Here is a 56,999-nt window from a genome sequence, read left to right on the forward strand (position 1 = left end):
CCATCAGGCCCGCCAGCCGGTGGCAGACGCTCAGCCCGATCCCGGCGCCGCCGAACGCCCGGGTCGAGGCGTCGTCAACCTGGGTGAAGGCCTCGAACAGACGCGGCAGCGCTTCGGCGTCGATCCCCATGCCCGTATCGGCGACCGACAGGACGAGCTCGCCCGCCCTCGCCAACGCCGTGACCCGCACCTGCCCGGCGGCCGTGAACTTCAGGGCGTTGGCGACCAGATGATAGAGGATCTGGTGCAGCCGACGCGCGTCGCCCAGCCAGCGGCCGGCGGCCTCGGCGTCGACCTCGATCTGGAGGGCCACGCCCTTGTCCTCGGCCATCAGGACGGCCGCATCGCATGCCTCGCCGATGGTCGCAGCGAGGTCGAAAGGCTTGCTCTCCAGCCGGATGGCGCCGCGCTCAAGGTCCGAGAGGTCGAGGATCTCGTTGAGCAGCATCAGCAGCACCGAGCCCGAGCTCATGATCAGCTCGACCCGTTCGCGCTGGGAGGGCACCATCGGCTCGCGGAGCAGCGACTGGCTCATCCCCAGGACGCCATTGAGCGGCGTGCGCAGCTCATGGCTCATATTGGCCAGGAACCGTTCCTTCAGGCGATTGGCGTTCTCCGCCGCCTCGCGCGCTAGCGTCGCCTCGCGCAATGCGGCCTGGCGATCAGCGTCGTAGGCCTCCAGCGTCGCCAGCAGGTGGTTGAAACGCTGGGTCAGCAGGCCAAGCTCGTCATCGCGCGCCACGGGAACCCTGGCGCTGAAATCCTTCGAGGTAGCGGCTTGGTCGACCGACTCGGCCAGCACGCTTAGCGGCGCCAAGGCCTGGCGCGTCAGGCGACGGGCCATCAGGCCAGCGCCCGCCAGGGCCGCAGCGGAGAGCAGGAGCGCGATGGCGATATTGACGAAGCGCGAAACCAGCAGGTCCTGGCCGTCAACCAGCACCGCGATGGCCCCGACCTGTTCGCCGTCGACCCGGATGGGGGCGAAGGCCTCAAGCTGAACGCCGCGATAGCGGAACTCCGGCGCCGTCACCGGCTTGACCGCCGGCGGGCCGAACGTCGCGCCTTGGCTGGCGAAACGGATCTCGCGCCCCTGGGCTGGGGCGTAGGCCACCGCGACCTTACGATCGCTGGAGGCGATCAGCTCCCGGATGGTGTCGACCGCGGCGACATCCTTGCGCGTGACATGGGCGTGGGCGGTGCGCGCTAGGGCCTCGGCCAGGACGAGGGTTTCCTGCGCCAGGGCCTCGCGGTCGACTCGCCAGTTCCGCCACTGATAGACCGAGAAGGCCGCCAACAGAGCCACGATGGTCGACAGCAACGCCACGCCGACGATCTGCGTTTCCAGTCGGCGTCCGCCGCGCGGCGGAGGGTCGGCGTCAGCGCCCTTGGTCATTCATTGGCATCCCGTGTTGAGGACCAAGCTGAACTGTGTTGGCGATAGGGCCGAACGAAAAGGTGAACTTGGAGCAGGTGCGACGACAGGTCGCGGATGATTCACCTGCGGCGCCTCGCCGCCGCTAAGCTTGCTCCAGGTCGATTCCCGCCCCACTTTCCGGCCATGAGCGACCGTTCGACCGGCCTGGCCCCCTCGAAGCTGACCGCGGTGCTGGGACCCACCAACACCGGCAAGACGCACCTGGCCGTCGAGCGGATGTTGGGCCACGCCTCAGGCATGATCGGTCTGCCGCTGCGCCTGTTGGCGCGCGAGATCTACGACCGCATCGTCAAGCTGCGCGGCAAGGCGGCCGTGGCCCTGATCACCGGCGAGGAGAAGATCGTCCCGGCCCGCGCGGCCTATTTCGTCTGCACGGTCGAGGCCATGCCGCTGGGCCGCGAGGTCGAGTTCCTGGCCGTCGACGAGATCCAGCTCTGCGCCGATCCCGAGCGCGGCCACATCTTCACCCACCGCCTGCTGCATGCGCGCGGCAAGTTCGAGACCATGTTCCTCGGCGCGGGCACCATGGCGCCGCTGGTCCGCCGCCTGCTGCCCGACGCCGAGATCGTGTCGCGCGAGCGGTTCTCCAACCTGTCTTACGCAGGCTCCAAGAAGCTGACCCGCCTGCCCCGGCGCACGGCGATCGTCGCCTTCTCCACTGACGCGGTCTACGCCATCGCCGAGTTGATCCGCCGGCAAAGAGGCGGCGCGGCCGTGGTCATGGGAAGCCTTTCGCCCCGCACCCGCAACGCCCAGGTGGCCCTCTATCAGTCCGGCGAGGTCGACTTCCTGGTGGCCACCGACGCCATCGGCATGGGCCTGAACATGGACGTCGACCATGTGGCCTTCGCAGGGCTTCGCAAGTTCGACGGCAAGCGCACCCGCTGGCTCTATCCGCAGGAGGTCGGCCAGATCGCCGGGCGCGCGGGCCGCTACACCCGCGACGGCACCTTTGGCGTCACGGGCGACTGCGAGGAGATCGACGAGGATCTGGTCGAGGCCGTGGAGAGCCACACCTTCGAGCCAATCACCCAGGCTGAGTGGCGCAACGCCCGCCTGGACTTCGGCTCGCTGCCAGGCCTGCTGCGTTCGCTGTCCGAGACGCCTCAGCGCGGCGCGCTCAAGCTGTCGGACGAGGCGCTGGACGAGCGCACCCTGCGGGCCCTGGCCCAGCAGGAGGACGTCATCAAGCGCTGCAAGAGCGACCGCTCGGCCCTGATCCGCCTGTGGGAGGTCTGCCAGACGCCGGACTTCCGCAAGACCACGGACGACGACCACCAGCGGATGGCGCGCACCCTGTTCGACGACCTGACGACGGGCCGCAAGCGCCTGCCCGAGGACTGGGTGGGCGCCCAGTTCAAGGCCCTGGACCGCACCGACGGCGAGATCGACAGCCTGGCTGCGCGCCTGTCGGGCGTGCGCACGCTCAGCTACATCGCCAACCGTCCCGACTGGGTGGCCAATCCCGCCCATTGGCAGGGCCTGACCCGCCAGCTGGAAGACCGGATCAGCGACACCCTGCACGAAAAGCTGATGGCCCGGTTCATCGACCGGCGCACCAGCGTCCTCCTCAAGCAGCTGGGCGAGCGCGAGACGCTCTATGCCGGCGTCGGCCAGGACGGCGAGGTGACGGTCGAAGGCCATGTGGTCGGGCATCTGTCAGGCGTGGCCTTCACCCCGGCCAAGGGCGCTTCGCCGCTGGAGGAGAAGGCGCTGCGCAACGCCGCCCAGCGCGCGGTGGGCCCCGAGATCGCCCGACGCCTGGGCCTCCTGGCCAGCGAGGCCGACGACGCCTTCGCCCTGACGCCCGACGGCACCATCCTGTGGCGCGGCGAGGTGGCGGGCGCGGTGCGTCGCGACCAGACCCTACTCTCCCCCCGCGCCCGCCTGCTGGGCGACCTTGGCCCCGCCGCGGTGCGCGAGCGGGCCGAGCGGCGGCTGGACGCCTTCCTGGCCGGCGAGGTCGATCGGCATCTGGCCCCGCTGCGCAAGCTGGAACGAGCGCTGGCCGGCGGCGAGCTGAAGGGCCTGCCGCGTGGGATCGCCCACCGCCTGCTGGAGGCCGGCGGTGTGCTGGACAAGCGGCCGGTTGATCCGGAGCTGAAAGCACTGAGCCAAGGCGAGCGTCGCACGCTCAAGGGCCTGGGCGTGCGGATCGGCGCGTTCAGCCTGTTCTGCCCGGGCGTGCTGAAGGCCGAGGCGATCGCCTGCGCGCGGGCCCTGAACCCGGCCGGCTGGCGCGGGGCGCTGACGACGCTGGAGAAGCTGCCCTCGCCCGAGCCCAGCGCGCGCGAGCTGTCGGCCAGCGGCCTGCGCGCCGTCGCGGGCTTCAGCATCCCGGTGGAGCAACTGGAAAAGCTGGACGCCCTGCTCCGAGCCGCTCAGCAACACGGGGGCGTCGTCTTGACTGAGGCGGCTCTGGCCGACCTCGGCTGGACCGACAAGCAGGCCGCCGCCGTCCTGCGCGCGCTAGACTACACCCCCGCCATCCGCGCCAAGCCGGACCAGCCGATCGTCTGGAAGCGTCGCGGCGCCGCCAAGCTGGAGCAAAAGCCGGTCAAGGCGCGACCGGACTCGCCGTTCGCGGCGCTCGCCAAGCTCACGGAACCGCCGCCGCCTCCGCCGCGCCGAAAGAAGCCACGCCGCCGTAAGCCGGCCGCAGCCAAGGCGCCGAGCCGGGCCGCCTCATGACCGCCCACGACGACGCGATCAACGACGCAGTCCGCGCCGATGTCTGGCTGTGGCGCGCCCGCTTCTTCAAGACCCGCTCCCTGGCGGCCCGGTTCGTCGAGGAAGGCCGCATTCGCCTGACCCGCGCGGGGACCGAAAGCCGGATCGACAAACCCTCCCGCACGATCAAGCCCAGCGACGTGCTGGTGTTCGGCCTGGCCGGCCGGGTGATCGCCGTCCGCGTGCTCGATTGCGGCGAACGCCGGGGCCCGGCGTCCGAAGCGCGGGGGCTGTACGAGGCGGTGGAGGGGTAAGAGTCCAGTTCCTCCCCCGCGATGCGGGAGAGGTGACCCAGAGGGCCGGAGGGGGCGAATGCGGCTTTCGCCCAGTTCGCCCCCTCGGTCGCTCCGCGACAGCTCCCCCGCATCGCAGGGGAGCATCCTACCCCCCAAAACCCTTCAAGAACCCCGCCACCTCGCCGGCCGGCATCGGGCGGCCGAAGTGGTAGCCCTGGATCTGGTCGCAGCCGTAGCTGGCCAGGGCTTGCAGTTGGTCGGCGTCCTCCACGCCCTCGGCCACGACCTTCATGCCCATGGACGTACCGAGCGTGATCACAGCCTTCACGATGGCGGCGTCCTCGCCGTTCTGGACGAAGGACTTGTCGATCTTCAGGCGATCGATCGGGAACTGGCGGAGGTTGGCTAGGCTGGCGTAGCCGGTGCCGAAGTCATCGAGAGCGATCATCACGCCGGCCTCATGCAGGCGGCGCACAGTGTCGCTGACCAGGTCCGAACCCCAGCCCATATAGACGTTCTCGGTCACCTCGATGGTCAGCCGCTCGCAAGGCACGTTCCAGCGCGCGAGGCGCTCCTGGATCTCCTCGGCCAGACGTCCTGAGCGGAACTGGGCCGAGCTGATGTTGACGGCGACACGCCCGAACTCGACCCCTTCGTCCAGCCAGGCCCGCATCTGCTTCAACGCCGCCTCGAAGGCGACGTCGCCCAGCTTCAGCGACAGGTCCTGGTCCTCGAACGCCGCCATGAACCGGGCCGGCGTCAGCACCCCCTGTTCGGGATGAGCCCAACGCATCAGGGCTTCAAAGCCGGCGACCCGGTTTTCGCGAATGTCGACCACGGGCTGGTAGTAGAGGGTGAACTCGTTCTCGGTCAGGGCGGCGCGGACATCGCGCAACAGCTCCAGGCGCTGCTCAACCTCGGACCGCATCGACGGCTCGAACACGATGCTACGGTTCCGCCCGGCCTCCTTGGCCCGATAGAGGGCGATGTCGGCGTTCTTGATCATGTGGGCCGGATCGGCGTCCGGATCGCCGTGCAGGGCCGCGCCGATGCTGGCGCTGGCGGTGAAGCTGCGCCCGCCGTGCTGGATCGGACGCCGCAGCAGATCCTGCAGCGCCTCGATCGGCCGGATCATGTCGCTCTCGCTGTGCAGCCCCCGCAGGATCACCGCGAACTCGTCGCCGCCGAGGCGCGCCACCGTGTCGCCGGCCCGGAACGCGTGCTGCAGCATGCCCGCCAGGCGCTTGAGCAGGGCGTCGCCGGCGTCGTGGCCCAGGGTGTCGTTGATGTCCTTGAAGTGATCGACGTCGATCATGATCAGGCCGAACATCTCGCCCAGCGTCTCGGACGCCGACACCGCCTCCTGGAAGCGGTGCTGGAACAGGGTGCGGTTCGGCAGGCCGGTCAGCGGATCCTTGAAGGCCAGGGTTTCGATCGCCTCGGTCTGGCGCCGGCGATCGGTGATATCCTTGAACAGGTTGACCAGCTTCTCGGGCTGGCCGTCCTGTCCGACGAACACCTTGCCGACCGATCGGACCCAGGTCTCGACACCGTCGTCGCGCCTGAGCTTGAACTCGAAGACCTTCGCCTCGCCCACCTTGCGGCTGGCCACCAGGTCGGCGCAGCGCTGGCGGTCTTCAGGATGGACGATCTCGAGCGGATCGTCCTTGAACGTGCAGTACTTCTGCAGTTCCGGAGCGTGGCCGGAGAAGTAGGTTTGTCGGGTCCGCAGGTCGTATTCGCGCACCAGCAGATCGTCGAGCTCCAGGGCCATGGTCAGGCGCTGGCGGTCACGCTCGGCGCGCAGCACGCTTTCGGCGTAGCCGGTGACGTCGCGCGCGGTGACCATCACCGCATAGGTCTCCTCACCGTCGCGACACGCGCTGAACTCGGTGCGCCAGACCCGCTCGACGCCCGCCTCGTCGGTGACCGGCAGATAGCGCGAGAAGGCCAGTCCCTCCTCGGCGCAGGCCAGCAGGGCGGCGGCGTCTTCGGAGGTCACCAGGCCGCCGGCGACCGCGTCGGCGCCGATCACGAGTCCCGGCGCGATCCCTTGCGCGGCCCAATCACGGCTCACCGCGATCAGCGACAGGTCACGGTCCAGCAACGCTGCGGCGAAGGGAATCTCTCTGATAAACTCGCCGAACGCACGCGCACGCGCCCTACCCAGGGCGCGGTTACCGTCTTCGACCTTCACGTCTCGTCGGACAGCCAAGGCTTCAATCTTCATAGAGTCGGATTCCCGACGTTGTTTTTATTGGGCGTTTCCCGAGCGGCATAATTCCGTTCGTTCAATAAGAAATGGTTTTCACCGGGGTAACCGAATGTCGCGGGGACGGCGTGACGCAGGCCAGCCCTGGCCCCAGAAATGCGCGCACTCTGACGGTAGGATCAGAATTCCTGAGCCAATACGGGAGGAAGCCGCATTGACAAGCGGCCGCCAGACTTCGAAAACGCGCCCGCCGAACTCCGCCCGATCTCAACCGAGTTTTCGATGACCTACATCGTCACCGACGCCTGCGTCCGCTGCAAGTTCATGGACTGTGTGGAGGTGTGTCCGGTCGATTGCTTCTACGAGGGCGAGAACTTCCTCGTCATCAATCCGGACGAATGCATCGACTGCGGCGTCTGCGAACCCGAGTGCCCGGTCGACGCGATCAAGCCCGACACCGAGGACGAGGCCGACGGCAAGTGGCTGAAGATCAACGCCGACTACGCCAAGGTCTGGCCGAACATCACGGTCAAGGGCGAGCCCCCCGCCGACCGCGAGGATTTCGAGCGCGAGACCGGCAAGTTCGAGAAGTACTTCAGCGAAAAGCCCGGCAAGGGCTCCTGATCACCATCACGATTTCTCAAGGCCGGAGCCTGACCGCCTCGCGAAAGCTTGGCGGCGTCTCTTGGCGCGTCCGGACGCAACCCTTTCATAGGGCTTAATTTTATGCTATTGTCTTCGACGACGTGACAGCCGCGCTCGTTCGCGACGGTCCGTCTTGTCGAAGAAGCCGTTTCAGAAAACCCATTTGAACCGGCCCGCCCGATCGAAGGCGAAGGGTGTCTTAGAGGTCTATTCCAAATCCTGACAGGCGTAGCCCCGCGTTCCGTATTCCGCGGAGCGGGAACCTGTCGCTTTTGGTTTGGGAATGATGACGGCGTTCGGACCCCGCGGGTCCGTATTGAAGAGGACGAACATGAGCAAGACTGGTCTGGAATTCTCGGTCGGCGATCACGTCGTTTATCCCGCGCACGGCGTGGGCAGCATTCAGGCGATCGAGACCCAGGAAGTGGCCGGCATGTCGCTCGAGGTTTACGTCATCACCTTTGACCACGAAAAAATGACCCTGCGCGTCCCGACTAAGAAGGCCAAAACGGCCGGCCTGCGTCCGCTGGCAGAGGGCGGCACGGTCAGCCAGGCGCTGACCACCCTGAAGGGCCGCGCCCGCGTGAAGCGCACCATGTGGTCGCGCCGCGCCCAGGAGTACGAAGCCAAGATCAACTCAGGCGATCTGATCTCGATCGCCGAGGTGGTCCGCGACCTGCACCGCGCCGAAAACCAGCCGGAACAGTCCTACTCGGAGCGCCAGCTGTATGAGTCGGCCCTCGACCGCATGGCCCGCGAAGTCGCCGCCATCGAGCGCATCGACCGCGAAGCCGCCATCGGCATCCTGACCAAGTCGCTGGTCAAGGCTGCTTAAGGCCAGACTTCACCAACGACATCAAAGACGCCCTCCGCCCAGCGGGGGGCGTTTTTGTTTGATCGGTTTCGGCGGGTTCCGTCCTCGCCCAGGCTCAGAGCCCCCAGCCTCTAGCTCGCCACCGAGCGCTGCGCCCCGGCCACGGCCTGGATCAGCTGGGCGGCGGTGATCGGCTTGCGCACGAGGCCGTCGAAGATGTCGGACAGCTGGAAGTCCATATCGGCCGAGAACGCCAGGATCGGCGCGCTCTGATTGGGCCCCGGCTCGGCGCGGATCGCGCGGGTGGCGTCCAGCCCGTCCAGCACCGGCATGCGGATATCCATCAGGATCAGGTCGAAAGCCTGTTCGCGCGCAGCCTCGACCGCCTGCCGACCATCGCGCGCCTCGACCACCTCGGCGTCGAACACGCCAAGGATCGCCCGGGTCATCTCACGATTGAGCGCATTGTCGTCGGCCAGTAGGATACGGCCGCCAGAACGCACCGGCTCGAAGATCGGCTCGGGCTCTGGGCCGGCCTCTTCATCCCGCAGCGGCGCCGAGGCCGGAATGGAGAACCAGAAGGTGCTGCCTTCGCCCAGCTTGCTGCTGGCGCCGATGCGCCCGCCCATGGCCTCGACGAGACCCTTGCTGATGACCAGCCCCAACCCCGAGCCCCCTCGCGAACGGGCGCGCGAGGATTCAATCTGGGAGAAGCGCTTGAAGAGGTGCGCCTGATCGGCCGGGTCTATGCCGATGCCGGTGTCCTTGACCGCCACGAACAGCTCTTCTAGTTCGCCGCGCCAGATCACCTCGACCGTGATGGATCCGCTGTCGGTGTAGCGGATGGCGTTGCCGATCAGGTTGATCAGCACCTGCCGCACGCGGTCAGGATCGATCATCAGGACGCGCGGCGGCGGATCGACCATGCGTACGCCGATCTGAAGGTTTTTCTCGGCCGCGTGCAGGGCGAACATTCGGACCGTGTCGTCCAGAAGCGGCGCCAGGGCGCAGGGCGCTAGATGCGCCTGCACCTGCCCCGTCTCCAACTTGGACATCTCCAGAACGTCATTGATGACCGACAGCAGCGCCTTGCCCGCCGTGGAGATCCGCCCGACATAGTCGCGCGCCTGTTCCGGCAGACCATCGAGCCCTTCGACCAGGGCGGCGAACCCGATCACCGCCGTCAGCGGCGTCCGCAGTTCGTGGCTCATGTTGGCCAGGAAGGCGGATCTGGCCTCCAGCGCCTGTTCGGCCCGAGCCTGCTCGGCGACAAGCTCGTCGCGGGCGTGCTTGTAGGCGTCGATGTCACGCAGAACGCCTTCGATACGCCCCGCCTTGCGGTCGAACACTGGACGGCCCTGCAGCCAGACCCAGTGACCGTCCTTGTGCAGCGCGCGGGCTTCCAGCGTGGGCGGTATGGCGCTCGGGTCCGCCAACACCGTCCCGAACCCTTTGACGAGGCCAGGCAGATCGTCAGGATGGGTGAGCTTCGCGGCCTTGCGCCCGAGCAGTTCGGCTTCGGTGTAGCCCAGCACGGCTTCGACCGCCGCGCTGACGAAGAGAATATTGCCGCGCCGGTCGACCTCGATGACGATGTCGCGCGTGGCCTTGGCGAGATCCTGAAAACGCGACTCGGTCTTGGCCAAGCTCTGCTGTGCGGCCACCAGGTCGGTGACGTCGACGGTGGTGCCTGACATCGCGATCGGGCGCCCATGATCGCCGAAGTCGAACTCGAAACTGCCAACGATATGACGGACTTCGCCGTCGAGCCGGACGATGCGGTCCATGCGATTTCGGGACGGCTCACCGGTCCGGATATGCTCGGCGACCCAGGCGCGCGCAGCGGGGCGATCTTCCGGATGGAAGCGGCTCAGAACCTCGCCAAGAGAGACCTGTTCGTCCTGGCTCCAGCCATAGAGCTCGCGAAACCTCGGGGACAGGTAGACGTCATTGGTGACCAGATCCACCCGCCAGAAGGCGACCTGCGCCACCTGCTCGGCGAGCATCGCGCGTTGCTGGGTCTCGCGCGCCGCATCACGCGCCTGCCGGGCCTCTTCTTCCAGACGGATGCGGTGGTCGATGTCGCGGGTGACGGCCACCACCTCCAGAGGCCCGCCGTCATCATCGCGAACAAGACGCAGGTGGCTCTCAAGCCAGATGTAGCGCCCATCCTTGGCGCGGCTTCGGTACTGCATGCTGCAATGGGGTTCGCCGGCAAGCATCTGCTTGTAGGCGGCGCGCACCAACTTGACGTCATCAGGATGGTAGAACGCCTCAAAGCCAGCCTCGAGCACTTCCGCCGGGGTCCAGCCCGTCACCCGCTCGACGGCCGGCGACAGGTAATGGTCCTGACCGATCAACCTGTGGCGGCTGATCATGTCGCCCGCGTGCTCGGTCAAGAGACGGAAAAACGCCTCACTGGCCTTCAAGGCGTCAATGTCTTGAGCAAACGGCGTTGGCATCGCCCCGTCATCGCCCAACAATCCTCAACATCCTCGCTATACTTCGCGCCTGCGACAATGCGTCGCGCGCCGGCGTTTCTTCGGGCGCCAGATCACTTTGCGATACTCAACCTGTACCTGTCTCCGCGACGATCAAGAAGGTCGATTGCCCCCCGAGAAGAAAGCAGGCTAGCTGACCGACAGCGCGCAGGGACAAAGGGCAGGCATGACGGAAACAGCGACCAAACCGGGCGATCGCGACACCGTCAGCGCCATGACGCGTTTTCTCGCCTCCGCGCCGCCCTGGCTGTTCGCGCTGTACGGGGGGCTCGCGTCGTTCGCGGTCTATTTCGCAATGTTTGGCTATCGCAAGCCGTTCACCGCAGCAGCCTACGCGCAGCCTGAAGGCTGGCCGTTCGCGTTCGACTTCAAGATCGCGCTCGTGATCGCCCAGGTCGCCGGCTACGCCACGGCCAAGTTCATCGGCGTCAAGGTGATCTCCGAAATGCAGGCCGGCCGGCGCGCCGCGACGATCCTGACCCTGATCTTCGGGGCCGAGATGGCGCTGCTGCTGTTTGGAACCCTGCCGACCGTGATCGGGCCGATGGCGATGTACCTGAACGGTCTTTGCCTGGGCATGATCTGGGGCCTGGTGTTCGGCTTCCTCGAGGGGCGCCGCCTGACCGAGGTGCTGGGTGCGATGCTGTGCGCCAGCTTCATCCTGTCGTCGGGCGTCGCCAAGTCGGTCGGCAAGATGCTGCTATTGTCGAATATCGACGAAAAGTGGATGCCGTTCGTCTCGGGCCTGATCTTCGCGCCCCTGATGCTGGTGGCGGTGCTGGCCCTTTCCCAGCTGCCGCCACCCACGCCGGCCGACGAGGCCGAGCGGGTCAAGCGCGCCCCGATGAACGCCAAGGATCGCGCGGCCCTGTTCGCCGCCCATGCTCCCGCCCTGATCCTGCTGATCGCGGTCTATATGATCCTGACGGCGCTGCGCGATTTCCGCGACAACTTCTCCGCCGAGATCTGGGCCGAGCTAGGCTTCAAGAACGCCGCCGCGATCTTCACCCTGTCGGAGCTTCCCGTCGCGGCGATTGTGCTGATCGGCCTGGCCGCCCTGATGGGGGTCAAGGACAACCGTCGGGCGGTGGCGTTCAATCTTGGCTTCGTGGCCTTGGGCTTTGCGCTGCTGGGCGGCTCGACCCTGGCTTTCCAGATGCAGCTCCTGGGTCCGGTCTGGTGGATGGTGCTGGCCGGGGCGGGGCTCTACATGGGCTATACCCCGTTCAACGCCATGCTGTTTGACCGCATGATCGCCGCCACGGGCAAGATCGGCACCGCCGGCTTCCTGATCTATGTGGCCGACTCGTTCGGCTACATCGGCAGCATCTCGCTGCTGCTGGTGAAGTCCTTCGCCAAGCTCGACATCGCCTGGGCGCCGTTCCTGGCCAATGGCGCGTACCTGGCCTGCGGGCTTGGCCTGATCGGATTGTTCTTCGCCAACCGCCTACTCAAGAGCCTGTAGCGGAAAAGGCGTCGGGGGTCATGCCTTGAGCCTGACCGACTCCGCGGTCAAAGTGCGCTCGGCGGGGCCCCTTTTGGAGTGAACCCTATGCGTATCCTGACCGCATCCGCCGCGCTTTGCGCGCTTCTGGCCGCTGGGTCGAGCCTGGCGGCGGAGCCCAAGGCCGAGCGCGCCTGTTTCCGCGCCTCAGACGTGAACGGCTTCAACGTCGTCGACGATCGCACGGTCGACGTCTCGATCAGCCCGCGCAACGTCTATCGCCTGACCCTGTTCGCGCCCTCGCCCGACATCGACTGGACGATGAACCTGGGCATCCAGGCGCGGGGTGGCTCCTGGGTCTGCGCCGGCATGGACGCCACGATCATCGTGCCCAGCGATTTCGGCGCCCCCCAGCGCTATCCGGTCACCGAGGTCCGCAAGCTGACGCCCGAAGAGATCCAGGCCAAGCGCGCCAAGCGCTGACCAGCAGACCTCACGCCAAGCCTGCGGCCATCGCGGGATCCAAGCCCTTGGTCAGGGTTTCGCGCGTCCTCGGCGCTGCGATATCCGGCGTCATCCCGGCGTCGGGCTGAGGGGTCAACGGGAAGGTCCCAATCAGCGGCAGGTCCACTTCGACGCCAGTGCGCGGCAGCCTGAGGAAGTAGAACGCGCCGCCATTGATGCCGCGCTGGTTTCCTCCGGTCGCCTCGCCGACCAGCACGCCCAGCCGCTCCCGCTGCATAATTTGCGCGAACTGGAAGGTCGCTGAGCTGTTCTGCGGGCCGATCAGGACCCGCACCTGGCCGCGATACCGCGGTCCCTTGGGCGCGATCACCGCGCCCTCGTTATCGCCCTGTTTCAACGTGAAGAAACGCTGATCGAAGGGCTGGGCGTCCTCACCCCAGTCGTCGAAACTCCGGTCCCAGGTATCGAGGTGGGGTCTCAAGGCCTCGGGGATCTGACGATACCGCGTCAGGCGACGCCGGAAGTCCTTGCGCACCGGCGCGTCGATCAGCCGGGCGATGACCGCGTCGCCGCAGTCCAACCCGCCTTCGTTGTCGCGGATATCGATGACCAGGCGCGGAACGTTGTCTGCGATCAGGGCGTCGATCTGCTGGTCCAGCCAGCCGCGCCAGTCCCACTTGGAATTGTAGAGCCCCCAGCCCGGCATGGTCAGGATCGCCGCCTCGCCCCGCCGGCGGATCGTCCAGAGCGGCGTGTCGCCCCGCTCATCGATCTTGGGCGGGCGCAGCGCGCGGCGCTGCTCCAGCGTCACCGCCGGCGCAACCAGGGTCCGACGCCGACCATCCGCCCCCTCGACCACCGCCGTGTGGCGGGTCCGCGAGCCGAATAGCAGCGGATAGAAGATGTCGAAGCTCTCATAGCCGTCGACCGCCTGAACCGACATCAAGGCGCGGCGCTTGCCGTCATTGCCGCCGTCCGCCCGCGCCACCGTCAACAGGCTCTGCAGGATGCGCCCCGTCGCGACGCCGTTAAGACTGACGATTTCATCGCCCGGCCTGACGCCCAGCCCCCATGGATCGGCGGTGACCACCATGCGCTGGTCCAGCCAGACGAACTGCAACGGCACACGATCGGCGCGCTCGAACAGCGCGGCCCGGATCGGCGCGCCCTGATTGTAGAAGTTGGCGTAGGTATGGCCGCAACGGATCGTGGTCAGCAGCCGCGAGAGATCCAGATAGAACCGCTCAAGACCCACGCGCCCGGCGTTATGCAGGCGGTCGAACCGCGTCGCCATCTCGTCCGCAGTGTTATAGCGCAGCAATCCTGGATGCAGCGCCTCATAGGCTTGGCGCAGCAGGCGCACGTCGTCGGCCACCGCGTCCGCGGCAAGATCGGCGGGCGCGGCGAGCGGCGCGACGGCCAGCCCGGCGATCAGGCGGCGGCGATCAAGAACAAGCGACATGAAAAGCTCCGGCTGCGAGACCTGCAGCTTGGCCGCAAGCTTTGCGCTTGGCGTCTCAGAACCCGCAAGACGCGTCGAAATTCAGCCTTTGAGACGTTGCGCGTCGCGCCGCATGGCCTGAGGCGTCATGGCGAAGCGGTCCTGGAAGGCGCGATTGAAGCTGGCCTTCGAACTGAACCCGGCCTCGAGCGCCAGGTCCAGGATCTGTGCGTCGGGACGGCGGGCGACGCCGTCGGCCACCTCCTCGCATCGCAGGCGATTGATGGCGCGCGAGAAGTTCTGGCCCAGACCCTGGTTGAAGGCGCGCGACAGATAGGCGGTGTTGGTGCCGAGCAGCCGCGCGGCGCGATGCAGCGACAGGTCCGGCTGGCGATGCCAGCCCTCGGCGCGGATGCGCTCCAGCCAGGCGGCGCCCTGGACGGCCCAGTCGCGCTCAGGCTCTGGCGGCGGCTCAACCGTGAACTCGATCGGCGGGAACGGCATGGCCGCGTTCCGCCAGCCCTCGATCGCCAGATAGACGGCGATGGCCGCCAGGGCCGCATAGAGCCCCATCAATCCTTTGTAGCCGAGCGGGCTTACAAGGTCCCAAACCGCGTAGAGCGTCCAGACGGCCGCCAGCACGCCTCCCGCCGCCAGGGCCCGGCTCAGCCAGCGGGCGGCGAAGCGGCTGTCGTCGCTGCGGGTAAGGGCCAGCGCCGCGCGGTAGGCTTCCAGCTCGCGCCAGCTCGCCAGACCGTAGGCTGCGAAGCTGGCGATCAGGGCCAGCGAGAAGATCAGGTTCGACGCCTGGCTGGTGAAATCCGCCCAACGCAGCTTGACCGGCAGCGGCAGGAGGAAACTCAGTAATAGCCAGGCGAACTGAACCAGTCCCGGCAGCAGGTGCAGGCGATGGCGTTTGGACGGGCGGCCGCGCGCCAGGGCCGTGACGTAAAGCCAGAGCAGCGGAGGCCCCAGCAACGGTATCGCCACCGGCAGGAAGGTCAGCCACCGCCAGCGGTCATAGAAACCCGCAAAGCCGATCAGCCAGGGCGTGAACACCCCGGCCAGGACCAGCAACAGCAGGGCGAGAAACCGATTGGCCGCACGGTTGGTCAGGGACGTGGACAGCGCCAGGGCGATCGGCAGGATGATCGCCGCCGCGACGCTGAGCACCGCCGTTCGCCATCCAAACACCAGCCCGCTCAGATCCATGCGGCCTCATAGCAAAAAAGTTCGCGAACGCGGAACTTGAGTCATCCGTTCCGGCTATAGCCGCGTATAAGGGGCATGTATGCGGATGGACACGCTCAGACCCGATCTCGCGGCGGCTCGCGCTTGAGCGCCGCTTCGTGCGACGGCGGCGCGCTGATCACGCGCATTGCGCAGGCGCAGGACCGCAGCGCTTTTGCAGAACTTTTCGCGCATTACGCCCCGCGGGTGAAGACCCTGCTGGTGCGCAGCGGCTCCACCCCGTCGGCGGCCGAGGAGCTGGCCCAGGAGGTCATGCTCGCGGTCTGGCGCAAGGCCCACTATTTCGATCCCAAGCGCGCTTCGGCGGCGGCCTGGATCTTCACCATCGCCCGCAATCTGCGCATCGACAGCCTGCGGCGCGGCTCCTCGGCGCTCTACGCCGTAGACCTTAATCTCGGGGCCGAAGAGCCAGCCCAGCCCGATGCGATCCTCAGCGGCATGCAAGACGCCAAACTTGTCCGCTCCGCGATGCAGACCCTCAATCCCGACCAGTCCCAAGCAATCGAAATGGCTTTCTTCCAGGAACAGACCCACAGTCAGATCTCGGAGGCGCTCGGCGTGCCCTTGGGTACGGTCAAGGCGCGAATCCGCTTTGGCATGATGAAACTGCGCGCCTTCATCGAGCGCGAGGCGGGGGTTGCGTCGTGAGCCTGCGTCGCCTGCCCAGTGAAGAGCGCCTGCTGGCCTACGCCGCCGGCACGCTGAGCCCGCCCGAGGCCGTGGTCGTGGCCACGCATCTGGCCCTGCGTCCCGAAACCCGCGTCTGGTCCGAGCTTGGCCAGGCCGTGGGCGGCGACGTGCTGGAAGATCTTGAGCCCAGCGCCCTGGGCGCCGGCGCGCTCGACAAGACCCTGGCCCTCTTGGATACGCCCGCGCCCCAGGAGCCGACCGTGCGGCTGGACAAGACCGACCCCACCCTGCCCGCCCCGCTGCGCGGCTTCGAGCTGGGTCCCTGGCGCTGGCTGGGTCCGGGCGTGCGGGTGCGCGACGTCCTGGGGCCGCGCGACGGCGACTGCCGGGTGATCCTGCTTAAGATCGCGCCGGGCCAGTCCACGCCGCGCCACACCCATGGCGGCGTCGAGCTGACCTGCGTGATCGAAGGCGCCTACGAGACCCACGACGGCGTGTTCGCCGAAGGCGACTTCGAGGAAGCCGATCCGAGCGTGCTGCACCAGCCGCGCGTGGTGTCCAAGAAGGCCTGCCTGTGCGTCGCGGCGCTGGACGGCGAGATTCAGTTGCCGGGTCGCCTGGGCAAGCTGCTCGCGCCCTTCGTCAAGCTCTAGGCTTTCAGCTCATTGCCGAGCCCAACGCACCGCCGCTGCAAAGACTAGATAGCGCGTCATCCCGGAAGCCTCGCAGAGGCTATCCGGGACCCAGGGACCGGCGCATTGTGGTCGCCCCTGGGTCCCGGCTCTACAGACCGCGGCGCGGTCTTCGGGCCGGGATGACGACAGATAACGATCTCGGTTGATCGAGCTCGAACTTCAGAGAAGGCGACAATATGGCTGGCGCCCTGCGCCTCGTGCTGGGCGATCAGCTTTCGGACAACCTGTCGGCCCTGGCGGGGGCAGACCTCGCGCGCGACCAAGTTCTGATGGTCGAAAGCCGGGTCGAGGCCACAGCCTGGAAGCACCACAAGCAGAAGCTCGTCCTGGTCTGGTCGGCCATGCGCCAGTTCGCCGAGCGCCTGCGCGCGCGCGGGTTCAACGTGCGCTATGTGACGCTGGAAGACCCGGGCAACACTGGATCGATCGGCGGCGAGCTGCGCCGGGCGCTGGAGGCCGGCGACTTTGACCGCGTGGTCCGCACCGCCTGCGGCAAGTGGGGGCTGGAAAGCCACCTGCTCAGCCTAGACCTGCCCGTGAAGATGGAGACCCGCGAGGACGACCGCTTTCTGTGCTCGCGCGCCCAGTTCGCCGCTTGGGCCGAGGGCCGGCGCGAGCTGCGGATGGAGTTCTTCTACCGCGAGATGCGCCGCAAGACGGGCCTTCTGATGGACGGCGACCAGCCCGCCGGCGGGCGCTGGAACTTCGACGCCGAGAACCGCCGTAAGCTGCCGCCCGGCCTGCGCCCGCCCGAGCGCCTGCGCACGCCGCCCAACTCCACAACCCAGGCCGTGCTGGAGCAGGTCTCGCGCGGCTTCGACGACCATTTCGGCGCGACCAAGGGCTTTGGCTGGCCAACCAATCCGGACGAGGCGACCGCCATCCTCGACCACTTCATCGCCGACATGCTGCCGAGCTTCGGCGACTGGCAGGACGCGATGAGCTGGAACCGGCCGTTCCTGTGGCACTCGCTGATCTCGCCGGCTCTCAACATCGGCCTGCTGGACCCGCTGGATATCTGTCGTCGCGCCGAGGCCGCCTGGCGCGAGGGCCGCGCGCCCTTGAACGCGGTCGAGGGCTTCATCCGCCAGATCATCGGCTGGCGCGAGTTCGTACGCGGGATCTACTGGCTGAAGATGCCCGAATACGCCCAGCGCAACGCCCTGGACGCCGACGGCAAGCTGCCGTGGTTCTACTGGACCGGCCAGACCGACATGGCCTGCGTCGCCGACACCGTCCGCGCCGCCCATGATCACGCCTACGCCCACCACATCCAGCGGCTGATGGTGACCGGCAACCTCGCCATGCTGCTGGGCGTGCATCCCGACGCGGTCGACGACTGGTACATGGTGGTGTTCGCCGACGCCTATGAGTGGGTCGAGATGCCCAACACCCGCGGCATGGCCACCTTCGCCGACGGCGGCATTGTCGGCTCCAAGCCCTATGCGGCCAGCGGGGCCTATATCGACCGCATGAGCGACTACTGCAAAAGCTGTCGCTACGACGTGAAGAAACGCCTGGGCGACGACGCCTGCCCGTTCAACGCCCTCTACTGGGACTTCATCGACCGCCACGCCCAGCGCTTGGCCGGCAACGGCCGGATGATGATGCCGCTGCGCACCCTGGAGAAGATGCCGGAAGCCGAGCGCGAAGCGTTCCGCAAGCAGGCCAGGGCGCTGCGGGTCAAGATGGGCGTGACGGGATAGGCGTCACGGCCCCGGGAACCCCGCCCCCGCCCGCGCCTCGACCTGGCGGGCGCTGACCGGCTCGCCGCATTCGGAGCACACCTGCACGGGGTGGAAGTCGCAGCCGCAGGCCTTGTGCCGGCGCAGCACCGGCGGCCCCTCGGCCCCAGCGTAGTGGGTGTCGCCAAAGTGGGCGATGGCCATGACCACGGGATGCAGGTCCAGACCCTTCTCGGTCAGGCGATACTCGTGGCGCACCGGATTATCCTGGTACGGAACCCGCCGCAGCACGCCTTCCTCGACCAGGGTCCGCAGGCGGTCGGTGACGATGGTGCGCGAGACGCCAAGGCGCTTCTGGAACATCTCGAACCGCCGCACGCCCAAGAAGCAGTCGCGCAGGATCATCAGCGTCCAGCGGTCGCCGATCACGGCCAGCGCCCGCGAGATCGAGCACGGCTGGGCGGAGAGGTCGTCCCACTTCATCGGCGGCTCACATCGTTTCGAATGAGAGCCATTCTGCATTTGACTCCGTACAGATTCAATACGAACTTGGGCGCCGAAGACGGAGGAGGCGGACATGGCGGCGAGCAAGGGCGCGTGCCTGGTGGTGGGCGTGGGCGATGGGGTGGGAAGCGCCATCGCCAAGGCCTTCGCGGCGCAGGGCTATACGGTCTGCATGACCCGCAGGCCCCGCCACCTCGACCAGCTGGAAGCCCTGGCCGCCGAGATCAGAAGCGAGGGCCACGACGCCCGCGCCTTCGGCGTCGACGCCCGCCAGGAGGCCGACATGGTCGCCCTGGTCGATCGCATCGAAGCCGAGATCGGCCCGCTGGAAATCATGGTCTTCAACATCGGCGCGAACGTGCGCTTTGATCTCACCGAGACCACCGCCCAGGTGTTCAGCAAGGTCTGGGAGATGGCCTGTTTCGCCGGCTTCCTGGCCGCCCGCGAGGCGGCCCGCGTCATGACCCCGCGCGGCCGGGGCACGATCCTGTTCACCGGGGCCAGCGCCTCGCTGCGCGGCAAGGAGGGCTTCTCGGCCTTCGCCTCGGCCAAGGCGGGCCTGCGGGCCGTGGCCCAGAGCGCGGCGCGGGAGCTGGGCCCCAAGGGGATCCATGTCGCTCACGTGGTGGTCGACGGCGCCATCGACGGGGTCTTCATCCGCTCGATGCGCGGCGAGGTCGGCGACCTGCTGGACCAGGACCTGATCCTCAAGCCAGCCGACATCGCGCTGAACTATGTCCACCTGCACAACCAGCCGCGCTCGGCCTGGACGCACGAGCTTGATCTACGTCCCTGGTCCGAGACCTGGTGAGGAGCCCCGCCATGACCGACACCCAGAAGCCCCCCAAGAAGACCGTCGACTTCATCTTCGACTTCGGCAGCCCCAACGCCTACCTGTCGTGGAAGCTGCTGCCGGGGATCGCCGCGCGCCAGAGTGCGACCGTCAGGCTGATCCCGTGCCTCTTGGGCGGCATCTTCAAGGCCACCGGCAACCAGGCCCCGATGATCGCCTTCGGCGGCATTAAGGGGAAGATGGACTACGAGATGCTGGAGACCCGGCGCTTCGTCGCCGCCCACGGCCTGACCGCCTTCCGCTTCAACCCGCACTTCCCGGTCAACACCCTGCTCTTGATGCGCGGCATGATCGCCGCCCAGCGCATGGGCGTGGCCGAGGCCTATCTGGAAGCGATGCTGAAGGGCATGTGGGAGGACGGCCTGAAACTGGACGATCCGGAGGTGTTCGTCGCCACCGCCAACGCCGCGGGTCTGGACGGCGCGGCGCTGCTGGCGGCGACGGGCGACGCCGAGGTGAAAGCCGAGCTGGTCGCCAACACCGAGGCGGCCGTGGCGCGGGGCACGTTCGGCATCCCGACCTTCTTCGTGGGGGACGAGATCTTCTTCGGGAAGGAGCGCCTCGGGCAGGTCGAGGCGGAGCTGGCGAAGGGGTAGCGCCCCCTCCGTCCCGTCGCCTGTCGGCGCCGCGCCACCTCCCCCGCGATGCGGGTGAGGAGGACGACGGTATGCTCCTGCCCCGCTTGCGGGGGAGGTGGCTCGCTGCGGCACGCAGCGAGACGGAGGGGGCGCTTTTCTGCGGCCCGTCGCCCTCCCCCGACCTCCCAGGCGAAGGAGCCGTCCCTTCATCTCACCGCGAGACGCCCTCAGCGCGGCGTCGACGCCTCCGCAGGCTGTCTCCGCTGCCGGGCGCGTTGCGCGGCCTGGGCCCTTGCGTCGGAGTCCTTCAAGCGCTGCTTGATCAGTTGAACCAGCTCGTCCGGCGGCGCGAACGGAGGCGGCGGGCCTGGCATGCTCCTGCCCTCTGGCTTGATCATTGACACGGCGTAGCGCGTGTCGCGGGCGACTTCGAGGTCGTACCACGCCCGCAGACTGGCGCAGGCTGTCCGAGGGATGACGCTGCCGACCGGAGCCTTTTTCACGCACACTACGCGGTCCGGCTCAGCTCGGCGCAAGGCGTTCAGCTGAATGATGATCTCACTGTCCGGTAGGGTCGACTTCGCGCCCCCGCGTGCGCCTTCGACCGTCAGCGCCTCCACCACATTGGGCGCGTTCTGCGCGGCCTGGAAGGACAGAGCAGCCAGGAGGACACGTACGAGCATCATTCACCTCCCAACACACATACAGCGCGCGCAATTTCGCGCACAACAACCCGCAGGCGATAAACCTGAAAATCAACCTGTTGGCGCAAAATTGGCGATAACTTGGCGCTGATTATCAAGCTCCCCGCGCCTAGCCTCGCCACCGCTGTTAAAGGGGTGGGAGCCAATGCACCCGTGCGCCAGAACCCTTGCGACGCGGTCGGGATAGGTCATGGCCAGGAAGCGCCCTGCATCCGATACGAGTTCGAAGTTGCTGCCGGGGATCGCCGCGCTGCAGAGCGCGACCGTCAGGCTGATCCCGTGCGTCTTGGGCGGCATCTTCAAGGCCACCGGCAACCAAGCCCCGATAATCGCCTTTGGAGGCGTCAAGGGGAAGATGGACTACGAGATGCTGGAGACCCGGGCTTCGTCGCCACCGCCAACGCCGCCGGCCTCGACGGCGCGGCGCTGCTGGCGGGGACTGGCGATCCTGAGGTGAAGGCCGAGCTGGCAGCCAACACCGAGGCCGCCGTGGCGCGGGGGACGTTCGGCATTCCGACCTTCTTCGTGGGGGACGAGGTCTTCTTCGGGAAAGAGCGCCTGGGGCAGGTCGAGGCGGAGCTGGCCAGGGGATGAATTTAGGGCGGCGATGACCGTGAAGCTGAAACTAGGGCGATGGAGACAAGTCAAAACTCTCGGGCTCCAGACCGGAGAGTGCGCGGGCGTGCATGCGCACGTAACAAGCCTCTAGGTCGCGGGCGATGGCATGACCACTAAAGACTGGCGACTTGGCGACCGCCCCTTCGATCCTAGCCCTTAGGGTCGAGAGTTCCAGTTGCCCGGTGGCCAACCGAACCGCCGCATCAATGTATTCCTGGGGGCTAGAGGTCACCAATTCATCAAAGCCCAAGCTTCTGAGAACACTCGTGGCGCCGCGACCTGCGGCGCAGCGCCCGGTCAAGGTCAGCATCGGAACACCAGCGCGCAACGAGTCACTGACCGTGGTGAAGGCGCCGACGGGTAGGACATCCAAGCTCAGATCGACGCACTTAAGCCGTGACAGATGCAGCTCAGCCGGAAGGCGCGGGGCCATGACGACGCGCCTTTGGGCCACACCTCGGGCTTTGATCTCCCGTGCGAGGTTCGCCCGCGCCTCTGGACCTGGGGCCAGTATCCACAGAACAGAATCAGGAACACGATCTAGGATCTGCGTCCATATATCGAACCATTCAGGGGATACTTTGTAGGGGCTATGGAATGCTCCAAAGACGAACGCATCTTCAGGCAGATCCACCGCTGCACGACTAACATGCGCTTTGATAGACGGAGCCCGTGAATCGTTCGGTTGAAAACAATTTGGAAGACGAACAACCTTTTCGGCCGCAAAAATCTCCTCGCCCGGCGGACAAGTATTACGATCGGCAATCAGATAGTCGACGAAATTAGCCCCCATGGTGCCCGGGAAGCCGAGGTAATTTACCTGAATAGAAGCTGGCCTGTGAGCGAGTATTCCAGGACGCGCGCCCAGCGTATATCCTTTGAGATCAACAAGGATGTCGATTCCCTTCGCAGCGATCAAAGCTGCAGATTGTGCATCCGACAAATGCCCAACCTCTACGACTTCATCGAAAGCATCAAAGAGACGACGTCGGATTTCACTGCCGTCGTCGGGGCCGTAACTAAAGGCCGTTACCGAGACCTTCTCCCGATCATGTGCTTCGATCATTTCAACAATCAAACGCGCGGTTGGATGATCGTGCAGGTCACCTGAGATATAGCCAAGGCGAAGCGGCCCTTCGGATCGCCGAACTAGAGATGGAGATTGACCGCCTTCCATGGCGGCTTCCAGGCCACGGGCCTTATTGCGCGCCGCGTAGAGTTGCTGTTCGGGGCTAGCGCCTAACATCATGGCTGTTAGCGCGGGAAGTGCGTATCCATCATCAAGCAACTGCAGCAGCGCGCGCCTATCGCCTTCGAATTCTCGCCAATCGAAAATCTGACGCTTTGCAAATACGAAGTCTACGCGCGGCTCGGCTTTGTCCGGCAGAAGGCATACGAGACGATTGAGTACCCGCACGACCTCTCCAAGATGCCCCAGACGCCTAGAGATATCTACAAGCGCGGTATGGAAACCGACGTTATTGGGGAAGCGCTCTATTGCCTCAAGAGCAATCTCGCGCGCCGCTTGCATCTCACCAAGCCCACGTAGGGCTGCAATTTTTACATCGTAAAATACTTCAAGCTCAGGATTAAAGCGCACGCCTCGCGCGACGAACGATATAGCCTCATCAAAACGTCGCATTTCCAGCGCAATGCAGGCCAGCGAAGCCAACGCTCGCCAACTGCTTGCATCGTCAACGAGAATTTCCTCGAATAGAATTTTCGAGCCAATGAAATCGCGATGGTTGAATAGTTTTAGCGCAGCCTGAATTTTATAACTATGGTGAACGCTGACATTCGATATCAGAGTATTTTCGCCGGAAACGCGTGGAGACAAAACAATTAAGCTCGCAATGGCACCCCCTTTAGGGACCGGGCATATTAGCGAATGTCAAGGTCGAGCCTCCTCACGCCGTCCCATTTTGCCCCCCGCCTGCGACACGCCGCGATTCGCTCCCGGACCACGTCCTGGGGCGTACTCGTCGTTATCCGTTCTGGGTTGAACAAACCTTGGAGCGCACAAGATCGCCGCCGGCGCCTTGCCCCCGTCTACCGCCATCACCGAGGTCGTGAAGGCCGCCGACCAGACAACCTCGGTGGCGACCCTCAGCTATCTGTTCTTCACCGGCAAGATTCCGATTAAGGCCGGCGTCGAATACCTAGTCTCGACCACAGGACCAAACGCCAACAACCTCAATAGCGCCGACTACCAGACATTCAATCTGGAGAACCGCTACATCAATTTTGCCGTTAATCTCGGTAAGGTCGGCGAAGGGGCCGCCAAGGTCTCGACCCACTATGGTTCGGTGTCGCTCTTCGACGCCGCCAAGAAGGCCTATGCCGCGATCTTTGGCGGGACGCCGACCGACGCCAAGGTCCACCTGCTGATTGACGCCCGCGTCGACTATTTCGCCAGCTACGGCCAGGACGGCCCGAACGGCCTGGGAACCAAGGCCTGGCTACTGGCTGAGGCGGAAAAGGCGGACGTGGGCGTCATGGCCAGGTCCAACCCCGCCTGCCTAACCGATCTGGCCGACGGCGCCGCGCCCTTCGCGATCGACATTCTCGACCTGGCCAAGGGCCACTACAGGGCTGATTTCATCTTCGGCGCGCGGTTCGATCTGCGCGGACCCAAGCATAGCGATCGGCGAGCAAAGTCGCTCCGTCCAGCCGTTAGCGCGTCAAGTCAGCGCCGGTAGGGCGAAGGTGAAACAGGCGCCGCCGGCCTCCCGACCTTGGGCTGTCAGTGTTCCGCCGTGGGCCTCGATGATCGATCGTCCGATCGCCAGCCCCATGCCCATGCCTTTGGACTTGGTCGTGAACAGCGGCGTGAAGATCTGGTCGATCTGGTCAGCGGGAACGCCCACCCCCGTATCCTCCACGCGCACCGTCAGGCTGGCGCCGTCGACCGAGGAGCTGATCATCAGCGCCCGGCCTTCCCGAGGCTGGCCAGACAGCGCGTCGAGCGCGTTGGTGACGAGATTGAGCACGATCTGCTGCAACTGGACCCTGTCGCCCATCACTTGGGTCTGACCGGCGGCCAGATGGCAGGTCAACGTCACCGCCTGCGCCTCGACCTCAGGCTGGGTCAGGCGGACCACATCCTCAATGACCGCATCCAGCGTGAGCGGCTCCATCGCAGCGTAGTCCTGTTTCGCCAGAGCGCGGAGAGACGCGATGATCGCTGCGGCGCGCTCGGCCCCGGCCCGGATGCCGACCAGGCCCGCGACCGCCTCCTCGATGTCGGGGCTCTCGCGCCGCAACCAGCGCAGGCTGGCGTCAGCGCCGCCCAGGATGCTGGCCAGCGGCTGGTTCACCTCGTGGGCGATCGACGCAGCCAGCCCGCCCATCATGGCCAGGTGGGCCGTGCGGGAAAGCTCGGTCCGGGCGAGACGCAGGGCAGTATCGGCTTGCGACTTGCGCTCGTGGTCCGCCAGCAACTGCGAGTGGCGCTGCGCGACGCGCAAGGCCGCCGCCGCATGATCCGCCAGCAGCATCAGCGCCCGGCGGTCCGGACGCCGCGCGTCACCGGAGGGCGACGTCAGATAGACCATGCCGACCAGAACGTCGTCTTCCCGCAAGGCCACGCCCAGGCCGGCGCCTTCCGCGCCGTCAAAGATCGGCGCGTCGGCCTGTCGCAAGCGGTTGAGCATCGCCGAAGGAATCCGATCCTCGGTCGGCACCAAGGCCGAAAGGCGGATGTCGATCCCAGCCTCATCCCGAAGCCCGATAGATTCGATCATCGGGTCGCCGTCCTTCATGAGGAGAAGCATGCCTGTTGCGGCTCCAGCATGGGCGATGAAGGCCCCCAGCACGACCTTCAGCAGGCTGGGCAGCTCGGTTTCGCCGGTCATCGCGCGGATCGAGGCGAGAATGGCCGTCAGATCCGATGGACCGCGCGCCTGGCCTCCGGACGAGGCGGCCTTGGTCTCCAGCATGGCCGCCTTGGCCGCCGCGCCCCAGGCCGCGTAGTCCTGCTGGGCGGCGGCGTAGTACCGCCCCGCCAGATGAGCGAGACCCTGTTGCTGGCAGAGATCGCCAGCCAGCTCCTGGGCCAGGGCCCGCTCATGCACGAAGTCGCCAGAGGCGGCGATCGCCTCGTCGAACAGCCGCAGGGCTTGCAGAGGTTCGCCTTGAAGGCGCGCGACCTCCGCCTCAACCATCAGATGGCGATGCCCAAAGGTCGCGCGATTGCGTGACCGCCACAGGGAAAGCCTCGCGCGCAGCGGCTGGATCGTGGCGAGCGCCCGTTCGACGTCGTCGTCGCGCGCAGCGTTCAGCGCCCTGAACATCGTCAGATAGGCCAGGTCGATATGGGCTGGCAGAGACCAAGCGAGGGCGTCGGCGTCGTCCAGGGCCTTTGCGGCGCGGGCGTTGTCTCCGAACCAATAGGCGGCGATCCCCTCGTAGAGGTTTTGCCAGCAGGCGGTGGAGGCCGAGACCACCGCGCCTGTTCGCTCAGGCGATTCCGCCTCCAGGCCCCGTTGCAGGCGCCGGATGAAGTCGTGCTGGGCCTGGATCAGAATCTCGATGTCTCGGAAACCCAATCGGCGCGCGAACGCGATACCCTGTCGCGCGTCCCTTTCCACGGTGGCGAGCGGCCAGCCCATCTGGATCAGGTCCGAGACCAGGTGATTGCGCGCATAGCAGCTCATCGCCAGATCGCCGGCGGCCTTGGCCGCGGCGATGGCGTCATGCACACGATCCAGAGCGTAGCTGAACGGTTGGGTCCACGGGCTCAGCTGGTCCATGGCGATCAGCGTCGCCGTGCGCGGCCCCTCGAACCCGTGGCGCTCCACCAGTTCGAGCGCGGTCTGGACATAGGCGAAGCCGTCCTCGTGGCGATCATAGAAGTGGGCGATCATCACGCCGTACCAGGCCAGGCCATAGGCGCTGTTCGACGAGATCCCCTCGGCCAGCGTCAGTTCCACGATCTTGGCGACGTGGGTGAACAGCAGGCGATCGCCGGAGAAGGTCGCCACGATCAACGTCGAGAGCAGCGATGTGGACAGCGCGGTCGCCGGGTTGTCGCTGAGCGGACGCAGGGCGAAGGCGGCGTCAGGCCGATCGCCCATCATCGCGCGGATCTGCTCGGCCTGCTCAAGGCAAGCTTGCTCGGACGGCCAGCGTTCCAGCCTGTGACCCAGAAGGTCCAGGCCGGCGAGCGCCGCAGAGATGGCGGCGTCGTAGTCCGACTGAACCGTCCGCAGGACCGCGAGCAGCCTGTAGGTCTCCGCCTGGTTCAGGGCGGGCAGGTCATGCGCTAGCAGCGTGGCAAGATGCGTCTCGGCGTCCGTGAGCCGTCCACGAGTCATCAGGCTGGCGACGCTGGCCTGCTTGACGGCGATCACCAGCGCGGGACGATCCGTCCACCAGCTGGCCTTCAGCAGCGCGTCGGCGGCGTCGATGTAGGCGGCCGCCTGCTCAAGCGAGCCGCTGATCGTCGCCAGATCCGCCGCACGGCGCAAGGTCGTGGCGAACCGCAGGCGCGCGCCGCTCCGCAGGTGGTCCACCGCTTCGCCATCGACCGCCTTCAGGATCAGGCCGGCGACCCGCAGGCGTTCGCCGGGCCGCTCGGCGGCGCGAGAGGCCAGCAGCAGTCGCGCAGCGCGCGCGTGCTGGGCGGGGCGCTCATCCAAGGGCGTCAATTGGCGCGCGGCTTCCTGGACCCGGTCATGGGCGAAGCCATATCCCTGTTCCACGGGCCGTATCAGACCCTGGGCCAAAAGGCCTTCTGCAGCGCTCTCCAGTGCAGCCGCCGGAAGCCTTGCGAGCGCAGCCAGCAGGGCAAGCTCGGCGTAGCCGCCCGCGATATCCAGCGCCGCGACCACGGCCCGTTGGGCGGGTTCGAGATTCTGCAGCTTCTCGGTCAGGAACGACCGGACGTCTTCAGGCGGACTGGCGGGCGTCGTCGATCGGATCGACGCGACCTCTGCGCTCTCTTGATCGGCCCGCTCCGAGCGCAGAAGCTGCTCGATGAAGAAGGGATTGCCCTGAGTCCGGACGTGCAGGGCGCTGGCCCGGCGGATCATCTCGTCATCCGACAGGCCCTCGCGGCCAAACTGGGCCAGGATCTCAACCGTGTCGGCGACCGAAAGCGGCTGCAGACAGATCTCCGTCATCGGCAGAGGCAGGGCCATCAGTCGCGCCAGCCAATCCTCCGTCAGCGTGCTCGCGCCGGTCTCGGAACTGCGGCGCGTCAGCACGATCAGGAGGTTCGGCGGCGGCGCCTCCGCAAGGGCCAACAGCACATCAAGCGTGGCGGGATCCGCCCATTGGAGGTCGTCGACAAGCAGGATCAACGGTCGCCCGGGCGCGGCGAAGGCCTCGAACATCGCCGTGAAACAGCGCTGCAGGCGGGCCTGGGCCAGGGCGGGCGGCACGTCTCGCCCCCTCGGCGGGCGACCGGTCAGCACCTCGGCTTCCGGCGCCAGGTCCAAAAGCGGTCGACCTTGGGCGCCCAGGGTGGACAAAAGCCGCGCGCGAACAGACTCGAGCGTGTCGTCGCCCTCGCCCAGCACATCGGCGATCAGCATGCGCACGGCCTGGACCAGCGCCCCCAGGGTCACGCCGTCCTGCAGAAGCTCGCACTTGCCGAACGCGAAGCGGGACTGTTCCTGCGCGACCAGGGCGCGAACGCGATGGGCCAGCGCCGACTTGCCGATGCCCGGAGCGCCAGAAATCAGGATCAGCTCGGACCGGCCGCTGGCGAACACCCGGTTAAAGGCGTCCACGAGGACCGCTGTTTCGCGCAGTCGACCAAAGAGGCGTTTGGAAGGGGCAGACATCATCTAGGCGGCCCGAAAGCTTGGCGTCTCGCCTTGAGGTCTCTCATCGCGGCGCATGAAGTGGCCTCCTCGCGCCCATGACATGACAGCGTCAGGCTGCTGCGGGTTCGATCATCAGCCTAGTCGGCCCTAAGCCCAATCCCAATCCCAATCAGCGGCGGCGGGCATACCCATTTGGGTATGCCGTTCCACAGCGGCGGCTGCTTAAACGCGCTGCTTGCAAGGATGTCGGACCATGGTCTTCAAGGGCGCCGGGTCGTCGACTGGATTTGAAACGGCGCGCGGGATTCAGACACATCATGCCGGCGCCGTCTCTCAACTGGCCGGCTGGCTGACCTTGGCCTGGGGGCTTTTCTGGGCTGGCGGCGCTCGTGCGGGTTCATTGGACCCAGCCTCCTGCGCACTGGCGAACGGCGCGGACGCCAGGTTTGTCCTTGGCTGTCTGTGCGGCCTAGCGGTCGCCGGTGTGATCGGCGGCGGCTTCAGCTTGCTGAAGTCGGCGGTCGCAAGGCGGGAACAAGCCGCCATGACGTCCTGGCTCGCCCACCAGGACCAGACCGCGCGCCAGTTTCAGGATGACCTGTTTCAGGGCGTCCAAGGCTTGCTCACGACCCTGGAACTTGTGGCGCAGAGCAATCCGACGGCCCGAACCGCCATCGAAGACGCCCTGCGCCGTGCGGAAACGTTCCTGCTGGCCATGCGCGCCCGTTCAAGAGGCCCGCAAGGCCCCGACGACAAGGCGGTATGATGCAGGGGCGCTGCAGGTTCTCCATCTTGGTCGTCGTTGTGCGTATTCGCCGGGCGCTTAGGGGGACGACGGCTGTTTCGGTCGCGGCGCCACGCACCGCTCGCCTTGGGGCTGTGCTAAAGCTTTCGGTCTCTGGACGGCGCTCGCCGTGGAAGGGCCGCTTGATGTTCCACCGATACCTCGCCGGCCTTTCCGTGGCCCTGCTGCTGGCCACCAGCGTGCTGGCCAACCCCTCGCCGCAGACGATCGACCAGTTTCAGCATACGCGGTGGACGCCCCGGGAAGGCGCCCCGTGGGGCGTCAACGAGATCACCCAATCGCCCGACGGGTTCATCTGGCTGGCCAGTCCCGAAGGTCTGATCCGGTTCGACGGCGTCAAGTTCGACACCTTCACGCCACCGGGTCATGAGCCAGCGACCTCGCCCACCCTGGCGTCCATCCTGGCGACACGCTCCGGCGAGATCTGGGCGGGACTGGGCGGCTTCGGCGGCGTGGCCGCGTTTCGTGACGGCCGCATGGTCAACATGGCCATGCCCGATCCGGCCTATCTCGTCACCAGCCTGGCGGAGGATCGTGAGGGGAGTATCTGGGCGGCCACCACCCGCATCGGGGCGCCCCTGCGCCGCTATAGCCGCGGACGCTGGGAGGTCATCGGCCCGGCGTGGGGCCTGCCCGCCAATGACATCATCGGCGAGATGATCGTCAGTCCCGATGGCGCTCTGTGGGTCGCCATCAACAAGACGCTGCTGGTGTTGCCGCGCGGGACCAAGCGCTTTGTCGAGACCGGCGTTGAGGCCCTCGGCGGGGTCGGGCTGGCGATCGATCCGCGGGGGCGCGTGTGGGTGGCCGATGGCCGCGGCGTCAAGCGGGTCCCCGATATACTGGGTGGGGAGAGAGCCACTTCAAAGCAACCGAGCTACGCCCTTGAGGGGATCCGCCGACCCAAGATCCGCTTTGCGCCGGACGGCAGCCTGTGGGGCTCAACCTGGAGCGATTGGCTGTTCCGGATACGCGATCCGGAAAAGGGCGGAGAGATTTCGCGTTACAGGTCGGCGGGAGGGCTGAGGTCCGATGACTTCAGCCAGGTGTTCGTTGATCGCGACGGCACGACCTGGGCCGGCGGCCTGGGCGGGCTGGACAGCTTTGTGTCGACGGGTCTGGTCAAGGACGAGACGATCCCCTTCTCGCCCGACAGCTATCAGATGGCCACGGACGGCCAGGGCCGCATCTATGCGCTTACCAATGATACGGCCTATCTGATCCGCCCGGGCGCTTCGCCGAAGGCGTTCCTGAAATCTGATTTCCGCGCCATCTGTCCGGGCCAGAAGGGCTCGGTCTGGATCGGCGAAGAACGCCTCTTCCGTCGGATCGTCGATGGCAGGGTCGTCCAGACGATCCGAACCCCGACAACGGCCGTTGGAAACTGCGCCGAGGATCCAGAGGGCCGCCTCTGGTGGATCGATGATGCGAGCGCCATCAACCTCTACGAGGGCGGGCAATCCCGGAAACTGGATACGCTTCTTCCCAGCGGCGGCGATCAGCCCTGGGAAACCTTCAGCGACATCAACGGCCGCCCGATATTCCTTCTGGAAAATCGCGCCCTTGCGCGCGTGAAGGGGCTGACGGCGGAGGTCTGGTCTAACCAGAGGCTCGGCGTCGGCGCAACCCTGGATGCGGTCCAGGACAGTCCGTCAGGCCTGTTCGTCGCCGGCAGTTCCGCGCTGGCGCGGATTCGCGGCGACCGCATACAGCGCCTGGAGGTGCGGAGGCATCCGTGGCTGCGCGGCGCGCGGGCGATCACATGGTCGCCTGACGGCCATGTGCAGATCCTGTCCCGCGCAGGCCTTGTTCGGCTCAAGGCGGCCGATCTGGACCGGGCGTTCGATCATCCCGATCGCCCCATCGCCCATACCGCTCGGAGCCAACTGGACGGCCTGAGCCCCGGCGCGCGGCGATATGGCGGGCTCCAGGCGGCCTACGGGGGCGATGGCCGATACTGGTTCATCGCCGGACCTGGCCTCATGCGGCTCCAGCCCGGCGGTCTGGTCCGCAACCCCTCCCCGCCGCCGGTCATCATTCGCTCGCTGTCGACGGGGGATGGCGCCTATCCGGCGACGAGCGCGATCACCCTGCCCAAGGGTGTCACGAACGTGACGATCGCCTATTCGGCTCTGAACCTGCGAGCGCCCGCGATGGCTCAGTTCCGCTACAAGCTGGAGGGCGTGGATCGCGATTGGGTCAATCCCGGCCAGCGCCGTGAGGCGTTCTACGCCAATCTGCCGCCCGGAAAGCATCGCTTTCAGGTCATCGCGGCCAATGAGGACGGCGTCTGGAACAACACCGGCGCCACGCTGGACTTCACGATCCCCAAGACCTTCGTTCAGACGAACCTGTTCCTGGCGCTGTGCGGTCTGGCGCTGGCGATCCTGGCCTGGTTGGCGTTCCGGCTGCGTCTGCGCGCCGTCGGACGGCAGATCCGCGCCCGCATGAGCGAGCGTCTGGCCGAACGCGAACGGATCGCCCGCGAGCTGCACGACACCCTGCTTCAGGGCGTTCAGGGGCTGATCCTGCAGTTCCATCTGGTGGCGGAGGATCTCAGCGAAAGGCAGGCTGATCGCGCGTCGCTCGACCGTGTGCTGGACGACGCCGACAGCTTTGTCGGAGAAGCGCGCGACCGGGTTCGCGAGCTGCGCATGTCGCCGACCGGCGGCGATCTGGAAGCGGCTCTGGACAAGCTGCAGCACCCGGCCTCGACGCTTAGCGGCCGCACGATCATACGCGAAACCATCGGGCGGCCGCGCGCCCTGGACTCCACGGCCTGTGACGAGATCTCTCAGATCGTGCGTGAGGCCCTGTCGAACGCCACCCGACACGCCGACGCTTCGCAAATCACCATCCGCTCGGTCTACGGACCGCTCACCCTGCGGGTGTCGGTGGCCGACAACGGCGTCGGGATTCCGGCGGAGATCCTGCGCGAGGGTCGGGACGGTCATTTTGGTCTCGACGGGATGCGCGAACGCGGCCGTCGCCTGGAGGGCCGGGTCAAGATCGAGAACGATCCGAACGGCGGCGCCCGGGTTACCGTCAAGGCTCCCGGCGGCGTCGTGTATGAGTCCAGCCTTTGGAGACGGCTGCGCGCCTGGCCGGAGCGACATCATGGCTGAACCTGTGAAGGCGCCGATCCGCGTCCTGGTCGCCGACGATCATCCGATCGTCCGCGAGGGCGTGATCGGCATTCTGACGCGACAGGCCGACATCGATGTGGTCGGCGAAGCCTCTGACGGCCTGGAAGCGGTCGCGCTCTTCGCCAGCCTTGCGCCGGATGTCACGCTGATCGACATCCAGATGCCCGGCCTGGACGGCGTCCAAGCCATCGAGAGCATCAGGGCGCGCGATCCACAGGCTGCGATCATCGTGCTGACCACCTATCCCAGCGACACCCTGGCGGTGAAGGCGCTGCGCGCCGGGGCCAGCGGCTATCTGCTGAAGAACTGCATCCGCCGGGACCTTGTCGACACAGTGCGCGCCGTTCATGCCGGCAAAAGGGTGATCGCCTCTGAAGTCGCCCAGCAGATCGCCCTGCACGCCATCGAAGACCCGTTGAGCGAGCGCGAGATCCATATTCTGCGGCACGTCGCCGAAGGGCGCTCCAACAAGGAGATCGCCCGCCGCCTCTCGGTTTCGCCCGACACGATCAAGGCCGATCTCAAGAACGTCTTCACGAAGCTGGACGTCGACGATCGCACCGCCGCCGTCGTCGTCGCCGCGCGCCGCGGCTACATCACGCTCGAAGCGGGATAATCCGTCGACGCTCAGACCGCCACAGGCAAGCTGCGGCGACGGCGCCATTGGTGCGGGGTGATCCCCAGATGACGGCGGAACAGACGGGTCAGATGGGCTTGATCGGACAGACCGCAGGCGTCGGCGATCTGGCTCAGGCTGTCATCGGACTCCAGGATCAGGGCCTGGGCTCGCTCCAGGCGACGGCGCATGACGTAGGCGTGCGCCGTCTCGCCGGTCGTCGCCTTGAACGCGCGGCAGAAATGGCTGGCGCTCAGCCGTGCGCGTTGGGCCAGGTGCTCGACGAGGATCCGCTGGTCCAGATGGGCGTCGACGAAGGCGGCGACCTGCTTGACCTGCCACGGCGCCAGCGCCCCGCGCGCGGGCGGCGGGGCGGACTTCGGTGCTGCGGCGCGGTCGTAGACCTGACCCGACCAGACGGGGAGTGATCGCAGCAAGGCTTGCAGCTGGTTCAAGCTCTGGCGGGCGACCGCATCGCGGTCCAGCGCGCCGTCCATTTCGGCGAGCAGGCGGAAGGCGATCGGACCCAGGGTCTCCAGATGGCTTTCGACGTGGGCGTTCGTCATGTCGGGCGGCTCCAGGCTTTAATCCTGAAGCCAAACTGAGGATCGCCGCGCTTTGGGACCATCGCACCAGGGTTTGATCCGCTACCGACTTGGTCTGCTTAGGCTATGCCAAGGTATAGGCGGGCGGCGCGGGTCTCGTTCGCGCGGCGGGCCGGATCAGGCGTCGCCCGGACGACCGGCCTCGAACAGAAACCAGACGCGTCGCTCGGTCTCGTCGACCCAGGTCTCCAGAAGGCTGGCGGTGGCGATGTCTCCGCCTTCGTCGCAGAGCCCGTGGACAGCGCGCATGCGCTTGGCCAGGTCGGCGTTGTCGTCACGAAGCTCGGCCAGCATATCCAGCGGATCGACATAGTCGGCGTCGTTGTCCAGCACACGCTGAAGCCGGGCGATATGGCCGACCGATCGCAGCGTCACGCCGCCGATCTTTCGCACGCGCTCGGCGATCGGATCGGCCATGGCCAGGATCTGGTCGCCCTGCTCGTCGAGCATGAGATGGTGATCCCGGAAGCGCGGCCCCGACAGGTGCCAATGGAAGTTCTTGGTCTTCAGATAGAGGGCGAAGACATCGGCCAACAGCGCGTTCAAGGCGCCGCTGATCTCATGGACGGCCGCCTCCGCAAGGCCCGTAGGCGTGCGAAGCGGCGCGAGCCGACGTGTTTCGAGGGTTTGGCGATCCATGGCGGCGTTCTCCTGGGCCTGGTTGCGACAGGTGACCGTAGGGGCGAGGTCGGCCGGGGTCTTGGATGGGCGCGGGCGGATTTGGACAGACCCGCCATGGCGCTTCAGCGCACGCGGCGTCGCTGGACGAAAGCGCGCGCCTGAAGCGCTGTCGCGGCTGCCGCAGCGACGCCACCAAGGCCGACGACGCCAGTCCAGCCGGCCGCCCCCCACGCCAGGGTCGCCAGGGCCGATCCGGCTGATCCGCCCAAGAACATCGATCCCATGAACAGGGTGTTCAGGCGCCCCCGCGCTTCGGGACGCAGGGCGTAGACGACGTGTTGGTTGGACACCAGGGCGCTCTGCACCGCGAAGTCCAGCAGAACCACCCCCGCCACCAGGCCGGGAAGTGAGGTCCAGACGCCGAAGACGATCCAGGACACCGAGGTCAGAACCGCTCCCATGCCGATCACGGCGCGGGGTCCGTAGCGATCGGCGACCCGCCCGGCGATCGGCGCGGCGACGATGCCGATCGCCCCGACCACGCCGAAAAGACCCGCCACGTCGGCGCCCAGCCCAAAACGCGGCTGCTGCAGGCGCCAGGCCAGAACCGTCCAGAACGCGGCGAAGGCGCCGAAGAGCAGGGCCTGCGTCGCTGCGGCCAGCCGCAGTTCGGGCAGCGCGCGCCACAGGCCCGCGAGCGAGCGCATCAGGGCGGCGTAGGAAAGGCTGGCGTCGGGTCGACTGGTGGGCAAAGCCGTCCACATCAGTCCCCCGGCGGCGAGCGCCAGCGGCGCCCCCAGCCAGAACATTTCTCGCCAGCCGAAATGTTGACCAACGAAGCCCGCCACGGTGCGGCTGAGCAGGATCCCGCAGAGCACGCCGGCCATGACCGCGCCGACCGTCGCGCCGCGCTTTTCAGGCGCCGAGAGATGCGCCGCCAGAGGAACGATCTGCTGCGCCACGGTCGCCGAAAAGCCGACGACCAGCGAGGCGACGAGCACCAGGCCCGCCGTCGGCGCGATGGCGACGGCGGCGAGCGCCAGCGCGAGGATCACAAACTGGACGACAATCATACGTTTGCGTTCGATCAGGTCGCCGAGCGGCAACAGCAGAAAGAGACCCAGCGCATAGCCCAGCTGGGTGATGGTCGGGGTGTAGCGCGTCGCCTCGCCGGGAAGATCGCGCGCCATCAGGCCGAGCATCGGCTGGTTGTAGTAGATGTTCGCCACGGCCAGACCCGCCGCCAGGGCCATGGCGAAGATCAGACCTCCGCTCGCGTCTGGCGCTCGTCGAGGCGTCACGATGGGGGTGGGCTGCCAAGCGGTCATGGGGTCTTGCTCGTCGTGATCTACGGCGCTTGTGTCCTGCATTTTCTCCGAGGTCTTGGATCGCCTTGCGCCCAGACGCATATCGACGGGTGCGACACGGACCATACGATGGTGTGGCTTGCCTCAGCCGTCGCTCCGGCCCGACAATGCTCGTATGGCTTATGGAACCCACCTGCTTGAAGCTCCGGTGTGGCCGGGCGCCCGCTCGGCGACCAGGTCAGGCGGGCGTGCGATCAGGAGCGGCGAATCCGTGTCAAAACCGCCCGTGGCGCAACAAGCCGACGTCATCATCATCGACGACGATCCGTTGATCCGTCAGTCGCTGGACAGCCTCTTCCGCTCCATAGGGCTGACCACCCTGGCCTACGCCAACGGCCAGGAGATGCTGGATGCGCCAGAGCCTCTTGCGCCCTGTTGCATCGTTCTGGACGTGCGGATGCCCCAGATGGGCGGCTTCGAGTTCAGCACCAAGCTGGCCGAGCGCGGCTGGAGAATCCCCGTCGTGTTCATGACCGGGCATGGCGACATCCCCATGTCGGTCCGCGCGATGAAGAGCGGGGCCGTCGACTTCCTGCCCAAGCCGTTCCGGGAACAGGACATGATCGACGCCGTTCACGCCGCGCTGGATCACGCCAAGGCCTATCTGGCGGAACAGGCGCACGGCGCGGCGCTTCTGACGCGCTGGGAGCAGCTGACGCCGCGCGAGCGACAGGTCTTCGACGGCGTGGCGCGCGGGCTCCTGAACAAGCAGATCGCCGGCGAGCTTGGACTGTCCGAGATCACCGTGAAGCTGCATCGGGCCAGCATGCTCAAGAAGATGGGCGTCCGCACCGTGGCCGATCTGGTCAGGATTTCCGAAGCGCTGGCGACCGTGCGTGCGCACGACTAGCCCGCCGTCGTCTTCACCGCTCCGCCGCTCTGCGCGCGTCGAGGGTCAAGGGAATCCCGCCGTGTCACCAGCCGTCATTGCCGTGATCGATGACGATGCGCTGTTCCGCGCCGCGATCGCCAGCTTGATCCGGTCCTACGACTACCAAACCGCTGTGTTCGCATCGGCTACCGAGTTTCTCGCCGCGAGCCGAGAGGCGGTCAGCTGCATCGTCTCGGATCTACAGATGCCCGACCTGACGGGTCTGGACCTGGCGCGGAGCCTTCGCGCCGCCGGGGACCCGCCGCTGATCCTGATGACGGCGCACGCAACGCCCAGCACCCACCAGGAAGCGGAGGCCGCCGGGGTCCGCGCCGTGCTCGAGAAGCCGCTCGACCCGGACGTGCTGATTGCTGCGATCCAAAACGCCATCGCCGACTGCGGCTGATCAAGCCGTCACGCCGCCGGCCGCGCGTTCAAGCCCGGAACGATGAAGCCGACGTCGCGCTCCTCGCCTTTTGATAGCCCGCCCCGCCCGCCTCGTTAGGCGCTTCGGATCACACCCGGCCGACCTGCGCGCCACGCCCACGTCGATGCGCGGTCCGTTCAATCGAGCGGAAGAACCGCCAAGACGGAAACGGCGCAAAAGCCGATCTCCTTATTCCGGTCGCTGAGAAAGCCGACCGCAAAGGGGATTTCTCAATGAACAACAAAGCGTTCGACAGCGCCCACGCCTCGCGTCGCGGCGTGCTCGCCACGGGCCTGAGCCTGGCGGCGATCAGCGCCGCACCGGCGCTGCTTCCCGCCTCGGCCCAGGCCGCCCCTACGCAAGCCTCGAAAGGATCGTACAAAATGAGCAGCGGTTTCGTCACCACCAAGGACGGCGTCCAGATCTTCTACAAGGACTGGGGTCCCAAGACCGCCCAGCCGATCGTCTTCCACCATGGCTGGCCCCTGTCGTCGGACGACTGGGACGCCCAGATGATGTTCTTCCTGGCGAAGGGATACCGCGTCATCGCCCATGACCGCCGTGGTCACGGCCGCTCGACCCAGACCGACACCGGCAACGAGATGGACACCTACGCCGCCGACGTCATCGCCCTGGCCGATCACCTGGACCTGAAGAACGCCTTCCACGTCGGCCACTCGACCGGCGGCGGCGAGGCGATCCACTACGCCGCCCGCGCCAAGCCCGGCCGCGTGGCCAAGGTCGTGCTGGTCGGCGCGGTGCCGCCGATCATGCTGAAGACGCCCGCCAACCCCGGCGGCCTGCCCATGGAAGTCTTCGACGGCTTCCGCTCGGCCCTGCTGGCCAACCGCGCCCAGTTCTTCCGCGACATCCCCGAAGGCCCGTTCTTCGGCTTCAACCGTCCGGGCGCCAAGGTCAGCCAGGGCCAGATCGACAACTGGTGGCGCCAGGGGATGATGGGCGGCGCCAAGGCCCACTACGACTGCATCAAGGCCTTCTCCGAGACCGACTTCACCGACGATCTCAAGGCGGTGGATATCCCGGTCCTGATCATGCACGGCGAAGACGACCAGATCGTCCCCATCGCTGACAGCGCTCACCTGGCCATCAAGCTGGTCAAGAAGGGCACGCTGAAGACCTATCCGGGTCTGCCCCACGGCATGGCCACCACCCACCCGGAGATCATCAACGCCGACCTCCTGGCCTTCTTCAAGGCCTAGGGCTTTGGGAGCCGCCGCCATGCGGGACGGAAAGCAGGTCAATCGGCGTCGCCACGCCTGCGACTGCGGCGGCGGCGGCTCCTGGAGTTCATTGCACTGGGTGACTGTGCGCACGCCCGAAGGCGTGGTGTTCGGCCAACTTCAGATCCTTGCGCCAACCGAGGGTCCGAGCCCCGAAGAGCACCCCACAAATGGAAACAATGAATTTCATTCATTTCCATTTATGCGCCATCGTTCGACCGGCACAGTCCCCCCATCAGACACCCACCACGGCGGCCGGCGCTCGGCCCGCTGACCCCAAAAAGGACAACGCTCATGACGCTCCAAGCCAAGGCCGTTCCTGGCGCACGCCTCCTGACGCCCACCGATCACACCCTGATCATGATCGACTTCCAGTCGCAGATGGCCTTCGCGACCAAGTCGATCGACGCCAGCCTGCTGCGCACCAACGCCGCCCTCGTCGCCAGCGCCGCCGCAGGCTTCGGCGCCTCGACCATCCTAACGACGGTCGCCGAGAAGAGCTTCTCGGGTCCGATGTTCTCTGAAGTCACCGCGCCCTTCCCGGGCAAGCCGCTTCTGGACCGCACCTCGATGAACACCTGGGAAGACCAGGCGGTGATCGACGAGGTCAACGCCATCGGCAAGTCGCGCATCGTGCTGGCGGGCCTGTGGACCAGCGTCTGCATCGTCGGCCCGGCGCTGTCGGCGCTGGACCAGGGCTTCGAGGTGTTCGTGATCACCGACGCGTGCGGCGACATCTCCACCGAAGCGCACGAACGCGCCGTGACGCGCATGGTCCAGGCCGGCGCCCAGCCGATCACCTCGCTCCAGTACCTGCTGGAAATGCAGCGCGACTGGGCCCGGGGCGAGACCTACGAGCTGACCACCGGCGTGGCCAAGAAGTTCGGCGGCGCCTACGGCCTTGGCATCACCTACGCCAAGACGATGTTCGGCGCCTCGGAAGGCCACTGACCCACACCGGGCGAGGCCCTCGCGCCTCGCCCGCTTCCCCTGGAGGCCGTCATGAAACCCTATCTTCTGTCGATCGGCGCCGGCCTCTTGGTGGGCGTTATCTACGCCCTGATGAACGTGCGCTCGCCGGCGCCGCCGGCGATCGCGCTGCTGGGCCTTCTGGGCATGTTGCTGGGCGAGCAGGCTGTGCCGATCGCCAAACGGCTTCTGACCAAGGCGCCGGTGAGCGCCTACCTAAAGACGCCCGAATGCGCCGGCCAGGTGCTCGGCCCGCAGGCCGTGCCCAAGGAACCGGAGGGGCAGGCGTGACGCCGCTCAATCGCCGCCAGGCTCTGGCCCTGGGCGGCGCGCTTCTCCCCTCGTCTCTCTTCGCTGATCCCCGGAGGCCCGGCCCCATGACCGCTCAAGCCGACCTGCTGCTCGTCAATGGCAAGTTCACGACGCTCGATCGCAGCAACCCCCGCGCCGACGCCGCCCTAATCCGCGACGGCCGGTTCGCCGCCGTCGGCGAGGAGCGCGAGGTCCGCCCCGCCGCCGGACCAAACCCCACGGTGATCGACCTGAAGGGCCGCCGCGTCATCCCCGGCCTGATCGACAGCCACATGCACATCATTCGGGGCGGGCTAAACTACAACATGGAGCTGCGCTGGGACGGCGTGCCGACGCTGGCCGACGCCATGGCCATGCTGAAGAAGCAGGCCGCCAACACCCCGCCGCCGCAGTGGGTGCGCGTGGTTGGCGGCTTCACCGAGCACCAGTTCGTCGAGAAGCGCCTGCCGACCCTGGACGAGATCAACGCCGCCGCGCCCGAGACGCCGGTGTTCATCCTGCACCTGTACGACCGCGCTCTGCTCAACCGCGCCGCCCTGCGCGCCGTCGGCTATACCAAGGACACGCCCAACCCGCCCGGCGGCGAGATCCAGCGCGACGCCTCGGGCGAGCCCACAGGCCTGCTGCTGGCCCAGCCCAACGCCACGATCCTCTACGCCACCCTGGCCAAGGGTCCCAAGCTCCCGCCCGAATACCAGCTGAACTCCACGCGCCACTTCATGCGCGAGATGAACCGCCTGGGCGTCACCGGCGTGATCGACGCCGGCGGCGGCTTCCAGAACTATCCCGACGACTACGCGATCATCGAGAAGCTGCACGCGGACGATCAGCTGACCCTGCGCATCAGCTACAACCTCTTCACCCAGAAGCCGAAGGCCGAGCTGTCGGACTTCCAGAGCTGGTCCAAGCAGGTGAAGCCGGGCCAGGGCGACGACACCTATCGCCACAACGGCGCGGGCGAGATGCTGGTCTACAGCGCCGCCGACTTCGAGGACTTCCGCGTCGAGCGTCCCGAAATGCCGGCCAATATGGAGACCGACCTCGAGCCGGTCATCCGTCACCTGGTCGAGAACCGCTGGCCCTGGCGGCTGCACGCCACCTATGACGAGACCATCACCCGGGCCCTCGACGTCTACGAGAAGGTCAACCGGGACATGCCGTTCGACGGCCTGCACTGGTTCTTCGACCACGCCGAGACGATCAGTGAGCGGAATATCGACCGGATCGCCGCGCTGGGCGGCGGCATCGCCGTGCAGCACCGGATGGCCTTCCAGGGCGAATACTTCATGGAGCGCTACGGGGCCAAGGCCGCCGAGGCCACGCCGCCGATCGGCAAGATGCTGAAGGCCGGCGTGCCGGTCGGCGCGGGCACCGACGCCACGCGGGTGGCCAGCTACAATCCGTGGGTCTCGCTGAACTGGCTGGTGACCGGCAAGACGGTGGGCGGCACGCGCCTCTATCCGCCGGCCAATCGCGTCGACCGCGAGGAAGCCCTGCGCCTGTGGACCACCGCCAACACCTGGTTCTCCAACGAGGAGGGCAAGAAGGGCCAGATCGCTGTCGGCCAGCTGGCGGACCTCGCGGTGCTCAGCGACGACTATCTGACCGTTCCCGAGGACGAGATCCCCCACCTGTCGTCGGTGCTGACCCTGCTGGGCGGCAAGGTGGTCCATGGCGAAGGCGACTTTGGCAAGCTGGCGCCGGTGCTGCCGCCGCCGATGCCTGACTGGTCGCCGGTGCGGACTTTCGGCGGCTATCAGGACCGCTCGCGCGGGCATGCCCGGGCGCTGGCCAGCGCTTGCGGTTGCGCGAGCAGCTGCAACGTCCACGGCCACAACCACGCCGCCGCCCTGGGCGCGGACGCCCCCACCGCCGACGCGCGCTCGTTCTGGGGTGTGATGGGCTGCGGCTGCTGGGCGGTGTGAGGTGGCCACCCCCGCCCCCATCGCCGCCCTGCTCCGCGCGCCCGTCTTCAACCTCGCCGCCCGCGTGCTGCTGACCCTGCCCTACGGGTGGAGCGGCCTGGCGAAACTGGCGGACCTCACCGGCGCGCGGGCCGAGGCCGCCGGCCTCGGGCTCAAGCCGGCAGGGCTGGTCGTCACCGCGACGATCGGGGTCCAACTGGTCGGTTCGTTGCTGCTCATCACCGGACGTCAGGCGTGGCTCGCGGCGGGGGCGCTGGGCGTGTTCACAGGCCTGGCCACCCTGATCGCCCATCCGTTCTGGACGATCGCCGAGCCGATCGCACGTTTCCACGCGCAGAACACATTCCTTGAGCACCTGGCCCTGATCGGCGGCCTGATGATCGCCGCCGCGCTGGCCGAGAAGGGACGTGCGCCATGAGCCAACCCCGCAGCCCCTTGGCCAGCCTGACCGCCGTGGTGATGGCTTTCGTCGGCGGCTATGTCGACGTGGTCGGCTTTGTCCTGCTGTTCGGGCTGTTTGTCGCGCACGCGACCGGCAACCTTGTGATGCTGGGCGTCGGCCTGGCCGGCGACACCGGCGGTCTGGCGACCAAGCTTCTGGCGCTCCCGGTGTTTGTCGGCGCGGCCGCAGCCACCTACGCCCTGATCCGCTGGCGCAAGCAGCGGGGTCAACCCTGCGAGACGCTGGTCCTGGCGCTACAGGCCGTGTTGCTCCTGCTCTTCACAGTCCTGACGGCGCTCGCGCTGCCGGCGGCCAGCGCGGACGAACCCTTGGTCATGCTGGCGGGCCTCGTCGGCGTGGCGGCGATGGCCGCCCAGAACGTCGGCGCCCGCGCGGTGTTCGCCGATCTGGCGCCGACCACCATGATGACCGGCAATGTGACCCAGGTGGCGATCGACCTTGTCGATCTGGTGATCGCGCGCGGTCGACCGGACCCGTCGCTCACGGCTCGGATCCGCAAGACCTGGCCGCCCGTCGCCGCGTTCGCCTTGGGCGCGATCGGCGGCGCAATGGGCGTGATGTTCGCCGGTCCCTGGAGCCTGCTCGCGGGTGCGGCGGCCGTGGCGCTGCTGGCGGCGCTGTACGCCGCCCGTCGTTGAGATGAAGACCGCGTCGCTGGCCGTCGCCCTGACGACCTTCGCGGCCGCCAGCGCCGCAAGAGCCGACGACGCCCCCGCCTTCAAGCTCGTGCGTGCGGACGAAGACTATGCCCACCTCCGGATCGTCCCCGAGCGGACGGGTCTCGACCGGCTGCGCTACATCCCCCTGGGCGACGAGGCCTATCTCAGCCTCGGCGGCGAAGCGCGATGGCGGATCGACGCTACTAGCGCGCCGCGCTTCGGGCTGGGCCGCGAGACGGCCGACACCTTCGCCCTGGGACGCCTGCTGGTGAGCGGCGATCTGCACGTCGCCTCGGCCCTTCGGGTCTATGGCGAGCTTGGACTGCACCGCGATATGGGCAAGCGGGCCGCTCCCGCCCCCACTGACCGCGACGGCCTCGACGCGCAGGTGCTGTTCGTCGACCTGACGCCTGCCCCGGGCTGGCGACTGCGACTGGGCCGACAGGAGCTGCTGCTGAACCCGACCCAGCGCTTCGTCGCCGTCCGAGAGGGGCCGAACATCCGGCAAAGCTTCGACGGCGTGCGCCTCACACGAACGATCGGCAAGCTGAAACTGGACGCTTTCCATCTGCAGCCTGTTACCCCCTCGCCCGGCGTCTTTGACGACCAACGCAGTCGCAGCCAGCGCTTCTACGGCTTGTACGCCGCAACGCGGCTGTCGTCGCAGACCAGCCTGGACACCTATGTTCTGGGCCTGGAGCGCGACCGTTTGCGGTTCGGGTCGATCACCGGCGACGAGCGGCGCATCAGTCTCGGTGCGCGGCTGGTCGGGTCAGCAGGTCCGGTGGATTACGAGGCCGAGGGCGTCGCGCAGGGCGGTCGTTTCGCCGGTCAGCCGATCCGGGCCTTTGCCGCGTCGGCCGGCGGCGGCTACACCCTTGCGCGTTCCTGGAAGCCGCGCTTGGGCCTGCGCCTCGACATCGGGTCCGGCGACAGCGATCCGACCGACCAGCGGCTGGAAACCTTCAACCCGATGTTTCCCAAGGGCGCCTATTTCAACGAAGCCGGCCTGACCAGCTGGGCCAATCTGATCGCCCTGCGCGCCAGTCTAGGCCTGACGCCCGCGCGGGCCCTAGGTCTTGAAGCCAGCTACGCCACCCATCGATGCCGGACGCGCGCCGACGCCATCTACCTCCAGCCCCTCACGCCGCTCGTCACACGCTGTGGAGGGCCCTCCAAGGACCTCGGCGCCGCAGCGCAGCTGGACGGGACCTGGCAGGTGAACCGCAACCTCAAGCTCCAGGGCCAGCTGGTTCATCACACGGCGGGCGAGGCCCTCGAGATCCAGGGCGGCAAGGCCGTCACCTTTGCGACCCTGATCGCCCAGGTTCGGTTCTGATCCCGGGCCACAGGGCTCCGCAGCGTCGCCGCCCGGCCGTTTTTGCAGCCTGAAAACCCAACCGGCCGAGCTCAGCGTGACAACACGCTCCGCCGGGGCCGGCCCCTCGCGCGCTCGTCCGACATCGGCTGGCGGCGGCGCAGGAAATAGAGCCCCGCCAGGATCGTACACACCGCGCCCACCAGGCTCGTGGCGTAGAGGCTGGCGACGAAGAAGTTCAGCCAGTCCAGGGCGACCATGGCCAGGTTGCGCCAGATCAGCAGGGCGACGCTGCCCAGATAACCGGAGGCGTCCGCCACATAGATCAGAAAGCCCGCCGTGCCGACTTGACCGCTATAGGCGACCATGCGGTCGAACAGCATGGCGTTGAACGGCGTATAGGCCATGTAGAGACCCGCGCCCGTCAGGATCATCCAGGCCAGCGGCGAAAGCATGTTCGCCTGGAAGGCCAGGGTCGACAGGCCCAGCACGACGAAGCCCGCCAGGATGACGCCATGCATCACCAGGAGGGCGCGAAGATTGTCGCGCACCAGCATGACTGCCCCTAGGACGCCCAGCGCGATCACCGCCACAGGCAGTTCGCTGGCGGTGAAGACGTCCGAGGCCTGGCCAAAGCCCAGGGCCGCCCAGATCTCGGCGGCGAAGTTGTCGCGGAAGTCCCGAAGCGCCGTCAGCAGGATGTAGGACAGCACCAGCAGGGCGATCCCGGGAGCGTAGGTGGCCAGGAACGCACGACGCTGGGCGCGATTCATGGGCTGGCGGCGCACGCGGGCGGCTTCGTCCTCGGCGCTGGGCGGCGGCAGCTGGGTCAGCGCCCAGACCGAGATGGCCAGCAGCGGCATGAAGACCGCGCCGGTGGCGGCGGGCATCCAGAACGCCGAGACGTCCAGGTCGCTCACAAGCCACTTGCCGACCGACTTCACCACGCCGGACGACAGGATGAAGCTGGCGCACAGGATCGCGCCCAGCACCTCGGACGTCCGCCGCCCCTCCATGTAGCCGAACACCAGGCCCCAGATCATGCCCAGCGGCAGTCCGTTCAGGAACAGGGCCAGGACGTTCCAAGGCGCGGGAACCACCGCGAAGGCCAATAGCGCGATCCATGATGCGCCGATCAACGCCAGAATAGCCGCGCCACGACGCGTGGGCGCGATCTCCGAGATGACCTTGACGCCGATGAACTTGGACAGCGCGTAGCCGATCACCTGGGCCAGGACGAGCGCGATCTTGTAGTCGATCGCAAAGCTCCAACCCTCGACCACGCCGAAGGTGGCCGCCGCGAACGGCTTACGAAAGGCGTACATCGAGAAATAGGCGCAGAACCCCGCCAGGCCCGCGAACAGGGCGAAAGCCAGCGGATGGGCGTGTTCGAGCCAGCGCCGAGGACCAGATGTCATGGGAACGCCCCTTGTGGAGCGTTCTGGTCTATACCACGTACATGTCGGCCCGATGACGCGCCAAGGCGCTAGCGAACGCGTGTGTCCACGCTCACCGTCAGGGCGTCATGACGCCAGTATTCCTGATCATACTCCACGACGTTGCCCTGAGCGTCGTAGCAGGTGCGAACCAGGCTCAGGCCCGGCAGACCCGATTTCACACGCAGGGCCTCGGCCTCCCCGCGTGTCAGGGCGCAAGGGCGCATATCGACCTTGTTGCGCGCGACGCCCACGCCATAGACCGCCTTCAGCACGCTGGTAAGCGAGCCGTTCAGGTCGTGCTCGATCAGGCCCGGCGCGCGGGCCGCATCGACGATGATGCTCTCGATCAGCACCGCCCGCCCGTCGATCGAGCGACGCCGGTGAATCCAGTACATCGGCGCCCCGACCGGGCGCGAGAAGATCTGGGACAGCACGCCATCGCAGGCGATCTCGACCTTGCTGAGCGTTTCGGTCTCGGGCCGCCGTCCCTGCGCCTCGACATAAGACATGAACCCCTCCCAGCGGGTCGGGTCATAGACGACGGGCGGCGGCGACACGTACCAGCCGCTGCGATCCTTGCGGTAGATGATCCCTTCAGCCTCAAGCTGGAACAGGGCCTCGCGCACGGTGCCCCGGGCGACGCCGCCGCCGATCTGCAGCTGGCGTTCAGAGGGCAGGCGCTCGCCCGGCTTGAACGCTCCAGCCGTGATGCGCGCGGCGATATCGTCGCGCACGCCGATATACTGGAGACTGTCGGGCTGTTGCATCAAACGACCTGGTCGGCGGTCGAATCCCGCCAAGTACAAGGATGTGAGGGGGGCGCCCCCGGGTCAAGGAACCCTATGGGTCATCGACGGGCGCTCAATGCGGTGTCACGAAAGATTCGTCATCCAGGCGCCCGATCTGGTCTATACCAAAATTGTTTGCTGAGGCGAACCATGCTAGCGGAGCGACGCTTTGGACGCTTACGTTTGGCGGCCCTGGTTTGACGGATATCGCATGACCTCCAGCGCTTCGGCCGACGCTTTCCTGACTGAGATCACCGAGCTGTTCGCCCGTCTGGGCGGCCTGCACTACGGCGAAGACATCACCCAGATGGATCACGCCCTGCAGACGGCGCTGCACGCCAAGCTGGACAATGCTTCGCCCGCCCTGGTCGCCGCCGCCCTGCTGCATGACATCGGCCACCTGATGCAGAAGATCGGCGAGGACGCCGCCGACCGGGGCATCGACACCCGGCACGAGCAGATCGGAGCCGGCTATCTGGCCCGCGCCTTTGGTCCTGATGTGACCGAGCCGATCCGCCTGCACGTGGCGGCCAAGCGCTATCGCGTCGCCGTGGACCCCGCCTACGCCAGCCGCCTCAGCGACGCCTCCCAACAGAGCCTGGCCCTGCAGGGCGGCCCGATGCGGCCCGACGAGATCAAGGTCTTCCTGGCCGATCCGTACGCGGTGGCGGCGCAAAGGCTTCGTGGCTACGACGAGGCCGGCAAGGATCTCGATGCGGAGGTCGCGAGTTTCGAGAGCTACCGCGACCTGATGCGCGGGCTGATCGACGAGGACGGCAAGCTCTAGGCTGGCCGCTCGCCCCGCGCGATCCGCGCTTCGATCTCGGCCAGCGCCGGGCCCAGCTCGGCGATCGTCTCGACCACGTAGTGCGCGCCAGCGTCCCACAGGGCCTTGGCGGACGCCGCGACACGGGCCGCCCGGTCCTCGGCCGGCAGACTGTTCAGCGCTTCCAGGCTCAAGCCCACGCCGTTTCCGGACGCCGAGAGACCGATGGTCCAGGCGCCGGCTTCGAGACCTTCGCTGATCCCCACGACCGCATCGTCGACCTTGACGCACGCCCTGGCTGGCCACGCCCCCAGGTCCACAAGCGCCTTCCACATCATCAGCGGCGAGGGACGCCCCTCGCGCGTCTCGCCGGCGCAGACCACGACGTCCGGCGCATGGCCCTGGTCGGCCGCCAGCGGCAGGATGTCGGCCATCATCGGGCGCGTGTAGCCGGTCGTCGAACCGATCCGAACGCCGCGCGCGCGCAGATCGGCGACCAGAGTCGCCGCCCCCGGGATTAAGACGGCGCAGTCCCGCGCGGCCGCGCGCATCTTGGGTTCGACCGCGTCGTGCAGACGATCGACGTCGGCCTCGTCGCTGACTTCGCCGTGGCGCGCGCGCCAGGCCTCGGCCACGCGCGGCGCCGCCAGAAGAGCGCGGATGTGATCGCGCTTGGCGCGGCCCATGTCCAAGCGGGCCTCTGACTCGGTGATCTCGACGCCGGCCTCGGCGAACACCTCCAGCAAGGCCAGGACGGGCGCCCGGCAGCCGAAGTCCACCATCGTGCCGGCCCAGTCGAAGACGACGGCCTGGATCGGGCTTTGGGTCACGCGAAGGCTCCTTCGGGAAGGTCAAACAACTCGGCGACGACCGTCTCAGCCAGACCAAAGGCGGTCGAGGCGCCGGTCCCGCCAGTCACCACGACAAGCCGCACGTTCGGCATGGGCGTCTCGACCAGGCTGTGCCCGGCGGCTGAGGCGTAGGTCCCGGTCCAGCGTTCCAGCACCGCCGGCGGCGTCTGGCCGAACACCTGCGCGAACTCGTCCAGGATCAGGGCGTCGACATCCTCGCGGCCGAACGGATCGGGCGTTGGCGCATAGTGGTGGCTGTCGCCCACCACCAGCGAGCCGTCAGCGCTCTGGGCGACGATCAAATGGACGCCATGCTCCAGGTGCGCGGCCTGCTCGGCCTCGAGGCGCGCCCGCAGGGCCTTGGCTTCCGGCAGGTCGGCATAGCCGAGATAGCGAACGAGGCCGAGGTCGGACATGACCGGCGCGGGCAGCCGCCAACCCGGATCGGCCAGCCGCAGCATCTGCAGCTTGCAGCGCGTGACGCCCGCGCGGGCGAAGGCGTCGGGAAACAGGGTCACGAGGTCGTCACCCGGGCACACGACGATGGCCTCAGCCTGAATGGGCCCCGCAGAGGTCTCCAGTCGCCCGCTCTCGACGCCGCGCACAGCAACACCGCGCTGGAAGGTGACGCCGTGAGCCGCCTCAAGCCAGGCCGCCAGGCGTGGGATGGCGGTGCGTGACTCCACCCGCAGGTCGACACTACTGGTCAGACCGCCGAGCACCTTTCCCCGCCTTGGTAGTCGGTCTCCCAACGCCTCGGCGTCGCGCCAAGCGCACCCCTCGGCCATCTCGGTTTCCAGGAAGGCTTCGAGCACCGCCTTGGCCTCCGGGCGTCGCGCGATCATCGTCAGGCCGCGCTGAAGCACCTCGACGCCGGCCGCAGGGGCCACCTCGCGCCAGACGTCCGCCGAGCGCCGCGCATGGTTCCAGACCCCGCCCCGTTCCTGACCGGTGACCGTCACGAAGCCGAAGTTGCGCACCGATGCGCCGTTGGCCTGGGCGTCGCGATCCACAACGACGACTCGCTTGCCCAGCCGCGCGGCGGCCAGGGCGTGGGCCAGCCCCACAATACCCGCGCCGACGACGGCGACGTCGAAACCTTGCTTCAAGACAGACCTTCCCGTTGGCGCGCCGCGTCTTCGGCGACCAGATGCTGCAGCACGCGCTTCTCCAGCACCAGCATGGCGCCGACGCCATTGGTGCGCATGACCAGCCCCTCCGACAATGGCGACGCCGCGTCGCGTAGCGCCTTCGCGAGACGTTGAAACTCCGGGGCCGCCGCGCCGTCCACACCGTGGAAGGCGCACAGCTGTCGCCAATCGAGCGCAAAGCTTTCGAGAAGCTGGCTGAACCGCCCGATACGGGCGCGTCCCTCTGAAGCGTCGCCAGCGAAGATCAGCTCGCCGCGAAGATCATCCAGCAACCACTGGACCTCGGCCGCAGGCATGATGGGCGATCGCGGATTGACCTCGGTCAGCAGCGGATCGTCCGCGGTCGGATCCCAGCCGACCTTGCGCCATTGGCCGCGCGGCGGCGGCGCGGCTTGAACGAACCGCCAGAAGGCGGCCGTGCCCGTGGTGTCGGCGACCAGGTGGATGCGCTCGCCGCTGGCGTTGTTCTCAACATGGTGGCGGCGCCAGTTGTCAAAGACCCACGCCTCGCCGGCGCCCATGTGCACGGCCTCGCCGTCGCAGTGGAAGCGGACCTCCGGCCAGGTCAGGACCGGGATGTGCAGCCGCACGCGCGTGTGCCAGTGATAGTTGATGTCGGCGTGTTCCGGCACGCCCGCGCCCGCCGCCAGGCGCATCAGCCTTGATCGACTCCAGACGACCCCGAAGCCCGCCAGGACCTGCTTGAGATAGGGCATGGCCTCCAGCCACGGCGTCGGCGCCATGCGGCCGTGGACGGCGTCGGTTTCCGCGCCGTCGACGCTGATCAACCGGGCGGCGCTGTTGCCAGGCACCTGATCCGGATGCGGCACCCAGGCCTGCGGCGGCAGGGCGGCCACCTCGGCCTGCAGCCGCGCGACATCGAACAGCAGGGGCAGTTGGAAAAAGGGTCGTGAAAGCCGCATGGATCAACCCGCCTCCATCAGCGCATCACCCAGGGCCGCGCGCAGCGGAGCAAGCCAGGGTTCATACCGCTTCCATTGCGTCAGCCCTTCTCGTCCGATCGGCTGGCGCACCTGCTCGGAACTGGGCGTACGGATGCCGCGACGGGTCTGGTGGAAGCTCAGGCACGACGGCTCGAACACCAGTCCGCCATGGGCGAGCATGCGGCCCGTCGCAGCTTCCAGGTCCTCGACCACGTCCTCGTACTGAACGCGAAGTACGCGGCCGGGCAGGACGGCGTCCCAGTGGCGCATGAGGTCGAGATAGATCCGGTAGTAGCCGGCGATGTCGTCCAGGCTGTAGGTGAACTCTTGGTTGGCTATCCCAAACAGCTGCTTGAAGTTGCTGAAACAGCAGGCCATCGGCTCGCGCCGTACATCGAGGATCGTCGCGTTGGGCAGGATCAGGTGGATCAGCCCGATGTGCCAGAAATTGTTGGGCATCTTGTCGATGAAGAACGGCCGCCCCAGCCGGCGATAGGCGCGCGTCTCGCCCAGGAACCGCTCGCCCAGCGCACGCGCCTGGTTGGCGGTCAGCCGCAGAAGCGTCGCCGGATCGATCGGCAGGCCGCAGTCGGGATCAAGGCCGCAGAGTTCGCCCGCATAGCGACCGATCTCGGTCAGCTCGTGCGTGCCTTCCACCTGGGAATGGGACGCCAGGATCTGCTCGATCAGCGTCGAACCTGAACGCGGCAGGCCCAGTACGAAGATCGGCGCCGGATCGGGGGCGCCCCAACCCGCACGAGCGGCGAAGACGTCGGCGGTCAGCGTCCGCTTCAGGCGGTCGGCGCAGCGTACGGCGATATCGTGGCGATAACGACAGGAACCGCGCCGCAGCGCGTTGCCGCGCGCGTAGAAGCCCCACGAGGCCGCGTACTGGCCCTGATCCTCCAGCGCTTTTCCCAGGGCGAAGCGCAGATAGACGCGATCCATGTCGTTGAGACCCGGCCGCGCCTCGGCGGCTTTCATCCGAGCCAAGTCTTCTTCCGCGAAGCGATGGGTCTTCAGATTGGCCAGGCTGAACCAGGCGACGCCGTGGTCGGGCCGGACGGACAGGGCGGCGCGATAGTCGGCGACGGCCTCGGCGCCGCATCCCATCGCCTTCAACGCGTTGGCCCGCCACAGACGCAGGTCAGCGATCTCGTCCGCCGACTCGCAAGGCCCCGCCAGCAGACGGGCGTAGAGGTCGATCACCGGCTCGAAATCACCCAGGCCCAGGCAGGCCGCGCCATAGAGTTTCAGATAGGCGCGGTCGTCAGGCGCGAGCGCCAGGAGCCGCTCGGCTTGCTGCCGCGCCGCCTGATGCTTCTGCCCTTGCAGCAGGGCCATGGCGTAGTCGAAGCGCGCCTCGACATAGTCCGGCGCCTGATCAACGATCGCCGCCAGAAGGGCTTCGGCCTGCGCCAGCGCGCCGCGCTCCAGGCGGATGCGCGCCAGCAAGCGCAAGGCTCCGACGGTCTCGCCGGCCGCGCGCAGATGATCCGTCAGCACCTCTTCCGCCGGTTCGAGGTCACCATCGGCGAGCAGGCTTTGGGCCACGACAATCGGCGGCGGAAGCTGCTGCAACGTGGCCAGACGCTGGGCCGCGATGCCGGCGTCTTCCAGATCGCCCCGCAGGCGGTGCAGTTGCTCCAGCATGTCCCAGCAGGCCGGCAGCGCCCGGTTCAGCGCGACCGCCTCGCGGAGAGCGGCGATGGCCGCCGCGCTATCACCCAGCGCGATCAGCGCGTGTCCCTGCTCCTGGTAGAGGCGACTGAAGCGCGGGTGCTGAGCCCGCAGGCGCTCCAGCATCGCCAGGGCCTCGGGGAACCGCCGCTGCTCGCGCAGCGCGCGGGCCTCGCGCAACAGCACCTCGCGCGCGTCCAGGTCCTGCGCTGCGATCACGACGCAGCGCTCGCGTTCAGCAACAGCGCCAGCCAATCCGGGTCCGGTTGGTCGGGGTCGTAGTATTCGAAGATCAGATGGATGCGGTCGGTCTCGCCGTCGTTGCGCACCCAGTGAGGTCCCAGATTGTCGACCTCGACCGCCTCGCCGACCGGAAAACGATGCTCGGCCCCGCCGAAGAACGACACCACGCCGAGATTGGTCGTCAGCGGCACGTGGATCTTGTGCGGCCATTTGGCGGCGGGATTGGCGTCGATGTGCGGATGGATCACCCCGCCCGCCGGCATCCTGGCCAGCATCACCCGGGGAAAGACGCCCCGCGCATAGCCGTAGTCGCGGACGGCTTGCGCCAGCACCGGCTCCAGCAGGCGCCGCCAAGGAGCCCAGGCCGGACGATCATGCGCGGCGCGCCAGTCGCGGGGGCTGTCGACGAAGCGAAAGACGATGTGCCGGGTCGTATCCAGCACCTCGAACTTGTTGGGCTTGGCGGCGTTCTCGGCGGCCCAGACCGCCTCGGGGATCGCCAGAACGGCGGCGCGCAGATCGGTGATGTCGATCACGCCCAGCCGGCGAACCGCCTGGGTCTTGCGGGGATTGGGCGTCAGCACGAACGGCGGCGAGTTCATCTCACGCCCTCGAAGTCGTAGCCGAACAGCGCCAGATCCTGGGCGTAGCGGGCGGCGACGCCGTCGATCAGCGTCTGATCATAATAGGCGCGATAGTCTTCGTGCCGGGTTCCGTTGACCCGGTCGAGCGGTCGCGAGGCGATGCCGATCCGCGCGCAGAGGGCGTCGTAGGAGCCCTGCATGTCCTCGACCCGCCCGACCTGATCGGCCAGCAAGGTCTCGCCGTCGTCATCGACCAGCAGGGCCGCCTGTGGCTGGAACAGGATATGGCCCTCGGGCGGGTCCACGAACAGGAAGTGGCGCATCGCCTCGAGGGGCTGACGCTGAAAAAGGTCGCCGCCGCGCAGCATGAAGGCGCAGTAGGAGACAAACCGATCAAAAGGATTACGGACGAAAGCGAACTTGAAATAGGCGGCGAACGCCTCGTCGCCGAGGTATGGCCGCACCTGGCGCAGCGACAGATGGCCGTGCTGGACCGCCGCCAGGTCAGCCCAGGGAAAGCGCTTGTTGACGAACAGGCCCACCTGCTCGAGGTCCTCGTCGCCCATCTGTTCACGTAAGGCCTGTCGCACCGCGTGGGTGCCGGTCTTGGGCACGGCGGCGAAGATGAAGCGGTGTCGGTGGGAAACAATCATGTGTTCCGCGCACGAAAAAGCGCCCCGCTCGAAGAGCGAGGCGCCGTCCGTGGTCCTGATTAGAACTTGTAGCTGAGACCCATCATGTAGGTCGAACCGCTCTGGGTCTGGTTATACAGGTAGCGGTTCTGACCCCAGAACTGGGTGTCCTTCTGGTTGGTCAGGTTGATCGCATCCAGCGAGACCTGGAGGCTGTCGGTGATGTTGTAGTAGGCCGCCGCATCCACATAGGTGGAGCCCTCGAACCCGCGCGTGCTGGCGCTCATCGGAGAGTCGCTGCGTCCAGTGTACCAGCGGTTCCGGTGGCTCAGCGAACCGCGAAGGCCCCAACGATCGGTCTCGTAATACAGCGTGGCGTTGTAGCTGGTGTTGGAGATGCCGGTCAGCGCCTCGTCGGCGTCGACATAGGTGTAGTTGGCGACCGCTCCCAGCTTGTCGAACGGCGCGGGCAGGAACGAGAACTCGGCCTGCGCGGCCAACTCGACACCGGTTAGCGTCTTCGTGCCGGGGATGTTCACCGGCATCGAGAACTCCTTGACGATCGTGCTGGCCGTCGCGCCCGGGATCGTGGTGAAGGGCACGCCGGTCTGGCTGAACGGCACGTTCTCGAGGGTTTGCGTGCCGATGAAGTTCTTGATGCTCTTGTGGAACACGCTGGCCGACAGCAGGCCGACCTTGCCGAAGTAGTACTCAACCGACACGTCCAGCGTATTGTCCTTGTACGGCTTCAGGTTCGGATTGCCGCGCGAAGCGGTGATGACACCCGAGTCCGAGTCCTTGAACGCCGAACCTTCGGCGGCCATCGACCCCATGCCCGGGCGGTTGAGGTTCTGGCTCGCCGAGAAGCGAACCTGAACCTCAGGCGTCAGCTCGAGCACGGTGTTGAGCGCGGGCAGGACGCCCGAATAGCTGCCTTCAACATCGGTCGTACCCAGATAGGCGTAGCTGTCGCCCTGGATCCAGCCGGTGCTGTGGGTGTCGGTCTGATAGCCGCGCAGGCCGACATTGCCGCGGAAGCGCTTGCCGAACAGCTCGTGATCCCAGTCCAGCTGAACGTACTCGGAGATGGTCTCTTCGGTGGTCGTGTAGACGTTCTCGATGTCCTGCAGCGCGCCGCCCGTGCCGTCGGTGTTCGGACCGAGGCGGTGATATTCCTTATACTTGGCGAAGGCCTTGCCGTAGTCGCCGATCAACCAAGACCCAAAGTCGTTGCTGTACACCGAGGTGACGTCCGCTACCGACGTGCCGCGCATCTTGCTGCGGGTGCCGTTGACGTTATCGTCGTAGAACAGGTCGCGGCCATCCTGCTGGAAGCGGTGATAGGCCACGCCCGCGCGCAGGGTCAGGGTTTCCGACAGTTCGTAGCGGGCGTTCAGCACGCCCTCGCGCAGTTCTGACTCGTTGTAGAAGCTGCGGTAGTAGAACGAGTCCATCGCATAGTTGGCGGCGTTGGTCGGATCCCAGTTCGGATACTGGAACGAAGCCGACCGGCCGTCCGCGCCGAAATTGGCGACCAGATTGCCCTTGGCGCGCATGTAGAGCTTGTCGTCGTAGGGCGTCCTGTAGGTCGACTTTTCGTAGCCGACATGGCCGTCGATCACGAGACGGTCCGAGGCGTCCCACTTGCCGGTCAGGGCCAACTGGTTGAAGCGGTTCTTGTTCAGCGAGCGGCGGTGCTCGCTGCCGAAGGTCGTGCCGGTGACGTCGAGCGCGGTGACATAGCCGCTGCTGTCATAGGTCAGGCTGTTGATCACCGACGACTTCTGGAACGCGCTCGGCCAGATGGTCGCCGCGGCGGTGTCGAACGCCACCGAGCCGGTGGAGGCCAGCGGACGCGTGGCCAGATGCAGCTCGTCGCGCTTTGTGGTGAAGCGGCCGTGCAGGGCGTCCACTGTCAGCAGGAGGTTGTCCGTGGGCTGCCACTGCAACGCCGCCGTGAGGCCCAGGCGCTCCATTTCGGCGTTCCAGGACGAGATGCGGTTGCCGTCCGCGAAGTAAAGGTCGCCGGACTTGAACTTGGCCTGCTGGGCGGCGCTGAGCTTGGAGATGTCCAGGCCCTTGGCGACCAGCGACGCCATGGTCGAGGCGCTGGGGCGGCTGTAGTTGTAGGTGTTGTGACCCTGCTCGGTCGTCTGCCGCTTGGCGTAGGCCACCGAGAACAGGGCGCCGAAACGGTTGTCCCAGTTGTGGCTGAATAGCGCCGCGACGCGCGGCTGGGTGTCCTTGGTGTACTCGTTGGTGCCCAGCTTCAGCGACAGCGCACCCTTGACGCCGGGCTTGTAGTCGAACGGCTTGCCGGTGAAGAGCCCGACCGTGCCGGCCATGCCGCCCTCGTTCTGCGCGGCCTGGAAGGTCTTCTCGACCTCGACCCGCGAGAACAGTTCCGAGGCGAAGATGTTGAAGTCGAAGGCCCGGTCGCGCGAGCGCTGGCCGCGGCTGTCCTGAGCCGAGTCGACATTGCCCAGCACTTCCATGCCATTCAGTTGAACGCGGGCGAAGTCCGGTCCCAGGCCCCGCAGCGAGATGCGCCGGCCCTCGCCGGCTTCACGATTGATCTGCACGCCCGGAAGGCGCTGCAGCGACTCGGCTAGGTTCAGCTCCGGGAACTTCGCCATGTCTTCGGCGACGATCGCGTCCTTCTGGATCACGGACTCGCGCTTGATCGCGCGGGCGTCGGCGAGCGACTTGCGATAGCCGGTCACGACAACCGCATCGACGGTCTCGCCGGCGGTCGAGTCGGTGGAGGTCTGGCGCGCGAAGGCGGCGGTGGCGCTGGCGTCGGCCACAAGGACGGCGACCGTGCACAGCAGAAAGCTCTTCAGGTTCGGACGCCAGGCCCGAACAGGATGTGACTTCGACATAAAATTCCCCTGCCCCAACTGGTATGGACCAGTGTCTTTAAGCAGGCGGTAGCGACACCCACGTGACAGTGCGCGGATCGCAGACAAAATTCCCTCGACCTGAGTCTGGAAAGCGATCCGGGGAGGACACCTGCGCAAAATGAACCTGAACGGACGTATCCGCCGGAAGGCCGATGCACCTGAATCTCGAACTTTTTTGGACTATACCAAAGCTCGATGGAGCGTCGCTGGCGAATGGCGCTCGAATCCCGCATCAGTCCATCGCGTCTTTGGCGCGGACCCCATACCGTCCGCTCTGCCGTGACGATCAACAAGCAGCCTGGGCAAACACCCGAACGACGGCCGTCGCTTGGAAGGGACTTCTTGAGCCGTATGTCGCCGACAACAACGGACCGCCCGTTCGCCGATAATAGCGGATGCTAGGGACTCGCCGGAAGAGACGCCCTTGAACCTTGTGCAGATCGGTTTCTTAGACCCTGCACGGATTTTCCTGAGCGGTCACAGATGGTGAGGTTCTGATACGCGGCCACCTCGCGTGGCGGGATTGCGTGACCATCGTCCGCACACGGCTACCGAAACGGCCACCGTAGTCGTCTCAACACTGCTTGGAGAAAATGGCGCGCCCGGAACGATTCGAACGTCCGACCCTCAGATTCGTAGTCTGATGCTCTATCCAGCTGAGCTACGGGCGCGCACTGCCTTGCGGCGAGGCGGGGGAGATAGCCCAGCCATTCCGGGGACGCAAGCCCGGTTTGCAGGATAATTTCGAAAAGTTTCGCGCACCAACGTTCAGCGAAAGGCTGCGCGTTGCGCAGCCGCGCCCCAGAGGCCGGTTTTGGGGGCGCCAGAGACCTATCGGGACGTGACAGCGGTTCAGGTTTGGTGTCCATGGAGCCATCCGAGGCGGCGGGCAGGCCGCCTCTAGAGTCCGTTGCGAGGATCCGTATGCGTCGTTTGGCTTCCCTGCTCGCCCTGTCCGCCGCGTTACAGCTTTCCCTGGCCCCGGTCGCGGCGCTCGCCGAGTCGATCCCGCTGGCGATGCCGACGCCGCGTCCAGCCGCCACCTCGACGCCCGCCAAGGGCATGGTCGCCGCCGCCAATCCGCTGGCGGTCGAAGCAGGTCTGCGGGTGCTGCGCGACGGCGGCTCAGCCGTCGACGCGGCGGTGGCCATCCAGGCGGTGCTGAGCCTGGTTGAGCCCCAGAGTTCGGGCCTGGGCGGCGGCGCTTTCCTGATGCTGTACGACGCCAAGAGCGGCAAGATCACCGCCTATGACGGCCGCGAGACCGCGCCGGGCGGGGCGACGCCAGACATGTTCATGGGACCGGACGGCAAGCCCCTACCCTTTGTGAAGGTGCTGCTGTCGGGCCGCTCGTCCGGCGTGCCGGGCGCGGTGGCCATGCTGGCCCAGGCGCAGAAGGAGCACGGCAAGGTCGCCTGGAGCACGCTGTTCAAGGACGCCGAGACCCTGGCCGCCGACGGCT

General features: G+C 67.0%; 47 protein-coding genes, 1 tRNA gene and 2 pseudogenes (2 of these 50 cut by a window edge). 27 read left to right on the forward strand and 23 right to left on the reverse strand.

Going from position 1 to position 56,999, the window contains the following annotated elements:
* Positions 1–1,393, reverse strand: partial view of a hybrid sensor histidine kinase/response regulator gene (locus ACT53N_RS10205; RefSeq protein WP_476063781.1) — the 5' portion only. It extends 482 nt beyond the left edge of the window; 1,393 of the gene's 1,875 nt are visible here — the first part of the coding sequence; its start codon is at positions 1,391–1,393; the stop codon falls past the left edge of the window.
* 165 nt (positions 1,394–1,558) lie between these two features.
* On the opposite strand from ACT53N_RS10205, the gene ACT53N_RS10210 reads away from it, so the two are divergent.
* Together ACT53N_RS10210 and ACT53N_RS10215 are read left to right on the forward strand one after the other, a co-directional pair.
* Complete coding sequence (locus ACT53N_RS10210) at positions 1,559–4,126, forward strand: helicase-related protein (protein ID WP_476063782.1); 2,568 nt, start codon at positions 1,559–1,561, stop codon at positions 4,124–4,126.
* Complete coding sequence (locus tag ACT53N_RS10215; RefSeq protein WP_476063783.1) at positions 4,123–4,419, forward strand: RNA-binding S4 domain-containing protein; 297 nt, start codon at positions 4,123–4,125, stop codon at positions 4,417–4,419. Before ACT53N_RS10210 ends, ACT53N_RS10215 begins: the two co-directional genes overlap by 4 nt.
* A 127-nt stretch (positions 4,420–4,546) precedes the next feature.
* Here the strand turns inward: ACT53N_RS10215 and ACT53N_RS10220 are convergent, their stop codons facing one another.
* The gene (locus ACT53N_RS10220) at positions 4,547–6,631 is read right to left on the reverse strand and encodes a putative bifunctional diguanylate cyclase/phosphodiesterase (RefSeq protein WP_476063784.1); all 2,085 of its coding nucleotides are present in this window, start codon (positions 6,629–6,631) and stop codon (positions 4,547–4,549) included.
* Positions 6,632–6,895: 264 nt separating this feature from the next.
* Between ACT53N_RS10220 and fdxA the strand changes: the two genes are divergently transcribed.
* Together fdxA and ACT53N_RS10230 are read left to right on the forward strand one after the other, a co-directional pair.
* A complete protein-coding gene (gene fdxA, locus ACT53N_RS10225; protein ID WP_010918540.1) occupies positions 6,896–7,237 on the forward strand; it encodes a ferredoxin FdxA in 342 nt (113 codons plus the stop codon).
* A gap of 352 nt (positions 7,238–7,589) precedes the next feature.
* Positions 7,590–8,093 carry a CarD family transcriptional regulator gene (locus tag ACT53N_RS10230; RefSeq protein WP_024265581.1) on the forward strand — a complete coding sequence of 168 codons (504 nt, stop codon included), beginning with the start codon at positions 7,590–7,592 and terminating at the stop codon, positions 8,091–8,093.
* Positions 8,094–8,203: 110 nt separating this feature from the next.
* Here ACT53N_RS10230 and ACT53N_RS10235 read toward each other — a convergent pair whose 3' ends face one another.
* Complete coding sequence (locus ACT53N_RS10235) at positions 8,204–10,534, reverse strand: PAS domain-containing hybrid sensor histidine kinase/response regulator (protein WP_476063785.1); 2,331 nt, start codon at positions 10,532–10,534, stop codon at positions 8,204–8,206.
* 205 nt (positions 10,535–10,739) lie between these two features.
* On the opposite strand from ACT53N_RS10235, the gene ACT53N_RS10240 reads away from it, so the two are divergent.
* Positions 10,740–12,038, forward strand: a complete 1,299-nt coding sequence (locus tag ACT53N_RS10240) for a DUF5690 family protein (protein ID WP_476063786.1) — start codon at positions 10,740–10,742, stop codon at positions 12,036–12,038.
* Positions 12,039–12,125: 87 nt separating this feature from the next.
* Positions 12,126–12,500 carry a DUF6491 family protein gene (locus ACT53N_RS10245; protein ID WP_476063787.1) on the forward strand — a complete coding sequence of 125 codons (375 nt, stop codon included), beginning with the start codon at positions 12,126–12,128 and terminating at the stop codon, positions 12,498–12,500.
* A gap of 10 nt (positions 12,501–12,510) precedes the next feature.
* Here ACT53N_RS10245 and ACT53N_RS10250 read toward each other — a convergent pair whose 3' ends face one another.
* Complete coding sequence (locus ACT53N_RS10250) at positions 12,511–13,944, reverse strand: S41 family peptidase (protein WP_476063788.1); 1,434 nt, start codon at positions 13,942–13,944, stop codon at positions 12,511–12,513.
* An 81-nt stretch (positions 13,945–14,025) separates the two neighbouring features.
* A complete protein-coding gene (locus tag ACT53N_RS10255) occupies positions 14,026–15,135 on the reverse strand; it encodes a helix-turn-helix domain-containing protein (RefSeq protein ID WP_476063789.1) in 1,110 nt (369 codons plus the stop codon).
* A gap of 75 nt (positions 15,136–15,210) precedes the next feature.
* On the opposite strand from ACT53N_RS10255, the gene ACT53N_RS10260 reads away from it, so the two are divergent.
* The 3 genes from ACT53N_RS10260 (at position 15,211) to ACT53N_RS10270 (ending at position 18,205) form a co-directional block, all read left to right on the forward strand.
* Complete coding sequence (locus tag ACT53N_RS10260) at positions 15,211–15,822, forward strand: sigma-70 family RNA polymerase sigma factor (RefSeq protein ID WP_476063790.1); 612 nt, start codon at positions 15,211–15,213, stop codon at positions 15,820–15,822.
* Positions 15,819–16,457, forward strand: coding sequence for a cadmium/peroxide/UV radiation responsive anti-sigma factor ChrR (gene chrR, locus ACT53N_RS10265; protein ID WP_476063791.1), 639 nt, complete (start codon positions 15,819–15,821; stop codon positions 16,455–16,457). The genes ACT53N_RS10260 and chrR overlap by 4 nt, the downstream gene beginning before the upstream one ends.
* A 218-nt stretch (positions 16,458–16,675) precedes the next feature.
* On the forward strand, positions 16,676–18,205 hold the full coding sequence (locus tag ACT53N_RS10270; protein ID WP_476063792.1) for a cryptochrome/photolyase family protein: 1,530 nt from the start codon (positions 16,676–16,678) through the stop codon (positions 18,203–18,205).
* Between the two features lie 3 nt (positions 18,206–18,208).
* Here the strand turns inward: ACT53N_RS10270 and ACT53N_RS10275 are convergent, their stop codons facing one another.
* Complete coding sequence (locus ACT53N_RS10275; protein ID WP_476063793.1) at positions 18,209–18,667, reverse strand: winged helix-turn-helix transcriptional regulator; 459 nt, start codon at positions 18,665–18,667, stop codon at positions 18,209–18,211.
* Between the two features lie 94 nt (positions 18,668–18,761).
* Between ACT53N_RS10275 and ACT53N_RS10280 the strand changes: the two genes are divergently transcribed.
* Together ACT53N_RS10280 and ACT53N_RS10285 are read left to right on the forward strand one after the other, a co-directional pair.
* The gene (locus tag ACT53N_RS10280) at positions 18,762–19,499 is read left to right on the forward strand and encodes an SDR family NAD(P)-dependent oxidoreductase (protein ID WP_476063794.1); all 738 of its coding nucleotides are present in this window, start codon (positions 18,762–18,764) and stop codon (positions 19,497–19,499) included.
* A complete protein-coding gene (locus ACT53N_RS10285) occupies positions 19,496–20,137 on the forward strand; it encodes a DsbA family protein (RefSeq protein WP_476063795.1) in 642 nt (213 codons plus the stop codon). Before ACT53N_RS10280 ends, ACT53N_RS10285 begins: the two co-directional genes overlap by 4 nt.
* A 32-nt stretch (positions 20,138–20,169) precedes the next feature.
* Here ACT53N_RS10285 and ACT53N_RS10290 read toward each other — a convergent pair.
* Together ACT53N_RS10290 and ACT53N_RS10295 are read right to left on the reverse strand one after the other, a co-directional pair.
* Positions 20,170–20,276, reverse strand: a pseudogene (locus tag ACT53N_RS10290) (hypothetical protein); the annotation flags it as partial.
* A gap of 70 nt (positions 20,277–20,346) precedes the next feature.
* A complete protein-coding gene (locus ACT53N_RS10295) occupies positions 20,347–20,802 on the reverse strand; it encodes a hypothetical protein (RefSeq protein WP_476063796.1) in 456 nt (151 codons plus the stop codon).
* A gap of 211 nt (positions 20,803–21,013) precedes the next feature.
* On the opposite strand from ACT53N_RS10295, the pseudogene ACT53N_RS10300 reads away from it, so the two are divergent.
* Positions 21,014–21,417: pseudogene (locus ACT53N_RS10300) on the forward strand (DsbA family protein).
* Positions 21,418–21,448: 31 nt separating this feature from the next.
* Here the strand turns inward: ACT53N_RS10300 and ACT53N_RS10305 are convergent.
* Positions 21,449–23,278 (reverse strand): O-linked N-acetylglucosamine transferase, SPINDLY family protein, encoded by a 1,830-nt coding sequence (locus ACT53N_RS10305; RefSeq protein ID WP_476063797.1) that lies wholly within the window; start codon positions 23,276–23,278, stop codon positions 21,449–21,451.
* Positions 23,279–23,480: 202 nt separating this feature from the next.
* Here ACT53N_RS10305 and ACT53N_RS10310 point away from each other — a divergent pair, with 202 nt between their 5' ends.
* Positions 23,481–24,140: a hypothetical protein gene (locus ACT53N_RS10310; protein ID WP_476063798.1), complete on the forward strand. Its 660-nt coding sequence runs from the start codon at positions 23,481–23,483 to the stop codon at positions 24,138–24,140.
* Here ACT53N_RS10310 and ACT53N_RS10315 read toward each other — a convergent pair.
* Positions 24,123–28,232 carry a trifunctional serine/threonine-protein kinase/ATP-binding protein/sensor histidine kinase gene (locus ACT53N_RS10315; RefSeq protein ID WP_476063799.1) on the reverse strand — a complete coding sequence of 1,370 codons (4,110 nt, stop codon included), beginning with the start codon at positions 28,230–28,232 and terminating at the stop codon, positions 24,123–24,125. The two genes, ACT53N_RS10310 and ACT53N_RS10315, sit on opposite strands and share 18 nt — an antisense overlap.
* A gap of 232 nt (positions 28,233–28,464) precedes the next feature.
* Here ACT53N_RS10315 and ACT53N_RS10320 point away from each other — a divergent pair, with 232 nt between their 5' ends.
* The 3 genes from ACT53N_RS10320 (at position 28,465) to ACT53N_RS10330 (ending at position 32,778) form a co-directional block, all read left to right on the forward strand.
* Positions 28,465–28,977: a hypothetical protein gene (locus tag ACT53N_RS10320; RefSeq protein ID WP_476063800.1), complete on the forward strand. Its 513-nt coding sequence runs from the start codon at positions 28,465–28,467 to the stop codon at positions 28,975–28,977.
* Positions 28,978–29,141: 164 nt separating this feature from the next.
* Positions 29,142–32,141 carry a sensor histidine kinase gene (locus ACT53N_RS10325; protein WP_476063801.1) on the forward strand — a complete coding sequence of 1,000 codons (3,000 nt, stop codon included), beginning with the start codon at positions 29,142–29,144 and terminating at the stop codon, positions 32,139–32,141.
* Positions 32,134–32,778, forward strand: coding sequence for a response regulator (locus ACT53N_RS10330; RefSeq protein ID WP_476063802.1), 645 nt, complete (start codon positions 32,134–32,136; stop codon positions 32,776–32,778). Before ACT53N_RS10325 ends, ACT53N_RS10330 begins: the two co-directional genes overlap by 8 nt.
* A gap of 11 nt (positions 32,779–32,789) precedes the next feature.
* Here the strand turns inward: ACT53N_RS10330 and ACT53N_RS10335 are convergent, their stop codons facing one another.
* From ACT53N_RS10335 to ACT53N_RS10345, 3 genes are all read right to left on the reverse strand, one after another.
* Complete coding sequence (locus ACT53N_RS10335; RefSeq protein ID WP_476063803.1) at positions 32,790–33,344, reverse strand: helix-turn-helix domain-containing protein; 555 nt, start codon at positions 33,342–33,344, stop codon at positions 32,790–32,792.
* Between the two features lie 156 nt (positions 33,345–33,500).
* Positions 33,501–34,022: a Dps family protein gene (locus tag ACT53N_RS10340; protein WP_476063804.1), complete on the reverse strand. Its 522-nt coding sequence runs from the start codon at positions 34,020–34,022 to the stop codon at positions 33,501–33,503.
* 104 nt (positions 34,023–34,126) lie between these two features.
* A complete protein-coding gene (locus ACT53N_RS10345) occupies positions 34,127–35,332 on the reverse strand; it encodes an MFS transporter (protein ID WP_476063805.1) in 1,206 nt (401 codons plus the stop codon).
* 250 nt (positions 35,333–35,582) lie between these two features.
* Between ACT53N_RS10345 and ACT53N_RS10350 the strand changes: the two genes are divergently transcribed.
* From ACT53N_RS10350 to ACT53N_RS10390, 9 genes are all read left to right on the forward strand, one after another.
* A complete protein-coding gene (locus ACT53N_RS10350) occupies positions 35,583–36,221 on the forward strand; it encodes a response regulator transcription factor (protein WP_476063806.1) in 639 nt (212 codons plus the stop codon).
* A gap of 61 nt (positions 36,222–36,282) precedes the next feature.
* A complete protein-coding gene (locus ACT53N_RS10355) occupies positions 36,283–36,648 on the forward strand; it encodes a response regulator transcription factor (RefSeq protein WP_476063807.1) in 366 nt (121 codons plus the stop codon).
* Between the two features lie 404 nt (positions 36,649–37,052).
* Positions 37,053–37,889 (forward strand): alpha/beta fold hydrolase, encoded by an 837-nt coding sequence (locus ACT53N_RS10360; protein ID WP_476063881.1) that lies wholly within the window; start codon positions 37,053–37,055, stop codon positions 37,887–37,889.
* Between the two features lie 315 nt (positions 37,890–38,204).
* On the forward strand, positions 38,205–38,861 hold the full coding sequence (locus tag ACT53N_RS10365; RefSeq protein ID WP_476063808.1) for an isochorismatase family protein: 657 nt from the start codon (positions 38,205–38,207) through the stop codon (positions 38,859–38,861).
* 51 nt (positions 38,862–38,912) lie between these two features.
* The gene (locus tag ACT53N_RS10370) at positions 38,913–39,170 is read left to right on the forward strand and encodes a DUF1427 family protein (RefSeq protein ID WP_476063809.1); all 258 of its coding nucleotides are present in this window, start codon (positions 38,913–38,915) and stop codon (positions 39,168–39,170) included.
* An 86-nt stretch (positions 39,171–39,256) separates the two neighbouring features.
* A complete protein-coding gene (locus tag ACT53N_RS10375) occupies positions 39,257–41,116 on the forward strand; it encodes an amidohydrolase (RefSeq protein WP_476063810.1) in 1,860 nt (619 codons plus the stop codon).
* Position 41,117: 1 nt separating this feature from the next.
* Positions 41,118–41,534: a DoxX family protein gene (locus ACT53N_RS10380; RefSeq protein ID WP_476063811.1), complete on the forward strand. Its 417-nt coding sequence runs from the start codon at positions 41,118–41,120 to the stop codon at positions 41,532–41,534.
* Complete coding sequence (locus ACT53N_RS10385) at positions 41,531–42,217, forward strand: YoaK family protein (RefSeq protein WP_476063812.1); 687 nt, start codon at positions 41,531–41,533, stop codon at positions 42,215–42,217. The genes ACT53N_RS10380 and ACT53N_RS10385 overlap by 4 nt, the downstream gene beginning before the upstream one ends.
* A gap of 1 nt (position 42,218) precedes the next feature.
* The gene (locus ACT53N_RS10390) at positions 42,219–43,577 is read left to right on the forward strand and encodes an alginate export family protein (protein WP_476063813.1); all 1,359 of its coding nucleotides are present in this window, start codon (positions 42,219–42,221) and stop codon (positions 43,575–43,577) included.
* A gap of 71 nt (positions 43,578–43,648) precedes the next feature.
* On the opposite strand, the gene ACT53N_RS10395 is transcribed toward ACT53N_RS10390, so the two are convergent.
* Positions 43,649–44,974, reverse strand: a complete 1,326-nt coding sequence (locus tag ACT53N_RS10395; RefSeq protein WP_476063814.1) for a DUF5690 family protein — start codon at positions 44,972–44,974, stop codon at positions 43,649–43,651.
* A gap of 68 nt (positions 44,975–45,042) precedes the next feature.
* Complete coding sequence (locus ACT53N_RS10400) at positions 45,043–45,762, reverse strand: UTRA domain-containing protein (RefSeq protein WP_476063815.1); 720 nt, start codon at positions 45,760–45,762, stop codon at positions 45,043–45,045.
* Between the two features lie 232 nt (positions 45,763–45,994).
* Between ACT53N_RS10400 and ACT53N_RS10405 the strand changes: the two genes are divergently transcribed.
* On the forward strand, positions 45,995–46,570 hold the full coding sequence (locus tag ACT53N_RS10405) for an HD domain-containing protein (RefSeq protein WP_476063816.1): 576 nt from the start codon (positions 45,995–45,997) through the stop codon (positions 46,568–46,570).
* Here ACT53N_RS10405 and phnX read toward each other — a convergent pair.
* The 8 genes from phnX to ACT53N_RS10445 form a co-directional block, all read right to left on the reverse strand.
* Positions 46,567–47,379 (reverse strand): phosphonoacetaldehyde hydrolase, encoded by an 813-nt coding sequence (gene phnX, locus ACT53N_RS10410; RefSeq protein WP_476063817.1) that lies wholly within the window; start codon positions 47,377–47,379, stop codon positions 46,567–46,569. The genes ACT53N_RS10405 and phnX overlap by 4 nt on opposite strands.
* The gene (locus ACT53N_RS10415; RefSeq protein ID WP_476063818.1) at positions 47,376–48,509 is read right to left on the reverse strand and encodes a TIGR03364 family FAD-dependent oxidoreductase; all 1,134 of its coding nucleotides are present in this window, start codon (positions 48,507–48,509) and stop codon (positions 47,376–47,378) included. Before ACT53N_RS10415 ends, phnX begins: the two co-directional genes overlap by 4 nt.
* The gene (locus ACT53N_RS10420; RefSeq protein WP_476063819.1) at positions 48,506–49,474 is read right to left on the reverse strand and encodes an aspartyl/asparaginyl beta-hydroxylase domain-containing protein; all 969 of its coding nucleotides are present in this window, start codon (positions 49,472–49,474) and stop codon (positions 48,506–48,508) included. The genes ACT53N_RS10415 and ACT53N_RS10420 overlap by 4 nt, the downstream gene beginning before the upstream one ends.
* Positions 49,475–49,477: 3 nt before the next feature.
* The gene (locus ACT53N_RS10425; protein ID WP_476063820.1) at positions 49,478–51,394 is read right to left on the reverse strand and encodes a tetratricopeptide repeat-containing sulfotransferase family protein; all 1,917 of its coding nucleotides are present in this window, start codon (positions 51,392–51,394) and stop codon (positions 49,478–49,480) included.
* Positions 51,391–52,020, reverse strand: a complete 630-nt coding sequence (locus ACT53N_RS10430) for an aspartyl/asparaginyl beta-hydroxylase domain-containing protein (protein WP_476063821.1) — start codon at positions 52,018–52,020, stop codon at positions 51,391–51,393. The genes ACT53N_RS10425 and ACT53N_RS10430 overlap by 4 nt, the downstream gene beginning before the upstream one ends.
* The gene (locus tag ACT53N_RS10435) at positions 52,017–52,655 is read right to left on the reverse strand and encodes a sulfotransferase family 2 domain-containing protein (RefSeq protein WP_476063822.1); all 639 of its coding nucleotides are present in this window, start codon (positions 52,653–52,655) and stop codon (positions 52,017–52,019) included. Before ACT53N_RS10435 ends, ACT53N_RS10430 begins: the two co-directional genes overlap by 4 nt.
* Positions 52,656–52,714: 59 nt before the next feature.
* Positions 52,715–55,516 (reverse strand): TonB-dependent receptor, encoded by a 2,802-nt coding sequence (locus tag ACT53N_RS10440; protein WP_476063823.1) that lies wholly within the window; start codon positions 55,514–55,516, stop codon positions 52,715–52,717.
* Positions 55,517–56,131: 615 nt separating this feature from the next.
* Positions 56,132–56,208: transfer RNA gene (locus tag ACT53N_RS10445), tRNA-Arg, on the reverse strand.
* Between the two features lie 253 nt (positions 56,209–56,461).
* Here ACT53N_RS10445 and ggt point away from each other — a divergent pair.
* Positions 56,462–56,999, forward strand: partial view of a gamma-glutamyltransferase gene (ggt, locus tag ACT53N_RS10450; RefSeq protein ID WP_476063824.1) — the beginning only. 1,202 nt of this gene lie beyond the right edge of the window; 538 of the gene's 1,740 nt are visible here — the first part of the coding sequence; its start codon is at positions 56,462–56,464; its stop codon lies beyond the right edge, outside the window.

The organism is Caulobacter sp. DMC95 (assembly GCF_056313785.1).

What these genes read in the sequence shown, in the direction of transcription:
- ACT53N_RS10325 (WP_476063801.1), top strand. Translation starts at nt 29,142, where the DNA reads ATGTTCCACCGATACCTCGCCGGCCTTTCCGTGGCCCTGCTGCTGGCC.
- ACT53N_RS10390 (WP_476063813.1), top strand. Translation starts at nt 42,219, where the DNA reads ATGAAGACCGCGTCGCTGGCCGTCGCCCTGACGACCTTCGCGGCCGCC.
- ACT53N_RS10435 (WP_476063822.1), bottom strand. Translation starts at nt 52,655, where the DNA reads ATGATTGTTTCCCACCGACACCGCTTCATCTTCGCCGCCGTGCCCAAG.
- fdxA (WP_010918540.1), top strand. Translation starts at nt 6,896, where the DNA reads ATGACCTACATCGTCACCGACGCCTGCGTCCGCTGCAAGTTCATGGAC.
- ACT53N_RS10395 (WP_476063814.1), bottom strand. Translation starts at nt 44,974, where the DNA reads ATGACATCTGGTCCTCGGCGCTGGCTCGAACACGCCCATCCGCTGGCT.
- ACT53N_RS10365 (WP_476063808.1), top strand. Translation starts at nt 38,205, where the DNA reads ATGACGCTCCAAGCCAAGGCCGTTCCTGGCGCACGCCTCCTGACGCCC.
- ACT53N_RS10240 (WP_476063786.1), top strand. Translation starts at nt 10,740, where the DNA reads ATGACGGAAACAGCGACCAAACCGGGCGATCGCGACACCGTCAGCGCC.
- ACT53N_RS10280 (WP_476063794.1), top strand. Translation starts at nt 18,762, where the DNA reads ATGGCGGCGAGCAAGGGCGCGTGCCTGGTGGTGGGCGTGGGCGATGGG.
- ACT53N_RS10245 (WP_476063787.1), top strand. Translation starts at nt 12,126, where the DNA reads ATGCGTATCCTGACCGCATCCGCCGCGCTTTGCGCGCTTCTGGCCGCT.
- ACT53N_RS10345 (WP_476063805.1), bottom strand. Translation starts at nt 35,332, where the DNA reads ATGACCGCTTGGCAGCCCACCCCCATCGTGACGCCTCGACGAGCGCCA.
- ACT53N_RS10315 (WP_476063799.1), bottom strand. Translation starts at nt 28,232, where the DNA reads ATGATGTCTGCCCCTTCCAAACGCCTCTTTGGTCGACTGCGCGAAACA.
- ACT53N_RS10375 (WP_476063810.1), top strand. Translation starts at nt 39,257, where the DNA reads ATGACCGCTCAAGCCGACCTGCTGCTCGTCAATGGCAAGTTCACGACG.
- ACT53N_RS10260 (WP_476063790.1), top strand. Translation starts at nt 15,211, where the DNA reads ATGTATGCGGATGGACACGCTCAGACCCGATCTCGCGGCGGCTCGCGC.
- ACT53N_RS10270 (WP_476063792.1), top strand. Translation starts at nt 16,676, where the DNA reads ATGGCTGGCGCCCTGCGCCTCGTGCTGGGCGATCAGCTTTCGGACAAC.
- ACT53N_RS10220 (WP_476063784.1), bottom strand. Translation starts at nt 6,631, where the DNA reads ATGAAGATTGAAGCCTTGGCTGTCCGACGAGACGTGAAGGTCGAAGAC.
- ACT53N_RS10370 (WP_476063809.1), top strand. Translation starts at nt 38,913, where the DNA reads ATGAAACCCTATCTTCTGTCGATCGGCGCCGGCCTCTTGGTGGGCGTT.
- ACT53N_RS10330 (WP_476063802.1), top strand. Translation starts at nt 32,134, where the DNA reads ATGGCTGAACCTGTGAAGGCGCCGATCCGCGTCCTGGTCGCCGACGAT.
- ACT53N_RS10440 (WP_476063823.1), bottom strand. Translation starts at nt 55,516, where the DNA reads ATGTCGAAGTCACATCCTGTTCGGGCCTGGCGTCCGAACCTGAAGAGC.
- ACT53N_RS10210 (WP_476063782.1), top strand. Translation starts at nt 1,559, where the DNA reads ATGAGCGACCGTTCGACCGGCCTGGCCCCCTCGAAGCTGACCGCGGTG.
- ACT53N_RS10420 (WP_476063819.1), bottom strand. Translation starts at nt 49,474, where the DNA reads ATGCGGCTTTCACGACCCTTTTTCCAACTGCCCCTGCTGTTCGATGTC.
- ACT53N_RS10360 (WP_476063881.1), top strand. Translation starts at nt 37,053, where the DNA reads ATGAGCAGCGGTTTCGTCACCACCAAGGACGGCGTCCAGATCTTCTAC.
- ACT53N_RS10255 (WP_476063789.1), bottom strand. Translation starts at nt 15,135, where the DNA reads ATGGATCTGAGCGGGCTGGTGTTTGGATGGCGAACGGCGGTGCTCAGC.
- ACT53N_RS10250 (WP_476063788.1), bottom strand. Translation starts at nt 13,944, where the DNA reads ATGTCGCTTGTTCTTGATCGCCGCCGCCTGATCGCCGGGCTGGCCGTC.
- ACT53N_RS10340 (WP_476063804.1), bottom strand. Translation starts at nt 34,022, where the DNA reads ATGGATCGCCAAACCCTCGAAACACGTCGGCTCGCGCCGCTTCGCACG.
- ACT53N_RS10335 (WP_476063803.1), bottom strand. Translation starts at nt 33,344, where the DNA reads ATGACGAACGCCCACGTCGAAAGCCATCTGGAGACCCTGGGTCCGATC.
- ACT53N_RS10235 (WP_476063785.1), bottom strand. Translation starts at nt 10,534, where the DNA reads ATGCCAACGCCGTTTGCTCAAGACATTGACGCCTTGAAGGCCAGTGAG.
- ACT53N_RS10275 (WP_476063793.1), bottom strand. Translation starts at nt 18,667, where the DNA reads ATGAAGTGGGACGACCTCTCCGCCCAGCCGTGCTCGATCTCGCGGGCG.
- ACT53N_RS10320 (WP_476063800.1), top strand. Translation starts at nt 28,465, where the DNA reads ATGGTCTTCAAGGGCGCCGGGTCGTCGACTGGATTTGAAACGGCGCGC.
- ACT53N_RS10230 (WP_024265581.1), top strand. Translation starts at nt 7,590, where the DNA reads ATGAGCAAGACTGGTCTGGAATTCTCGGTCGGCGATCACGTCGTTTAT.
- ACT53N_RS10400 (WP_476063815.1), bottom strand. Translation starts at nt 45,762, where the DNA reads ATGCAACAGCCCGACAGTCTCCAGTATATCGGCGTGCGCGACGATATC.
- ACT53N_RS10385 (WP_476063812.1), top strand. Translation starts at nt 41,531, where the DNA reads ATGAGCCAACCCCGCAGCCCCTTGGCCAGCCTGACCGCCGTGGTGATG.
- ACT53N_RS10295 (WP_476063796.1), bottom strand. Translation starts at nt 20,802, where the DNA reads ATGCTCGTACGTGTCCTCCTGGCTGCTCTGTCCTTCCAGGCCGCGCAG.
- ACT53N_RS10430 (WP_476063821.1), bottom strand. Translation starts at nt 52,020, where the DNA reads ATGAACTCGCCGCCGTTCGTGCTGACGCCCAATCCCCGCAAGACCCAG.
- ACT53N_RS10215 (WP_476063783.1), top strand. Translation starts at nt 4,123, where the DNA reads ATGACCGCCCACGACGACGCGATCAACGACGCAGTCCGCGCCGATGTC.
- ACT53N_RS10405 (WP_476063816.1), top strand. Translation starts at nt 45,995, where the DNA reads ATGACCTCCAGCGCTTCGGCCGACGCTTTCCTGACTGAGATCACCGAG.